The organism is Komagataeibacter ossonobensis (assembly GCF_057359305.1).
In genome coordinates this window covers 1-54206 of the sequence record NZ_JBXAYQ010000003.1, presented here as the reverse complement: position 1 = coordinate 54206, position 54206 = coordinate 1, and the positions used below count along the sequence as shown (strand labels likewise).

66 protein-coding genes (1 of these 66 running past the window's edge) are annotated in these 54206 nt (G+C 60.4%); 43 read left to right on the top strand and 23 right to left on the bottom strand.

All coding sequences use genetic code 11. From position 1 onward, the window contains the following. The 18 genes from AC1RQ9_RS04155 to AC1RQ9_RS04070 all read left to right on the top strand — a co-directional run. Positions 1–696, top strand: the final stretch of a protein-coding gene (locus AC1RQ9_RS04155; RefSeq protein WP_485985680.1) for a phage terminase large subunit family protein. Its footprint begins 1326 nt before the window's first position; the window shows 696 of its 2022 coding nt (coding positions 1327–2022); its start codon lies beyond the left edge, outside the window; the stop codon is at positions 694–696. Between the two features lie 26 nt (positions 697–722). After that, the gene (gpW, locus tag AC1RQ9_RS04150) at positions 723–1019 is read left to right on the top strand and encodes a gpW family head-tail joining protein (protein WP_485985679.1); all 297 of its coding nucleotides are present in this window, start codon (positions 723–725) and stop codon (positions 1017–1019) included. Beyond that, positions 1019–2668 carry a phage portal protein gene (locus AC1RQ9_RS04145; RefSeq protein ID WP_485985677.1) on the top strand — a complete coding sequence of 550 codons (1650 nt, stop codon included), beginning with the start codon at positions 1019–1021 and terminating at the stop codon, positions 2666–2668. The genes gpW and AC1RQ9_RS04145 overlap by 1 nt, the downstream gene beginning before the upstream one ends. After that, on the top strand, positions 2665–3492 hold the full coding sequence (locus AC1RQ9_RS04140; protein ID WP_485985676.1) for a S49 family peptidase: 828 nt from the start codon (positions 2665–2667) through the stop codon (positions 3490–3492). The genes AC1RQ9_RS04145 and AC1RQ9_RS04140 overlap by 4 nt, the downstream gene beginning before the upstream one ends. A gap of 23 nt (positions 3493–3515) precedes the next feature. After that, the gene (locus tag AC1RQ9_RS04135; protein ID WP_485985675.1) at positions 3516–4106 is read left to right on the top strand and encodes a hypothetical protein; all 591 of its coding nucleotides are present in this window, start codon (positions 3516–3518) and stop codon (positions 4104–4106) included. A gap of 12 nt (positions 4107–4118) precedes the next feature. Next, positions 4119–4526 carry a head decoration protein gene (locus AC1RQ9_RS04130; RefSeq protein WP_485985673.1) on the top strand — a complete coding sequence of 136 codons (408 nt, stop codon included), beginning with the start codon at positions 4119–4121 and terminating at the stop codon, positions 4524–4526. A 35-nt stretch (positions 4527–4561) separates the two neighbouring features. Beyond that, complete coding sequence (locus AC1RQ9_RS04125) at positions 4562–5674, top strand: major capsid protein (RefSeq protein WP_332827983.1); 1113 nt, start codon at positions 4562–4564, stop codon at positions 5672–5674. Positions 5675–5683: 9 nt separating this feature from the next. After that, entirely contained in the window at positions 5684–5977 is a 294-nt protein-coding gene (locus AC1RQ9_RS04120) for a hypothetical protein (RefSeq protein WP_019085790.1), read from the top strand. Then, the gene (locus AC1RQ9_RS04115) at positions 5974–6321 is read left to right on the top strand and encodes a head-tail joining protein (RefSeq protein WP_485985672.1); all 348 of its coding nucleotides are present in this window, start codon (positions 5974–5976) and stop codon (positions 6319–6321) included. The genes AC1RQ9_RS04120 and AC1RQ9_RS04115 overlap by 4 nt, the downstream gene beginning before the upstream one ends. Next, positions 6318–6842 carry a hypothetical protein gene (locus AC1RQ9_RS04110; RefSeq protein ID WP_485985670.1) on the top strand — a complete coding sequence of 175 codons (525 nt, stop codon included), beginning with the start codon at positions 6318–6320 and terminating at the stop codon, positions 6840–6842. Before AC1RQ9_RS04115 ends, AC1RQ9_RS04110 begins: the two co-directional genes overlap by 4 nt. 10 nt (positions 6843–6852) lie before the next feature. Continuing rightward, positions 6853–7092 carry a DUF2635 domain-containing protein gene (locus AC1RQ9_RS04105; RefSeq protein ID WP_485985669.1) on the top strand — a complete coding sequence of 80 codons (240 nt, stop codon included), beginning with the start codon at positions 6853–6855 and terminating at the stop codon, positions 7090–7092. Next, positions 7089–8576: a phage tail sheath subtilisin-like domain-containing protein gene (locus AC1RQ9_RS04100; RefSeq protein ID WP_485985668.1), complete on the top strand. Its 1488-nt coding sequence runs from the start codon at positions 7089–7091 to the stop codon at positions 8574–8576. The genes AC1RQ9_RS04105 and AC1RQ9_RS04100 overlap by 4 nt, the downstream gene beginning before the upstream one ends. A gap of 9 nt (positions 8577–8585) precedes the next feature. After that, entirely contained in the window at positions 8586–8969 is a 384-nt protein-coding gene (locus AC1RQ9_RS04095) for a phage tail tube protein (protein ID WP_019085795.1), read from the top strand. Then, positions 8966–9643: a phage tail assembly protein gene (locus tag AC1RQ9_RS04090; RefSeq protein WP_485985667.1), complete on the top strand. Its 678-nt coding sequence runs from the start codon at positions 8966–8968 to the stop codon at positions 9641–9643. Before AC1RQ9_RS04095 ends, AC1RQ9_RS04090 begins: the two co-directional genes overlap by 4 nt. 129 nt (positions 9644–9772) lie before the next feature. Further along, positions 9773–11788 (top strand): phage tail tip lysozyme, encoded by a 2016-nt coding sequence (locus AC1RQ9_RS04085; RefSeq protein ID WP_485985665.1) that lies wholly within the window; start codon positions 9773–9775, stop codon positions 11786–11788. Position 11789: 1 nt separating this feature from the next. Then, positions 11790–13088 (top strand): DNA circularization protein, encoded by a 1299-nt coding sequence (locus AC1RQ9_RS04080; RefSeq protein ID WP_485985663.1) that lies wholly within the window; start codon positions 11790–11792, stop codon positions 13086–13088. Further along, entirely contained in the window at positions 13085–14305 is a 1221-nt protein-coding gene (locus tag AC1RQ9_RS04075; protein ID WP_485985662.1) for a phage baseplate assembly protein, read from the top strand. The genes AC1RQ9_RS04080 and AC1RQ9_RS04075 overlap by 4 nt, the downstream gene beginning before the upstream one ends. Then, on the top strand, positions 14302–14805 hold the full coding sequence (locus AC1RQ9_RS04070) for a phage baseplate assembly protein domain-containing protein (RefSeq protein ID WP_485985661.1): 504 nt from the start codon (positions 14302–14304) through the stop codon (positions 14803–14805). Before AC1RQ9_RS04075 ends, AC1RQ9_RS04070 begins: the two co-directional genes overlap by 4 nt. A 3-nt stretch (positions 14806–14808) precedes the next feature. Here the strand turns inward: AC1RQ9_RS04070 and AC1RQ9_RS04065 are convergent, their stop codons facing one another. Then, positions 14809–15009: a DUF2283 domain-containing protein gene (locus AC1RQ9_RS04065; RefSeq protein ID WP_010514104.1), complete on the bottom strand. Its 201-nt coding sequence runs from the start codon at positions 15007–15009 to the stop codon at positions 14809–14811. Beyond that, the gene (locus AC1RQ9_RS04060; RefSeq protein ID WP_485985859.1) at positions 15006–15230 is read right to left on the bottom strand and encodes a DUF4258 domain-containing protein; all 225 of its coding nucleotides are present in this window, start codon (positions 15228–15230) and stop codon (positions 15006–15008) included. The genes AC1RQ9_RS04065 and AC1RQ9_RS04060 overlap by 4 nt, the downstream gene beginning before the upstream one ends. A gap of 137 nt (positions 15231–15367) precedes the next feature. Here AC1RQ9_RS04060 and AC1RQ9_RS04055 point away from each other — a divergent pair, with 137 nt between their 5' ends. The 11 genes from AC1RQ9_RS04055 (at position 15368) to AC1RQ9_RS04005 (ending at position 21854) form a co-directional block, all read left to right on the top strand. Next, a complete protein-coding gene (locus AC1RQ9_RS04055; protein WP_485985660.1) occupies positions 15368–15868 on the top strand; it encodes a phage GP46 family protein in 501 nt (166 codons plus the stop codon). 1 nt (position 15869) lies between these two features. Beyond that, on the top strand, positions 15870–16985 hold the full coding sequence (locus tag AC1RQ9_RS04050) for a baseplate J/gp47 family protein (RefSeq protein ID WP_485985659.1): 1116 nt from the start codon (positions 15870–15872) through the stop codon (positions 16983–16985). Between the two features lie 3 nt (positions 16986–16988). Continuing rightward, positions 16989–17579 carry a YmfQ family protein gene (locus tag AC1RQ9_RS04045; protein ID WP_485985658.1) on the top strand — a complete coding sequence of 197 codons (591 nt, stop codon included), beginning with the start codon at positions 16989–16991 and terminating at the stop codon, positions 17577–17579. 9 nt (positions 17580–17588) lie between these two features. Continuing rightward, positions 17589–18977, top strand: a complete 1389-nt coding sequence (locus tag AC1RQ9_RS04040) for a glycine-rich domain-containing protein (protein ID WP_485985657.1) — start codon at positions 17589–17591, stop codon at positions 18975–18977. A gap of 21 nt (positions 18978–18998) precedes the next feature. Beyond that, on the top strand, positions 18999–19277 hold the full coding sequence (locus AC1RQ9_RS04035) for a hypothetical protein (protein ID WP_485985656.1): 279 nt from the start codon (positions 18999–19001) through the stop codon (positions 19275–19277). A 64-nt stretch (positions 19278–19341) separates the two neighbouring features. Further along, positions 19342–19650 (top strand): hypothetical protein, encoded by a 309-nt coding sequence (locus AC1RQ9_RS04030; protein WP_485985655.1) that lies wholly within the window; start codon positions 19342–19344, stop codon positions 19648–19650. A 35-nt stretch (positions 19651–19685) separates the two neighbouring features. Next, positions 19686–20123 (top strand): structural protein, encoded by a 438-nt coding sequence (locus AC1RQ9_RS04025; RefSeq protein ID WP_485985653.1) that lies wholly within the window; start codon positions 19686–19688, stop codon positions 20121–20123. A 1-nt stretch (position 20124) separates the two neighbouring features. Further along, positions 20125–20463, top strand: coding sequence for a hypothetical protein (locus tag AC1RQ9_RS04020; protein WP_485985652.1), 339 nt, complete (start codon positions 20125–20127; stop codon positions 20461–20463). Positions 20464–20610: 147 nt separating this feature from the next. After that, positions 20611–20937 (top strand): hypothetical protein, encoded by a 327-nt coding sequence (locus AC1RQ9_RS04015; protein WP_485985650.1) that lies wholly within the window; start codon positions 20611–20613, stop codon positions 20935–20937. Between the two features lie 159 nt (positions 20938–21096). Then, positions 21097–21726: a hypothetical protein gene (locus AC1RQ9_RS04010; RefSeq protein ID WP_485985649.1), complete on the top strand. Its 630-nt coding sequence runs from the start codon at positions 21097–21099 to the stop codon at positions 21724–21726. Further along, positions 21723–21854, top strand: coding sequence for a hypothetical protein (locus AC1RQ9_RS04005; RefSeq protein WP_485985648.1), 132 nt, complete (start codon positions 21723–21725; stop codon positions 21852–21854). Before AC1RQ9_RS04010 ends, AC1RQ9_RS04005 begins: the two co-directional genes overlap by 4 nt. Before the next feature lie 482 nt (positions 21855–22336). Here AC1RQ9_RS04005 and AC1RQ9_RS04000 read toward each other — a convergent pair whose 3' ends face one another. The 4 genes from AC1RQ9_RS04000 to AC1RQ9_RS03985 form a co-directional block, all read right to left on the bottom strand. Further along, on the bottom strand, positions 22337–22468 hold the full coding sequence (locus tag AC1RQ9_RS04000) for a helix-turn-helix domain-containing protein (protein WP_485985647.1): 132 nt from the start codon (positions 22466–22468) through the stop codon (positions 22337–22339). Positions 22469–22479: 11 nt separating this feature from the next. Then, positions 22480–22707 carry a hypothetical protein gene (locus AC1RQ9_RS03995; protein ID WP_485985646.1) on the bottom strand — a complete coding sequence of 76 codons (228 nt, stop codon included), beginning with the start codon at positions 22705–22707 and terminating at the stop codon, positions 22480–22482. A gap of 129 nt (positions 22708–22836) precedes the next feature. After that, positions 22837–23178 carry a helix-turn-helix domain-containing protein gene (locus AC1RQ9_RS03990; RefSeq protein ID WP_485985645.1) on the bottom strand — a complete coding sequence of 114 codons (342 nt, stop codon included), beginning with the start codon at positions 23176–23178 and terminating at the stop codon, positions 22837–22839. Then, the gene (locus tag AC1RQ9_RS03985; protein ID WP_200409474.1) at positions 23166–23444 is read right to left on the bottom strand and encodes a BrnT family toxin; all 279 of its coding nucleotides are present in this window, start codon (positions 23442–23444) and stop codon (positions 23166–23168) included. Before AC1RQ9_RS03985 ends, AC1RQ9_RS03990 begins: the two co-directional genes overlap by 13 nt. A gap of 136 nt (positions 23445–23580) precedes the next feature. Here AC1RQ9_RS03985 and AC1RQ9_RS03980 point away from each other — a divergent pair, with 136 nt between their 5' ends. Both AC1RQ9_RS03980 and AC1RQ9_RS03975 read left to right on the top strand, forming a co-directional pair. Continuing rightward, entirely contained in the window at positions 23581–24399 is an 819-nt protein-coding gene (locus AC1RQ9_RS03980; protein WP_485985644.1) for a hypothetical protein, read from the top strand. Then, positions 24396–25019, top strand: coding sequence for a hypothetical protein (locus tag AC1RQ9_RS03975; protein WP_485985643.1), 624 nt, complete (start codon positions 24396–24398; stop codon positions 25017–25019). Before AC1RQ9_RS03980 ends, AC1RQ9_RS03975 begins: the two co-directional genes overlap by 4 nt. A gap of 377 nt (positions 25020–25396) precedes the next feature. Here AC1RQ9_RS03975 and AC1RQ9_RS03970 read toward each other — a convergent pair whose 3' ends face one another. Continuing rightward, positions 25397–25996 carry a CatB-related O-acetyltransferase gene (locus AC1RQ9_RS03970; RefSeq protein ID WP_485985858.1) on the bottom strand — a complete coding sequence of 200 codons (600 nt, stop codon included), beginning with the start codon at positions 25994–25996 and terminating at the stop codon, positions 25397–25399. A 605-nt stretch (positions 25997–26601) separates the two neighbouring features. On the opposite strand from AC1RQ9_RS03970, the gene AC1RQ9_RS03965 reads away from it, so the two are divergent. Beyond that, positions 26602–27180 carry a hypothetical protein gene (locus AC1RQ9_RS03965; RefSeq protein WP_485985642.1) on the top strand — a complete coding sequence of 193 codons (579 nt, stop codon included), beginning with the start codon at positions 26602–26604 and terminating at the stop codon, positions 27178–27180. Positions 27181–27360: 180 nt separating this feature from the next. On the opposite strand, the gene AC1RQ9_RS03960 is transcribed toward AC1RQ9_RS03965, so the two are convergent. Further along, positions 27361–28149, bottom strand: a complete 789-nt coding sequence (locus AC1RQ9_RS03960) for an SDR family NAD(P)-dependent oxidoreductase (RefSeq protein WP_485985640.1) — start codon at positions 28147–28149, stop codon at positions 27361–27363. A gap of 423 nt (positions 28150–28572) precedes the next feature. Between AC1RQ9_RS03960 and AC1RQ9_RS03955 the strand changes: the two genes are divergently transcribed. Continuing rightward, complete coding sequence (locus AC1RQ9_RS03955; RefSeq protein WP_485985639.1) at positions 28573–29946, top strand: NAD-dependent succinate-semialdehyde dehydrogenase; 1374 nt, start codon at positions 28573–28575, stop codon at positions 29944–29946. A 330-nt stretch (positions 29947–30276) separates the two neighbouring features. After that, positions 30277–31416, top strand: coding sequence for a glycosyltransferase family 4 protein (locus AC1RQ9_RS03950; protein WP_485985637.1), 1140 nt, complete (start codon positions 30277–30279; stop codon positions 31414–31416). 19 nt (positions 31417–31435) lie between these two features. Here AC1RQ9_RS03950 and AC1RQ9_RS03945 read toward each other — a convergent pair whose 3' ends face one another. After that, complete coding sequence (locus AC1RQ9_RS03945) at positions 31436–32308, bottom strand: energy transducer TonB (RefSeq protein WP_485985857.1); 873 nt, start codon at positions 32306–32308, stop codon at positions 31436–31438. Between the two features lie 106 nt (positions 32309–32414). Here AC1RQ9_RS03945 and AC1RQ9_RS03940 point away from each other — a divergent pair, with 106 nt between their 5' ends. Next, positions 32415–32876: a DUF2946 domain-containing protein gene (locus AC1RQ9_RS03940; protein ID WP_485985635.1), complete on the top strand. Its 462-nt coding sequence runs from the start codon at positions 32415–32417 to the stop codon at positions 32874–32876. A 65-nt stretch (positions 32877–32941) separates the two neighbouring features. Further along, positions 32942–35098, top strand: a complete 2157-nt coding sequence (locus AC1RQ9_RS03935; RefSeq protein ID WP_485985633.1) for a TonB-dependent receptor — start codon at positions 32942–32944, stop codon at positions 35096–35098. A 144-nt stretch (positions 35099–35242) separates the two neighbouring features. Here the strand turns inward: AC1RQ9_RS03935 and AC1RQ9_RS03930 are convergent, their stop codons facing one another. Next, positions 35243–36616, bottom strand: a complete 1374-nt coding sequence (locus AC1RQ9_RS03930) for a lipopolysaccharide biosynthesis protein (RefSeq protein WP_485985632.1) — start codon at positions 36614–36616, stop codon at positions 35243–35245. 193 nt (positions 36617–36809) lie between these two features. Further along, complete coding sequence (locus AC1RQ9_RS03925) at positions 36810–38081, bottom strand: O-antigen ligase family protein (protein ID WP_485985631.1); 1272 nt, start codon at positions 38079–38081, stop codon at positions 36810–36812. A 191-nt stretch (positions 38082–38272) separates the two neighbouring features. Here AC1RQ9_RS03925 and AC1RQ9_RS03920 point away from each other — a divergent pair, with 191 nt between their 5' ends. From AC1RQ9_RS03920 to AC1RQ9_RS03910, 3 genes are all read left to right on the top strand, one after another. Beyond that, a complete protein-coding gene (locus AC1RQ9_RS03920; protein WP_485985630.1) occupies positions 38273–38449 on the top strand; it encodes a hypothetical protein in 177 nt (58 codons plus the stop codon). Between the two features lie 565 nt (positions 38450–39014). Beyond that, complete coding sequence (locus AC1RQ9_RS03915; RefSeq protein WP_485985628.1) at positions 39015–41792, top strand: autotransporter outer membrane beta-barrel domain-containing protein; 2778 nt, start codon at positions 39015–39017, stop codon at positions 41790–41792. Positions 41793–42878: 1086 nt separating this feature from the next. After that, entirely contained in the window at positions 42879–43976 is a 1098-nt protein-coding gene (locus tag AC1RQ9_RS03910) for an IS630 family transposase (RefSeq protein ID WP_485985626.1), read from the top strand. Between the two features lie 352 nt (positions 43977–44328). On the opposite strand, the gene AC1RQ9_RS03905 is transcribed toward AC1RQ9_RS03910, so the two are convergent. The 7 genes from AC1RQ9_RS03905 to AC1RQ9_RS03875 are packed head-to-tail and all read right to left on the bottom strand — an operon-like array spanning position 44329 to position 46728. Further along, complete coding sequence (locus tag AC1RQ9_RS03905; RefSeq protein ID WP_019087042.1) at positions 44329–44529, bottom strand: hypothetical protein; 201 nt, start codon at positions 44527–44529, stop codon at positions 44329–44331. A gap of 1 nt (position 44530) precedes the next feature. Continuing rightward, positions 44531–44893: a hypothetical protein gene (locus AC1RQ9_RS03900; protein ID WP_485985624.1), complete on the bottom strand. Its 363-nt coding sequence runs from the start codon at positions 44891–44893 to the stop codon at positions 44531–44533. Between the two features lie 10 nt (positions 44894–44903). Continuing rightward, positions 44904–45299, bottom strand: a complete 396-nt coding sequence (locus AC1RQ9_RS03895; RefSeq protein WP_019091993.1) for a hypothetical protein — start codon at positions 45297–45299, stop codon at positions 44904–44906. Beyond that, on the bottom strand, positions 45286–45636 hold the full coding sequence (locus AC1RQ9_RS03890) for a hypothetical protein (RefSeq protein WP_485985623.1): 351 nt from the start codon (positions 45634–45636) through the stop codon (positions 45286–45288). The genes AC1RQ9_RS03895 and AC1RQ9_RS03890 overlap by 14 nt, the downstream gene beginning before the upstream one ends. After that, positions 45633–46046, bottom strand: a complete 414-nt coding sequence (locus AC1RQ9_RS03885) for a structural protein (RefSeq protein WP_485985622.1) — start codon at positions 46044–46046, stop codon at positions 45633–45635. Before AC1RQ9_RS03885 ends, AC1RQ9_RS03890 begins: the two co-directional genes overlap by 4 nt. Next, complete coding sequence (locus tag AC1RQ9_RS03880; protein WP_019087037.1) at positions 46043–46435, bottom strand: hypothetical protein; 393 nt, start codon at positions 46433–46435, stop codon at positions 46043–46045. The genes AC1RQ9_RS03885 and AC1RQ9_RS03880 overlap by 4 nt, the downstream gene beginning before the upstream one ends. Further along, the gene (locus AC1RQ9_RS03875) at positions 46435–46728 is read right to left on the bottom strand and encodes a hypothetical protein (RefSeq protein ID WP_019091992.1); all 294 of its coding nucleotides are present in this window, start codon (positions 46726–46728) and stop codon (positions 46435–46437) included. Before AC1RQ9_RS03875 ends, AC1RQ9_RS03880 begins: the two co-directional genes overlap by 1 nt. Before the next feature lie 159 nt (positions 46729–46887). Between AC1RQ9_RS03875 and AC1RQ9_RS03870 the strand changes: the two genes are divergently transcribed. Together AC1RQ9_RS03870 and AC1RQ9_RS03865 are read left to right on the top strand one after the other, a co-directional pair. Then, positions 46888–47178, top strand: a complete 291-nt coding sequence (locus AC1RQ9_RS03870; RefSeq protein ID WP_019087035.1) for a type II toxin-antitoxin system RelE/ParE family toxin — start codon at positions 46888–46890, stop codon at positions 47176–47178. Then, positions 47168–47467, top strand: coding sequence for a HigA family addiction module antitoxin (locus tag AC1RQ9_RS03865; protein WP_026018825.1), 300 nt, complete (start codon positions 47168–47170; stop codon positions 47465–47467). Before AC1RQ9_RS03870 ends, AC1RQ9_RS03865 begins: the two co-directional genes overlap by 11 nt. Before the next feature lie 49 nt (positions 47468–47516). Here AC1RQ9_RS03865 and AC1RQ9_RS03860 read toward each other — a convergent pair whose 3' ends face one another. From AC1RQ9_RS03860 to AC1RQ9_RS03850, 3 genes are all read right to left on the bottom strand, one after another. Next, positions 47517–47780, bottom strand: coding sequence for a hypothetical protein (locus AC1RQ9_RS03860; protein ID WP_019091991.1), 264 nt, complete (start codon positions 47778–47780; stop codon positions 47517–47519). Beyond that, positions 47777–48517, bottom strand: a complete 741-nt coding sequence (locus tag AC1RQ9_RS03855) for a phage regulatory protein/antirepressor Ant (RefSeq protein ID WP_082266989.1) — start codon at positions 48515–48517, stop codon at positions 47777–47779. The genes AC1RQ9_RS03860 and AC1RQ9_RS03855 overlap by 4 nt, the downstream gene beginning before the upstream one ends. Positions 48518–48862: 345 nt before the next feature. Further along, positions 48863–49594 (bottom strand): helix-turn-helix domain-containing protein, encoded by a 732-nt coding sequence (locus AC1RQ9_RS03850; protein WP_019087031.1) that lies wholly within the window; start codon positions 49592–49594, stop codon positions 48863–48865. A 324-nt stretch (positions 49595–49918) separates the two neighbouring features. On the opposite strand from AC1RQ9_RS03850, the gene AC1RQ9_RS03845 reads away from it, so the two are divergent. Next, the gene (locus tag AC1RQ9_RS03845) at positions 49919–50629 is read left to right on the top strand and encodes an autoinducer binding domain-containing protein (RefSeq protein ID WP_019087029.1); all 711 of its coding nucleotides are present in this window, start codon (positions 49919–49921) and stop codon (positions 50627–50629) included. Between the two features lie 79 nt (positions 50630–50708). Then, positions 50709–51338: an acyl-homoserine-lactone synthase gene (locus tag AC1RQ9_RS03840; RefSeq protein WP_019087028.1), complete on the top strand. Its 630-nt coding sequence runs from the start codon at positions 50709–50711 to the stop codon at positions 51336–51338. Positions 51339–52371: 1033 nt separating this feature from the next. Here the strand turns inward: AC1RQ9_RS03840 and AC1RQ9_RS03835 are convergent. Further along, complete coding sequence (locus AC1RQ9_RS03835) at positions 52372–52611, bottom strand: hypothetical protein (RefSeq protein ID WP_019087025.1); 240 nt, start codon at positions 52609–52611, stop codon at positions 52372–52374. Positions 52612–52664: 53 nt separating this feature from the next. Further along, positions 52665–54206 (bottom strand): hypothetical protein (locus tag AC1RQ9_RS03830; RefSeq protein ID WP_485985620.1); only part of this gene is annotated, 1542 nt, incomplete at its 5' end.

Genomic DNA, 54206 nt, shown 5'->3' with positions numbered 1-54206 from the left:
CTCAAGCGGCAGTGGTATCGTGCTGATGGCCGTCCGTTCAGCGTGTCCGCCGCCTGCATCGATTCAGGTGGCCACCATACCCAGAAGGTCTACGAGTTCTGTCGCGCACGACTGGGCCGCAAGATATGGGCCGTGAAGGGCGAGTCAGCACGTGGCGGGGCCAGATCCCCGGTCTGGCCGACAAAGCGTCCCAGCGCGCGTAACAAGGCGGCTTTCCGCCCTGTCATCATCGGGGTCAACGCGGCGAAGGACGTGATCCGCAGCCGCCTGCACCTGTCCCAGCCGGAACCCGGTGAGCCAGCACCCGGATACATGCATTTCCCGGCTGACCGTGACATCAATTACTTCGCCCAGCTGGTGGCGGAACGGTCCGTCCGGAAGACCAAGGGCGGCCAGACATACCGCGTCTGGGAGAAGATCCCCGGCCGCGCGAACGAGGCGCTTGATCTCGCGGTCTACAGCTACGCGGCCCTGTGCGGCCTCCTGTATCTGGGTCTGAGGCTGAACAAGAAAGCCGATGACATCGCGACAGAAAAGGTCGAACACCCGCCGCCACCTTCAGCCGAACCGGTGCAGGAGGATGGCAGCCCGCTGCATGACGGCATGGTGGTGCAATCCCTCACCGTCACGCAACGGGATCCGCAGTCAACTGACGGATCCAAACGCAAACGATCATGGGCGGAACGCCTGCCCTGATCCGGTCAAAAAGGAGATGCCCCTTTATGATGGGCAGTCCCTATCCCTTCCTGCCGCAGGCCACCTACAATCCTGCAACCAGCATTCTGGCAGGCATGTCGCAGGCCCAGCTGCAGGCAGCACTAAGCACCGCGCAGCAGACCCTCATTGCACTCCAGTCCGGTCAGAAGGTGGTATCGGTCAGCTACGCACAGGGCGATGGCAGCCGGTCTGTCACCTATAATCAGGCCTCCATTTCCAGCCTGACCATGCTGATCCAGCAACTGCAGCGCCAGCTAGGTATCCCCGGCGTGCGCCGTAGGGCACTGAGGCCCGTATTCTGATGGGCGTCGGTGATTTCATCCGCAGGATGGCATCGCCTCTGGTTCCAAAATCCGGCCCCGGCCGGCGCATCATCAATGCGCTGACCTCGCCCTTCGGTACACCGTATGATGCGGCCGACGTTTACGGCCAGCGCATGCAGGGCTGGCAGCCTTATCTGGGGTCAGCCGATACGGAACTAAGCCCGTATCGTGACCGGATCGTCAGCCGCGTGCGTGACCTGGTCCGCAATGACGGCTGGGCATCCGGGGCTGTTACACGGACACTGGACAATGCCATCGGCGTCAAGCTTCGCCCCATATCGAAGCCTGATTACCGCGCCCTCGCCCGCCTGAGCGGCAACCCCGCTTTCGACGCGGTCTGGGCAAAAGAATACGCGCAGGCCGTGGATGCCCACTGGCGCACATGGGCGGACGATCCGCTGCGCTACAATGATACCGAGCGCATGCTGACCTTTGGCCAGCAGATGCATCTGGCCTTCCGTCATCTGATCGTGGATGGCGATGCCCTGGCACTGCTGCCATGGATGGAGGACCGCGTCGGCCTTGGTGCCGCGCAATATGCCACGACCGTCCAGATCATCGATCCGGACCGCCTGAGCAACCCGCAGCAGACCTTCGACCTGAAGAACCTGCGCAACGGGGTCGAGATTGACCCGAACAGTGGCGCGCCGATTGCCTACTGGATCCGCAAGGCCCATCAGGCGGACTGGTACAGCGCGGCCGACACGGTCACATGGGACCGTTACGAACGGGAGACCGGCTGGGGCCGTCCCAATGTCGTGCATATGTTCGAGCATCATCGCGGCTCCCAGCATCGCGGCGGTGCCGGCATCCTGACGCCCGTCCTGCAGCGCCTGAAAATGCTGATCAAATACGACGGGACCGAACTGGACGCCGCGATCATCAACGCGACGTTCGCAGCCTACATCGAAAGCCCGTTCGATGCCGCCATGACGGCCGAGGGGCTAGAAGGTGGCGACGAGCAGCTCGCCTATTATCAGGACCAGCGCATCGCCTTCCACCAGCATCGGAACATCTCGCTTGCGGGATCCCGCATGCCGATCCTGTTCCCGGGCGAGAAGATCAACACCGTATCGGCAGCCCGACCGGCCAGCAACTTCCGCGACTTCGAGCGCGCGGTGCTGAACAACGTCGCCAGTGGCGCGGGCCTCTCGCCCATGCAGGTCAGCAATGACTGGTCGGACGTGAACTATTCGTCCGCCCGTGGATCCCTGCTGGAAGCATGGAAGACCATGAAGCGCCGGCGCGATGATTTCAGCATCGGCTTTCCGACCCTTATCCGCCTGTCCTGGCTGGAAGAGTCCATGGAAGAGGATGCCCTGCCGCTGCCGCGCGGCGCGCCCCCGTTCATTCAGGCGCGCGCGGCCTATGCCCGTGCCATCTGGCTTGGCCCCGGCCGTGGCTGGATCGATCCGGTGGCGGAGAAACAGGGTGCCGTGTTGGGCATGGATGCCGGCCTCTCCACCCTTGAGACCGAATGCGCGGAGAACGAAGGCGCGGACTGGGAGGAAACCCTCGATCAACGCGCCATCGAAGTGCAGGCGTTCAAGGACCGCAACCTGCCCACCCCGGAATGGGCCGGGCAGAACCTTGCATCGAAAACCGACAGGAAACCGGAAGCAGAATGAAGAGCCTCGCGCTTGCCCAGCGGATGCTGGGCCGCCCGCTCGCCCTCACGCCTGACCGCATGGAGGTCGTGCGGCACCTGCTGGCGCATGGTTCGGACGATATGGCCATGTTCGGCCCCATTCAGGAAAAGGCGGACCGTGACCCTGTGCTGGGCACCGTGATTTCCGATGTGGCCGTCATCCCCGTTTCCGGCGTGCTGCTGCCGGGTGAAAGCCCCGGCTGGTGGTGGAGCGGGGCGACGTTCTACGAGGACATCAATGTCGCCTTCCAGCAGGCCATCGATGAGCCATCCGTCAAGGCCATTGTCCTCCTGGTCGACAGCCCCGGCGGAACGGTCGCCGGATGCTTTGATCTGGCCGACCGCATTTACGAAGGACGCGGGGCAAAGCCCATCGTCGCGATCGTAAACGAAAGCGCCTATTCCGCCGCGTATGCCCTCGCCAGTTCGGCCGACACGATCATCGTGCCGCGCACGGGCGGGGTCGGTTCGATCGGTGTGGTCGGCATGCATGTCGACATCACCGGCGCGCTGGAACAGGCCGGCATCAAGGTCACGACCTTCCAGTTCGGCGACCAGAAAACAGATTCCTATCCCACGACGACCATGTCGGAAGAGGCCGCCAGGCGGTTTCAGGCCGACATCGATGCGATGGGTGAACTGTTCGTCGCCACGGTTGCACGCAACCGCGACATTCCGGCCGACCGTGTGCGCGCCACACAGGCCGGAACCTTCCTCGGCCAGCGCGGCGTCGATGCCGGCCTGGCCGATGCCGTGATGGGGGCAGAGGCGGCATTCCGCGAACTGCTCGACACGATCGGCTGATCTCTCCCTTCTGGAGCCATTACATGTCCGCACCGCGCAAACCCGGCGCCAGCGCATTTGCACACCTCAAGCCCCGTGCCGAGGGTGACGACAAAGACGACAACAAGACGAACACCGACGGCAAGAAAGCCGAAGGTGACGACCCCAACGAAGACCCCGAGGACGAAGAGGGCACCGACGGCAAGAAGGCAGGCAAGAAAGCCAGCAAGAAGGCCGACAACACCGACAGCGAAGACACGTCCGCCGAGGAAGGCGACGATGACAGCGACAAGGAAGACGAGAAGGACGACGCCAAGGCATCCGCCCGCGCGCGTGAGCGTGGCCGCTGCGCCGCGATCTTCATGTCTCCCTCTGCTGCCGTGAACCCGGCCGCCGCCGCTGAACTGGCGTTCGGCACGAACCTGCCCCGCAGCAAGGCCATCGGCATCCTCGACGCCACCGTCGCATCGATGCCCGCGCCTGCGCCGCAGGCAACCGTGCAGCGTGAACCGTCCCTGCGCAGCCGCATGCGCGGCAATGCCGTGGCACCCGCCACGCAGGACGCATCGGAAAACCAGAACCGCCCCGGCGCACGCCTTGGCGCGTCCCTGCGCCATGTGCGCGGCGATCGATAAGGAGAACGGCTGATGTCCGGTTCCCTCAACAGCTACGGCTTCTATCCGCAGGCCCGTTCGACCCTGTTTGTCCCCGACCAGCTGGTCGCGGGCAACATGAAGCTGGTCACGCGCACCGTCACCTTCGGCGCCAGCCAGACCCTGCCCCGCGGCGCGGTGGTTGGCCGCGTGACGGCCACCGGTGAATACATCCTGTCCGTGGCCACGGCCACCGACGGCAGCCAGACGCCATGCGGTATCATGGTCGATGCCGTGGAAACGGCGGCGGGCGCGACCCAGACCGGGGCCATCTACGAGATGGGCGAGTTCAACTCGAACTACATGACTTACGACAGCAGCTGGACGCTCGACGCGCTTACCCAGGCGCTGCGCCAGTGGGCCATCTTCATCAAGACGGGCCTCTCGAACGACATCGTCTGATCGTTCGCTCTTCCATAGAAATCAAGGATTACACCGTGGCAGGTTCTGTTACCGGTAGTGCTGGCGTTCAGGGTTCCCTGAACGCCATGCTTGGCGCGTACGACATCGCCGAGCTGGTTTATTTCGTGCGTAACCTCAAGACGGCGCAGAGCTTCCTGCTCGACCACATGTTCCCCAACATGGTGGAATCGGACGCCCCGGAAGTCGCGATCGACGTCGATGTCGGTAAACGGCGTCTGGCCCCCTTCTGCTCCCCACTGGTCGAAGGCAAGCTGGTGGAAAGCCGCCAGTGGCAGACCAACCTGTTCAAGCCGGCCTATATCAAGGACTGGCGCAACCCCGACCTGCTTAAGCCCGTGCGGCGTGCGATCGGCGAGCGCCTGATGGGCGGCATGTCCCCGGCGGAACGGCTGGAAGCCAATCTCGCATGGGAAATGGCCGACCAGGTGGACATGATCCTGCGCCGGCAGGAATGGATGGCAGCCAATGCGCTGGTCAGCGGCAAGATCACCGTCGTCGGCGAAGGCTACCCCGACCCGATCGTGGTGGATTTCCAGCGTGATCCGGCCCTGACCGTGGCCCTGACCGGCACCGCGCAGTGGGGGCAGACCGGCGTTTACCCGTCGGACTACATCACCGCCTGGGCTGCGCTGGTCCTGCAGAAGTCCGGTGCCGCACCCACCGAGGTCATCTTCACGAATTCCACCTGGAACGCGTTCAAGAACGACCCGAAGGTGCTGAACGCCATCGTGTGGCCCGGCCGCACCGGTGATTCCAGCGCGGATCTGGGTGGCCGCGTCGTAAAGGGGGCCATGTATATGGGCCGCTGGGGTCAGTTCGACCTCTACCTTTACAACGACTGGTACGTCGATCCGGTGACGGATGTCGAGGAACCGATGATCGCGGATGGCACGGTCATCCTTGGCGGTCCCGGTGTGGAAGGCACGCGCGCCTATGGCCTGATCATGGATCCGGCCTTCAATTATGGCCCGCTCGCCTATGCCCCCAAGCTCTGGTACAAGGAAAACCCGGCGACCATCAACCTGCTGATGCAGTCGGCACCCCTTGTCATCCCGTCGCGAGTCAACGCATGCATGGCGGCCACCGTCATGGCTGCCGGCGCTGACGTTCCCTCCCCGACCCTGTGAGGCTGACAGATGGCTGACGACAAGAAGAACAATGGGATCGAGGTTCTTACCCTGATCCCGGTTTACCCTGAACCGGGCAAGGCCCCCTATCCGATTGGTACCCGCCTCAAGGTTCCCCTTGAGACGGCCGCATTCTGGAAGGGACGCGGCATCGCCCGTTTCGCCAATGACCCGCGTGAAAACGCCGCGACCGTGTCCGCCGGCATTGCCGACCACGTCAAGAATGCGCCGCTGCCGCCCGCGCCCGTCATGACGCCGCCGCCTGCATCCATGCAGCAGGGCTTCACGCCCCCGGCTGCTTGAGCATCGATTTCGGGCAGCTTGTCCTCGGGCCATGCCTGGACGCCTTCGCCAATCCCTACCAGTGGCAGTCCCAGTCCCTATCCGATCCGGTAACCATCAACGGCATATTCGATGAGGGTTTCAGGGGACTGGATCCACAGGGGGATTTCCCTGGCACGACGCCTGTGGACATCACCACCAGCCTGCCCCGCCTTGGGGTCAGGCTGTCGGACTTCCCGGTGCCCCCTGCCCAGGGCGATGAGTTCGTCATCAATGGCCAGACATACAGTATCCGCGAGGTCCAGCCGGACAGTCACGGCGGTGCGTGTCTGGAACTGAACCTTGTGGACATCAATACGACATGACGCTTTACCGCGTGCAGCTGCGCGATGCAGCCGTGCAGGCGCTGATCGCAGCCAAGACGCTGGTCGGCGCGAATGTGCTGGTCAACCGCAGCCTGCCGCTGCCGATCGCAAAACTGCCTGCCATCCTCGTCACCGCCCCGCGTGATCAGGGCACCACGACCGGTCGCAACCAGCCCGGCTTCACGCGGGTCACCACGCTGGCCATCCGTGGTCAGCTGTGCGGTGCATCCCCTGAACAGGTCGCCACGGATCTGGACCAGCTGGCTGAACAGATCGAACTGGCCATCATGCTCGATGTGGATCTGCAGGCGATGATCACCCAGGTCACCTCGCTGAATACCGAGTTGATCGTGAACAGCGAGACCCGCGAACATACCGGCGAAGTCCGGATGCTGTTCGGTCTGGAATACATCGAATACTATCCCCCTGCGGGCACGCCGCTGACCGAGGTCACCGGACAGATGCAGGCGAACGGCAATCCCGATTTCGCCGATATGCAGGTGCCGTTTACCCTCAACTGAGGTCCCCCACATGTTTGTAAAACCCGCCCCGGGCCGCAATGTGCGGTGGCCCGGCACCATGCGGCTGCTCAAGGCCGCAGGTGAAACCGTGCCCGACACGGGCTTCTGGCTGCTGTGCCTGCACAATGGCGACGTGGTGAAGGCCACGCCGCCTGCGGCATCGGCAGCACCGGCAATCCCTGCCCCCTCGCCCGCGCCCATCCAGGGCGGCGCGGCGGCCACCCCTGAACCTGCCGAGGTCCACGCATGAGCGGCTCCATCACGGTGCCGGGCTACCCGACCAACAACCGGGTGCCCGGCTTTTATTTTGCCCTGGACAATTCCAAGGCGAATACCGCGTCCTACGGCCGTCGTGTCCTGATCATCGCACAGACCACGACCGGCGCGGCCCTTGCGGGCACCGCGCGCCTGTCCGCCGGGATCAGCGATGCGCAGGGCCTGTACGGCATCGGGTCGCAGGCTGCGATCATGGTGGCGCAGTATTTCGCCCTCGACCCGCTGGGCGAGGTCTGGGTGCTGCCGCTGGCCGATGACGCCGCGTCTGTAGCGGCCACAGGCTCATTCGCCATCGCTGGCCCCGCATCCGCATCCGGCACGCTGTGCCTGTATGTGGGCGACCAGCTGATCCCCACGCTGGTCACGGCGGGCGACACGGCCGCGACGATTGCGGAGAACGTCATCACCGCTGCTGCCGCCGTCACCGGCCTGCCGGTCTCGCTGGCGGTGGACGCCACCACGGCGGGGCAGATCAACGTCACGGCGCTGAACAAGGGCCTGTGCGGCAACGACATCCTGCTAGGTGTTGACCTGCTGGGCACCGCTGGCGGGCAGTCCCTGCCCACGGGCGTGTCGGTCACGCTGGGCCAGATGGCAGGCGGCACGCAGAACCCGACCACGCTGGCCACAGCACTCGCCACGCTGGGTGACCGTGTGTACGACCTGTTCATCCATCCCTACACCGACACGGCCAGCCTGACAGAGTTCAAGAACCTGTTCAACAATACCGATGGCCGCTGGGCACCGATGAACCAGCTGTATGGCCACGGCATTACCGCCTACCGGGGCACGTATGGGGAAGCCACCACGTTCGGCCTGACCCAGAACGATCCGCACACCACGGTCATGCCGGTATCGGACAGCCCGTCCAGCCCCATGGTCTGGGCGGCGCAGGTCGGCGCACTGGTAGCAGTCAGCGTCCGCACCAACCCGGCCATTCCGATCACGGGTGTCGCGCTTACGGTCATGCCACCCACCGATGCCGGGCGCTTCACCCTGGCCCAGCGCAACAGCCTGCTGTGGGATGGCATGTCCACCTTCACGGTGGACGACAGCGGCACGGTCAACATCGAGCGCCTGCTCACCACCTATCAGGAAAACGCCGAGGGCGTGCCCGATAACAGCTACCTCGATATCGAGACGCTGATGACGGCCATGATCTGCCTGCAGGACATGCGCATCTATCTGGCCTCCATGTTCGGCGGCTTCATTCTGGTGGCGGACGGCACGAAGATCCCGGCGGGGGCCAAGGCCACCACGGCCCAGCTGATCGGCAAGGCCTGCGCCGCGCGCTACCGCTGGCAGTGCACGCAGCTGTGGGCGCAGAACGCTGCCACCTTCGCCACCAACCTGCAGGCGCAGAATCAGGGTGGCGGGCAGGTCTTCCTGCTCATGCCCTATGACTTCGCCAACCAGCTGTGGGTCATCGCTGGCAACTGCCAGTTCGTGAAATCGTAAGGAGCCGCCATGTCCGGAACCGTCTATCGCGGGCCGCTTGGCGGCACCGCGACCCTCACCCTCAACGGCATCCCCTTCAACGTTGTGGGCGAAGGCCAGTGGCAGGCCTCTGGCCCGGTCAATGAGACCGCCAAGGGCCAGTCTGCCGTCGAGGGTTTCACCCAGATGCCCGGCCAGGGCTTCATCAGCGCCACCTGCCGTGACCGCAGGGACTACCCGGTCAGCAGCCTGCAGGGCGCGTCCGACCTGACCGTCGTGCTGGTCTGCGCCAATGGCAAGGTCATCACCTGCAACACCGGCTGGCAGACCGAAAACATCACCGTCAACACGCAGGAAGGCACGTTCGAACTGCATGTCGAAAGTGACACCGTGACCGAGGATATCGTCTCGTGAGCCATCATCGCCATAGCCAGCCCACCGATGAGGAAGTCCTCGCCATCGTGATCCCGGCCGGCGCGGAAGATGAACAGGAAGATGGTGGGGACAACACCCTCGTCATCGACCTGGACCCGCCGCTTGAGGTGAAAAAGGCCGGCACGTTTGAGGCACTGCGCCTGCATGAACCCAACGTGTACCATGTGCTGTGCGCGGCACAGGCCATGGGCCGGCAGATGACACCGGAATCGGTCTACAATTCCCAGATCGGTCTGGTGGCGCGCATCTCCGGCGTGCCGGAACGGGCCGTCATCGAACTGCGCAGCACCATCCTCGACCGTGCTGTCGTGTTCGTCACGGGATTCGAGGAGGACGCGCGGCGCAGGCCCGATGAAGAACCGGACACCGCCCCATCCTTCTCTTTAATTTTCCCCGACCCGATCGAGGCCACCGGCCGCACATTCAGCGATATGACGCTGCGTGAGCCAACGGTGCGCGAACGCCGGATCATGAAGGCGGCGGAAGCCAAGGGCACGCCGGAAGCCTTCCTGCAGGCGGAGATCGCCCTGGTCGAAGCGGTCAGCGGATGGCCCAAGGCCGCCGTCCTCAAGATGCCGATCAGCCAGTTTGCGAAAGCCGCTGACTACCTGACCGGTTTTTTTATTTCTGGCCCGGCAACTGGCAACGGCTAGGCGCGGACCTGTGCCGGTTCTTCACCGGCTGGTCACGCCATGACGTGGAAACGCTGACCGGCACCGACATGGTCGACGCGATCGAGACCGCCAGCCAGATCGCGGCGGAACAGAAACGGGAGGCCGAACGTGCCAAACGCAGGCGTTAAGGTTGTCATCAGCGCGGCCGACCGGGCCAGCCAGACGATCGAGCGGATCAATACCCGCATCGCCCGCATGCAGGCCCCCGTCCGCCGCGTGCAGGCGGCCTTTGGCCGCTTCGCCAGCCTGTCGGGCCTGTCCCGTCTGAACAACGGCATTGTCGGCGTCGGCCGCTCCGCCCTCGGCGCGTTCCAGTCGCTGGGCCAGATCATCCCCGTGCTCGGCACGCTGACCGGTGCCGCCAGCGTGGCGGGCGTGTACCGCCTTGCCAGCGCGTGGGCACAGGTCGGCACAGACCTGCGCACCACATCGCGCACCATGGGCATGGCCCCCCAGAAACTGCAGGCCATGCAGAACGCGGCCAAGCTGGCTGGCGGCTCGGCTGAATCCATGACCGGCGCGCTGCAGCAGCTGTCCCAGGAACGCTGGGCAGCGGTCCATAATCAGGATCCCGCCGCTGCAGCCCGTTTCCGGGCATTGCAGATTTCTCCCGAGGACGTACGCACCCAGCCCATTGATAAGCTGTTCCAGATTGTCGCGTCTCGCATACGGGCGCTGCGAAATCCTACAGCGCAGGCTATCGCCGCAACTGAACGCTTCGGCGGTGCGGCTCAGGGCCTCATGCCGATATTCCAGCAGACCAACAAGGAATGGGACCAGACACTCAATCAGGCCGAGCGTTACAGCCACATGACGCAGGGCAGCGTAGATGCTGCCAACAGCCTGCGCCGCTCACAGGCCGCCTTGGGTGAATCGGTCGAGGATTTTGGCAACAGCATAGCGGAAGCCGCAGCTCCCGGCGTACGGGAACTGACTGACTTCATTACCCAGTTGATCGCGGCAAACCGGGAATGGATCGCCCAGGACGTCGGGGAATATGTCCATCAGTTTGTGACGTGGCTCCGCGCTGGTGGCTGGAAACAGATCAAAGGCGACATCACAGGCGTCTATCATGCCATTACAGATGTGGTGGATCGCCTTGGCGGCTGGAAATCCGCAGGCCGCGATGCATTGATCGCTGTTGGCGCGCTGTATGCCGCACCGGTCCTAACGGGCATGCTCAGCCTGGCAACTGCCATTATCGGCGTGGCAACGGCCTTTGGGCGCATGCGGAAATCCGCGATCGAGGCGGGAGCAGCTTCCCGTGCGGCACAGACTGTCGAGGACGCAGGCGGCCTTGGGGGTGGACTGCTGGCCCGCACGGCATTGCCTCTCGCGGTCGGCTATGCAGCCTACCGCACCATTCGGGCAACAGACCCCGACGATAACCTGCGCTCGATGCCTGACCGGTATATCCCGGGAGCATCCTATCTGGACGATGCGGCATCGCGGCTCTCTGGCGGTCTTGTTGGCCGCTCCTATGACCAGCAGCGCAAGATCGCCAATCAGGAAGACATCAAGAATGCCTACGCATTCTACCGTTCACGCGGGTGGAGCGGGGGCAATTCGGCCGGCATTGTCGCCAACCTTGTCCAGGAAAGCGGGATGGATCCTCACAGGGAGGGCGATAATGGTGAGGCATACGGCATTGGACAGTGGCATGCTGATCGACAGGCCCTGTTCAGGCGTATTTACGGCCACGACATCCGGCAGTCGAATCTGGATGAACAGCTCAAGTTCTTTGATTACGAACTGAACACCACGGAACACCGGGGCGGCGACCTGCTCAGGCAGGCGCGCAGCCCGGCGGCATCCGCCGCCATCGTCTCGGGATACGTGGAACGTCCAGGGGATCAGCTCGGTGAAATGCGCCGCCGGGGACAACTGGCCAACCAGCTGGCACGTCAGTATTTTTCCGGGCCGGACATGACCGTGCCGTCCGGAACCGCATCGGCGGCAACGGCGGCACAGGCCCTGCAGCCCATCCAGATCGAAATCGAACACAAAAACGCGCCACCCGGCACGCGGACACGCGTCACGAATGCCCCACCCGGCACCCGTGTCGTAAACCGCACGCCGGTCCAGCAGGCCATGCCGCCCGCCTCCACACCCGTAGGAAACTGACATGGCCGGAATCATCACGACCCTTGCGGAAGAATACCTGCAGGGGTCGTTCCGTGGCGTCCCGTTTGTGGTGGTCGGCAGTGGCGGCGGCAACGGGCGCAATTTCCAGATCCACCGTTATCCGTTCCGCGACCAGCCATGGGCCGAGGATCTGGGGCGCGCCCCGCGTTCCTACCGGATCCGTGGCTTCCTGATCGGCCCCGAATGCCTGGTGCAGCGTGACCTGCTGGTCATGGCGGCCGAGGCACAGGGGCCGGGCACGCTGATCCACCCCACCGTGGGCGCGCTGCAGGCCGCCCTCACCCGCTTCGACTGGTACGAACGCGACGGGGTGATGGGTATTGTCGATATCGAGATGGAACTGGTCGAGGTCGTCAATTACCTCGGCTCGGTCATTACCCTGGCACTGGACGCCGCCATCGGGATCGCGGCCATCGCGTTCGGCGCATCCGCGTCATCCGATTACACCGCCAACACGCTGGCCCCATATTCCTACGGGCGCTCCGTCCTCGGTGCCGGGCGTACCGTCGCCAGTCTCTGGGGTACGGGTGCCGTCACGGCCATCCGTTCCCCCAGCGCATGGCAGGCCTCGCTTGGCGTCCTGCCAGGCAACCTTGGCCGGTATGTGGGTGGTAATGGCGCCGCCACCGATCCCGATGCGACCGAGGCCAGCGTGCTGGAAGACCTGACCACGAACGGGCAGGTCGTCAGCGCCAATGTGGCAGGGCTGGCGGATGCGGCAGACGCCACGGCGCTGGCCACCGGCATCCTTGCCGTGCCGGAATCGGTCCGCTCGGCCATCGCGGATCCGGCGGGACAGATCGCGGTCCTGACCCCGCTGGTGTCCTGCGATGCCACGGTGATGGCCTCCAGCGCACCGATCGGCGGGGCCATTGCAACGGCGCAGGCCGCGACCGCAACGCTGTGCCGGCAGGCTGCCCTGCTGTCGCTGGCCCGCGCCTGCGGGGACTGGCAGCCTTCATCCGCCGAGGACGCGCAGGCCATGCGCCTCAAGGTCGGCACGCTGCTCGATGATGAAGCCATCACGGCGGCCGACAGTGGCAATGACGCCAGCTTTCAGGCCCTGCGGTCGCTGCGCGCACAGGTGCTGCAGGATCTGGCTGACCGGGGCGCGCGCCTGCCGGACATGATCACCGTCACCCGCAACGCCGCCCTGCCCGCGCTGGTGCTGGCCCAGCAGCTCTATGCCGACGGATCCCGCGCGCCCGACCTGATCCGGCGCGCCGATCCCATCCATCCCGCTTTCATGCCAACCGCATTCGAGGCCCTGTCATCATGAGTGGTGCGCTGACTGCCCTGTCCGACTTTCTGGGATGGAATAACGCCCCGTCGGATCAGGTCTCGATCGTGGTCACGACCGGTGGTGCGTCGCGCCAGATCACCAACTGGACCTCGGCCGTGCTGCGGCTGGGGATCGAGATCATGCCCTGGACGGCAACGCTGGGCATGACAGCCGCCCACGCGTCCGCCACCGGGGCTAGCACGCTCAACCCGGGCGATACCTGTCAGGTCTATATCGGGGCTGATCTGGTGTTCACCGGCTACGTCATCACCGTGGTGGATGACCTTGGGCCGGAAGATCACCTGATCGAGGTGCAGATCGCCTCGAAATCTGTCGATCTGGTGGAGTGCGCCGCCGAGTTCAGCACATTCCAGATGAACAGTACCAACGTGCTGGCCATCGCGCAGGCTGTTGCCAGTCGCATGAACATTGACGTGATTTCCGTCAACGGCGCGGGCGATACCGACATCCTCGCCTTTTCCGTCATCCTGACGGAAACCGCCTATGAGGTGATCGAGCGCGTCTCCCGCCTTGCCGCCGTGCTGTTCTATGACCGGCCGGACGGCAATATCTGCATGTCGGCCGTGGGCACGCGCCGTGCGGCCAGCGGTTTTACGGTGGGTCAGAACGTCGAACGCATCCAGACCGTGCGCAGCCTTGGCGGCCGGTATTCCAAGGTTATCGCCATAAACCAGAATACCGTATCCCTATTCACGGATCCGCATGTCGATGCGCTGGCAAGCCAGATGAGCGCCCTGACCGTAGGCATCGAGGCGACGGACAGTGGCGTGCCGCGTACGCGCATCATGTTCATTCCGGTAGAAAACGGAGACGAGAACAATAAGGTCTGCCAGCAGCGCGCACAGTGGGAGGTCAACCGCCGGTATGGTCGCGCCTATCCCGTCACGCTGACGGCCGACAGCTGGCGCGACGCGGCTGGGCAGCTATGGCTGCCCAACACTCTCGCCCCCGTCACTGCGCGCGACGGCACGGTCTTGGACCTGCTGATCGGGGAACTGACCCTGCGCCAGACGGTCGAGGACGGAACCCATGCCGATGTCGTGCTGATGCCGCCTTCGGCCTTCTCTCCCGAACCCCTGCTTAACCCGGTTCTGGCCGATCGCTTCATTCAGGCGATGAACGCTGCGCAGAGCAACGTGGACACTTCCATCCAGACCGAGGACTTGGCTGCCCCGGAGAATACCACATCATGACCGCCCCCCTTCTGCGCACCGCGCGCCGCGTGATGATGGCGCTGGGCATCGGCCGCCAGCTGGCGAACACGAACGAAACGCCCAACACACCTACCGTGCAGGCCGCCCTGGCGGCGGGAGAGGTAAAGGCCGACCTGCCGCTCATGCAGGAATACGGGCTGGCCAGCAGGCCGGTGCCCGGGTCCGACCTGGTCATCGCCTTCATCGGCGGCGACCGTACGCGCGGCGTGGTCATCGCCACCGGCGACCAGCGCGGCAGGCCGAAAGACCTGCAGCCCGGTGAGGTCTGCCTGTTCCATCCCTCCACCGGCAGCCGGATCTGGCTCATGGCGGACGGGTCGATCGCCCTGAACCCGGCCAACAACAAGGTCGCCACCCCCGGCGATTTCACAGCCGGGGGCACCATCACCGGCAATGAGGTCGTGGCGCAGGGCAAGAAGCTGTCCAGCCATGAACATTCCAACGGTAATAATGGCGCGGATACGGGACCGCCCGTCTGATGCTTACTCCGCCGCGATCCCATGGACCGGGCGAGACGTGCGCTCGCGCACATCAAGGACCTCGATGCCGATCAGCCCGCCATCGGCATCGTAATCCAGCATCACGCCGGGGGAGACTTCGCGGGTTTCCACGGATTTTGCCCCTTCCGGCCCAACCCAGATGAACATGGCGTCGGTCTCGGGATCGTAGCTGGTTTTTATCATGACCTTGCTCTCCGCTTCTCTGCATCCCGGTCAGGGAAAACAGTCAGTACGACTATATCAGAACCCTCGGGCCAATGGACAACACGAAGAATGCGCCCTCCAAGTTCCGGTATGGCGCGATATGAGCGCGTGCGCTCGGGATGGATGGGGTCCACTTCGGTCCATTTCGGGTGCAGGACCGTGTCCGTTACCCATTCAGGTTCGATGCTGCGGCGCTCCATCGCCTCGCGGGCATGCGGTTTGAAAATCAGCGGCATGGCCGGGCCTGTGCTGTGTCTGTGTTCATGCTGCTCCCCTGCCCGGCAGGCATAGCACACAAGGCGGCGGCCTCCACGCCCTTCGATCTCACGGAAACATAATGGATATCGCAATCACCTGGAACGTCCGCGAAGCCCGCGGCGACTGGCCCATCGTGTCCAGTGATCTGGCGCTGGACAACCCCCTGAAATCAGCGGTCATGGTTTCGCTTTTCACAGACCGCGTGGCACCGCAGCAGCCATCATCCGATGACACTGCCGTCGGCATCCAGTCCCCTACCGGCCCGACGGGTGCTGCCTCGGCCGACCGGCGCGGCTGGTGGGGGGACGCCTTCGCCGACCTGCCCATCGGCTCGCGCCTGTGGCAGCTGAAACGCGCGGTCAAGGTCGGCACGCGGGCCATCCCGCGCGAGATCGAGGACATCTGTTCCGAGGCCCTGCAGTGGCTGGTCGATGACGGTGTCGCGACCTCGGTGGATGTCGCGGCCTGGTGGAACCCCACCGTGCGGACCATGGCCGAATTCTCCATCACCATCACCGAACCGGGCAACAGCACGCCCCGGGTGTTCAAGTTTTCATGGGCCTGGGAGGGTCTGACCTGACATGGCCTATCCACGTCCGACCCTGTCGCAACTGCGCCAGCAGGCCCTGCAGGACGTCATAAGCGGCGGCATCCCCGGCGTGACGGCCGTGCTGCGCTTCTCGGTCATCTACGTGCTGTCCATGGTGCTGGCGGGCCTGTCATGGCTGCATTACGGCTATATCGACTGGGTAGCGATGCAATCGGTGCCCTGGACCGCCACGGGCGCGTATCTGGCCGCATGGGGCGCGCTCAAGGGCGTCTACCGCAAGGGGGCCACGGCCGCCAGCGGCACGGCCACCTTCACCGCCACCGGTACGGCCGTCATCCCGGCGGGCACGCAGTTCGCCCTGCAGGGTGGCCTGCTGGCCACGGCGTCGGCTGATAGCGTGACGGCCGACGGGATCACCACCGTCAGCTGGACCGCCAGCAGCACCGGCACGGCGGGCAATGTCACGCTGGGCACCATCGTCACCCTGTCCAGCCCGGTGCCGGGCATCCAGACGACCGGCACGGTCACCGACATCACGGTCAGCGGCGCGGATATCGAGGACGATACCGATTTCCGCACCCGCGTCATGGACGCCTACCAGGCGCAGGGGCAGGACGGGAAAGCCGATGATTACGTCGGCTGGGCCGAAGCCGTGGCGGGCGTTACCCGGGCATGGGTGGTCGGCAATGGTGCCGGTGCCGGCACGGTGGTCGTCTACGTCATGCTGGACGAAGCCAACGCGGACAACGGCGGTTTCCCCAACGGCACCAATGGCGCGGCCACCGGCGACGGGCGCTACACCACCGCGACCGGCGACCAGCTGACGGTGGCCAACGCCATCCAGCCCAGCCAGCCGGTTACGGCGCTGGTCATTGTCTGCGCCCCGATCGCGCAGCCCACGGATTTCGTGATCACGGATCTGGGCACCGGCAACACCACGGCCAACCAGAAACTGATCACGGACGCCCTGACCGACATGTTCGTGCGCCTGTCCGCCCCCGGCGGCACCATCAACCCGAACGACTGGGAGGAAGCCATCGGTGCCATCGGTCTGGACAGTTTCGAGGTCCAATCCCCGACCGGGCCGGTCACAGGTGCTAATGCGGGCACCATGCCGACCCTCGGCACCATAAGCTTCGCGGCGTGACCCATGGCAGCACCCAGATACTCGGTGGCGGATTTCCGCACGGCGCTTCTCAACCTGCTGCCGCGCGGGCGCATCTGGTCACGCGACCCGGATGGCATGCCCTACCAGATGGCCAGCGTGTGGGCGCCATCGTTCCAGCGTAGCGCCCAGTCGGCCGGTGACCTGATTGACGATGCTTTCCCGTCCACCACGGTCAACCTGCTGCCCGAATGGGAAGCCACGCTCGGCCTGCCGGATCCGTGTGCGGGCGAAAGCCCGACCGTGGAACTGCGCCGCGCCCAGGTGGTGGCGCGCCTGACCGATAATGGCGGGGCATCCATCCCCTATTTCATCGCCTTTGCCAGAACGCTCGGGTTTGACATCACCATCACCCAGTTTGCCCCCTCACGGTTCCGGCGCAAGTTCGGCACGCCCTTCGGTGGCGATGCGTGGGCCTGCACATGGCAGATCAACTGCCCGCAGCTGACCATAAACCGCCTGCAGTTCGGCCAGTCCTTCGGCAACCCGTGGGCGACCTGGAGCAACGCGGTGCTGGAATGCGAACTGACCACCCGCAAGCCGGCGCACACCATCCTCATTTTCAACTACAGCTAAGGACAACCGATGGAACTGATCATCGGCACCGGCACCGTTGTCGAGGCCTCCCGCGACACGATGCCCGCCACCGGCACGCCGGGCTGGGCCACGGATGGGGACCCGGCGGCCACCATCCCGGCCACGGATTTCCCTGCGGCGCATTACAATATGCTGTGCGCCGAGGTCATACAGGTCATCCTTGACGCGGGTGGCACGCTGGACCGGACCAACTGGGGCCAGCTGTCCGCCGCCATCAGATCCCAGATCGCAGCCGCCAGCGCCACCGCCGCCACGAACCTTGCGGCCGAAGCGGCCGCGCGCACCAATGCCGTCTCGAATGAGGCGGCACGCGCGGAGACTGCAGAGGCAACCAAGGTTTCCGGGACTTTCGGGAAAGATGTCTTTACGGGCAGCGCACAGATACAGGCCGTTCTTTGGGACAATACCCAGAGCGGGGATGGAACATGGCGGCCGCTGATCGGCTACGGCGATGTCATCTCCGATACACGGTGGACGTCACTGGCGCTGTATTCAGACATAGTGACCGTAACCGCAAGCATCAACACGGTACAGAGCAACCTTACTGCAGCTGTAACCAGCCTGTCGGACACCATTTCCACCGAAACATCGCGTGCGGAGACCACAGAGGCAACCAAGGTCTCCGGCACTTTTGGCATGTCGGGCACGGATGCGCAGGTGCAATCCCTGTTGTGGGGACAGGCAACAGACGGTTCGTGGCGTCCATTGATCGGCTATGGCGATGTCATCACCAATACACAGTGGGGCGCCTTAGCAAATTATTCTGACATTACCACGCTGCGAACGACGCATGGGGTCGTTACCATAACTCCCGGCACAACATCATGGACTGTGCCAGCCAACGTTTACTCCATTGATGTCGAAGCACGCGGTGGCGGTGGGGGCGGCGGTGGCGCTACAGGAAAAGGCGCAGGAGCGGGCGGCGGCGGCGGCGGTTATTGCCGTGGAAGATTCGCTGTTACCCCCGGCCAGGTGATCCCGCTGGCTGTTGGTTCCGGAGGCACAGCCTCGTCTGGTGGCGACGGCACTGTCGGCGGAGCCACGACCATTCTGGGAATGACCGCAGGCGGTGGCGGCGCAGGCGGAGCCGGGACGAACGCGATTGACAGCCTGTATGGTGGGGCCGGCGGCTCTGCTGCCGGTGGCGCCGTGAACCTGCCCGGCTGTGTCGGACAGGGTGCGACAGGGAACAGCAATTTTTACATCAGCGGCATGGGCGGGGCATGCTTTGGCGGTGCCGGCACCATGTTCGTTTCACAGAATACTGGCGGTTATTCCGGTGCCTTTCCGGGATGCGGTGGCGGCGGTGGCAGTTCACTGTCAGACTCCTATTCCGGCGGTTCCGGTTCCGACGGCCACATCATCATTCACTGGTAACAGCATAAAAGGGACATCCAGATGACCGATACGACCACGAATACGGCCACGGCCGCACAGAACTACATCCTCTACCGGACCGTGGACCTGATGTACCAGCCGGGTTACAGCTACCCCGAAGGCACGACCCCAACTCCCCCGGCTGCGCAGGTTTCCGCTGCCACGGGGCTGGTTGTCTCCACCCAGTCGCTGACCGGCCTTAGTGGCATTGTTGTGCCTGACGGTTTTGCCTACGCGCTGGACGCGGACGGGAAATACCCGGTCGGCAGCATCTACACGCCGCCTGCCGCCACATCCTGACCCCCTCGACAATCCGCGCCTGCCCGACCGCCCGTGAGGCGGTTTTTTATTGCCTGGAAACCTGATGTTCATTCTGTGGAGAGTGCTGGGGTTCGGTGAAGACCCCCAGCTGCGTGACCGGCTTGTCCGTGTCGAGACCAAGGTCGAAGCAACCGAGACGGACCTGCGCGCCCTGCGCGTCGAATTCGGCAAGCTATCGGAAGACATGCGCAGCAACATGGCGCAGATCATCGGCGGCATGAAGGCCATCAAGATGATCGGGGCCGCGACCGTCGGCCTGATCACCGTCATCGGCACCGTGGCGGCCGCCCTGTTCGCCTATCCGCCCTTCTGCGACTGGGTCACGCATCTCCTGCACGGTGGCCATCCATGACCGCGGGCAATGCCCCGAACAAGGAACATGACGACATGAGCGAAAGGCTCCCGCGCGGCATCCGCAACAACAACCCGGGCAACCTGGACTATGTCGGCCAGCCCGGCGCGCGTCTGGAAACCGGCGTGCCCTGCCCGCGCTTTGCCGCCTTCCCCACGATGGTCGATGGCATCCGCGCGCTGCGCGACCAGCTGCTGCGCTACGGTGAGCGGGGCCTGACCACGGTACGCGCCATCATCTCCGTGTATGCGCCCCCCAGCGAGAACCCCACCGGGGCTTATGTTTACGCCCTGTGCAGCCATATGGGCGTGCGGCCCGATACCGTGCTGAACCTGCGCGATCCGGCCACCCTGCGCGGCCTGATCGCGGGCATCACGACCGTGGAGAACGGGCCGGGCCATCTCAGCCCGGACCAGATCGCCCAGGCGCTGCAGGCCACGCCTGCCGCGCCGCAGCCTGTCAGCGAGGCCTGATATGGATCCTGTCTCTCTCCTGCAGGATGTCCTGTCGATGCTGCCGGCCCAGTATGCCGGCGACATCGTGGTCATCGTGTCGTTCCTGATCTCGACCTGCGCCCTGATTGCGCGGTTCTGGCGGCCGCCGGATCCAACATCGAAATGGGTGCTGGTCTGGACCATCGTCACCGCCATCGCGCAGGCACGCGGCTGGAACCTGCCCGCCTACCAGCCGGGCAAAAAGGCCGCGATGGTCCCGGCCACCGTCCCGCGCAGCGAGGTCGAGCAACGCTTGGACGTGCCGCCCGGTTCCACCCGGCCGGGCAAGCCACCAACGCGTGCTTCCCCGCCTGCCTGACTGCTACAGCCCCGGCCCCGTGGTTGGATGGCCGATAAAGGCCGGGACTGCGCGCGCAGGATACGCAACCGGAACGCGCATTTGTGTAACAAAATACAACCCAAGGTAACCGCCCGCGAGGCGGTTTTTTTTATGGAGACGCCAGACATGGCAGAAGATACCGCCACCAGCACCGCGATCCCCGCGCTGGAAAGCCTGCTCGAAACTGTTCTGGGCAAGAAGGATACGGCCGCAACACAGGCTGATATCCAGCTGGCTGGCACCGTGCTGCAGTTGCTGATCCCCGTGATTGTCGAACGCGCGGCCCCCAACCTCGACCTGGACAGCGTCGATGCTGCCGTCACGAAGATCGTGGGCGGCGTCAGCGACCTGAAAACCGCGATCGAGGCGAAGCCGGCAACAGTGGCCGCCACGGTTGCCCCGGCCAAGGTCGAGGCCCCGCACCCGGTCGTGCCGGGTCAGCCTATCCGCTGACCTGTCAACCTGATCCGGCCGGTCTGTAAACCGGCCGTCGGGTTTCCCGCATTCCGCCACCTGTAAACTGGTCCACCTGCATCACACGAAAAACGCCGGATTTCTGCGGTGTCGTGGTGTGGGTGGACTATTTTCGTATCAAGACTGGAAAACTGGTCCATGACCCAGCGTGTCAACTTCGTCGCCATCGATGGCGGCCGCCGCCGTTTCCTTGGCATGGGGCTGCTGTCAGCGGCCGGCATTGCCGCCGCCGCGACCCTGTCCGCCTGCACGGTCAGCAAGACCGGTAACGTCACCACCATCACGATCAACGTGGCCGAGATCAAGGATTACGGGCAGGCCGGCCTGAATGCTGTCACCACCGTCCTGAGCATCGCGGCCGTCGCCAGTGCGATCGGCACCCCTGCCGTAGGCATCATCGGTCTGGCCGATACAGCACTGTCCACCGCCCTGACCGACTTTTCCACGGCGGCCGGCTCCACGCTGACCATCACCTATGACAACACGGACTGGAAAACCCGGGTGGACAGCATCCTGTCCGCGCTGACGAAGGTGGAAAGTGACCTGAGTGCTGCGATCACCGGGGTCTCGACCAAGGTTTCCAGCACGGACCTGTCCGATGCCAACACGGCCCTGAACGCACTGGGCACCATCGTGTCGGCCTTCAAGGCCCTACTGGACAGCGTAGCGGCGCGCCGGAATGTCGGGGCACGCCTGTCCGGTTCTGCCGCTGCACCCTCCCAGGCACAGGTGCAGCAGGCGCTCCAGGTGCTGGGGGTGACAGCATGACGCCCTTCATGGAGGCCGTCATTTCCGGTGCGGGCGGCGTTGTCGTTCTCATCGGGTTGCTGGTCACGATCCCGCTCAAGCTGCATGCGCTTTATGTGGCGGCGCAGCTACGGGATCACGGATTTTGATAGAGTTTAATGAAAGGTAATTTATACATTCTTTAGCTTGTGTAACGTGAAACCAATACATATACATATTTATTTACTTGAGGCTGTATTAAATAGTAATGAATAGAAATAAAAAATGAGCAAAAAACAAAATACGTTGCCAGAATAAATAAAGCATAAAATATAAATGACATATTATCCAATAGATATTTAGGTATTAATTTTGAAATAAGCGCAAAAAAACAACAGCAGCACGTAATTATTATCGGGAACATACAAAAAAATAAGCACAATGAACCAAGCGCAAAAATACCTATTTCATTTTTTATATCTCCAAATTTCATTAACGTCTCAGAAAACAAAAACCATGATGTATACTTAAAATATTTATCGCTTGATTTATAAAATGCCCCTTCAAAATTTTCTAATCTTCTATTTAAGACGTCTATCCTACTGGTATTTTTGTCCATTTTATTTGTGAACTCTTATTGCACAAAGGGAATTTAAAATAAAAAATCTTCAATATGTAATTGCAATACGCGAGCTATCCTTTGTAAAGCAACCATGCTTCCCGGCTCCTTGCTGCTTTCAACCTCAGATAGATAGCTTTTGCTGATCCCTGTACCGGTCGCCAAATCACCTTGGGTCAGCTTCCTGCGCTCGCGCCATATGGTGATGGGCGAACCCCATCCTGCACCATGCGTCGCGTCTCATCGGCCGTATAGGTCACACGATAATCGGGTGGGATGGATTCAGAGCGGGCAATCGCTTCTCGGTCCTGCCTATCATCCAGACGGTCCAGGATGCTCTCCCAGTCTTCACGGTTGACGGTAACCGTGGTTGGCGTCTCGGACACGGCTGTAATTGAGTTCATTGATAAATCTCCCCTCGCTTGTTGACGGCCACGACTTCGATCGTGGTTTTCGTCTGGCGGTAAACTGCCCGCCATACACAAGTTCTCTGCCAGAGCCAGTGGATGATTGAGAAGGATGTCGCGTTCGCGCTATTCTGCAGCCATATCCAGCGCCCGGCGCGCTGCATCTGGTTCCCGTCCGAGAATACGCAGCAGCGCCTGCACGGCCGGATCCAGCGCTACACGCCCCTGCTCCCAGTTGCGCCATGTCGCCACAGGTATGCCGGTCAGATCCGCGATCTGTTTCTGGGTCATGTGCAGGGCTTTCCGCACGGTTGCAGGCGTCGGGTATGGGGCGGACAGATGGCTTGTATCATCCGTGCCGTCCTCACGTGCCTGACGGTCGATATCAGCTTCCGTGGTGGCATTCATTTTGTCTCGGTTGATGGTTCCACCGTGCCGGGCGATCTGGCTTAATGTCATCCTTGCCATTTCTTCCACTCCTTGTCGTGCATGCGGCGCGCGGAGATGATCCACGTAACATCGCCGCGCCGTGTGTAGACGACCATGTAACGGCACCCTTCGATCATCCCGACTGCCTGAATCCGTGTCTCACCGTAATCCTTGCGGGTGTCTTCACGTTCAATCACTTCCCCAAGAAAAATGCGGGCGGCGTAAATGAAATCGAAACCACGGGTGGAGAGGCACGCTGCGCTTTTTTCATCGTGCCAGTCAAAGGCGTGGTGTGTTGCCGTCATAGGCATTTTATACGCTGGAAGCGTATCAATCGCAAGGAAAATAATACGCTAACAGCGCATTTTCGATCCGAACAATCAATCGTATTGCGTAATCACAAGGCGGCTCTCCGGAGCCGCCTTTTTTATTGGAACCAGCATGACAAATCGCAAACTTGCGCAGATTCGCAAGCTGGGCTGCCGCCCGGCCGAACACCGTCCCAATCAGCCCCATCTATCCGCCATGCGTGGCTTCTGTGCGCGGCAGGCCCCTACCCGGATCGACCGCAGCGGCATCAACCCTGCGCCGTTGATGCTGGGCAACGACATGCTGGGGGACTGCACCAGCGCGGGCATCGGCAATCACCTGCGCGCCACGGCGGCGCTGGCAGGCTTCCAGATTGCCGTAACCACGCCTGCCGCAGTGCAGTTCTATTCCCGCTCCACCGGGTATGTGCCCGGCAATCCCGCCACGGACAACGGCGGCGTGGAGGTGGACGTACTGACGACCGCCCTGCGCGACGGCTATGCGCTGGCGGATCAGACGCTATTCCCGCTCTGGGGCAGCGCCGATCCGGGCGACCTGAACGGGATCCGCAACATCACCGCAGGCCTGTCCGCCGCCTATATGGGTGTGCAGCTGGCTACGGCAGATATGTGGGAGGATCAGGACGGCAACCTGCCGCCCGTTTGGGACACGGACAGCCCGGCCGACCATGGCGACCCGACACCGGGCAGCGCGGGCGGTCATTGCCTGCTGCTGTGGGATTATGCGGGCACGACTGATACCGACCTGGTCACGCTGCTGACATGGGGCAGCCTGCAGAAAGCCACATGGCGCTGGGTTCGGTCCCGCATCATGGAGGCACATGCCCTGGCGTGGGGGCAACTACATGCGCCGGGCAGCCTGTATCCGGCTGGTGATGACTGGGCTGCGCTGGTCGCGGCGAATGAGGCATATCTGAGGGGGGCAGCATGAGCTGGGGTAACCATATAGCCTTCCTGTTTGCCTGCATGGTTGGCCTGTCCGGATGCGCCGTTCATCCCGCCAAGGTCAGCACGACCATCCCGCAGGCCATGGCTGGCATCCAGTCCAGTCTGGCGCAAGCTGGCGTCGTGTCGGTATCGCACGCTGGCGATTGGACTGAGGATCAGGACGCGCTGTTTGTCCGTGCCGTCCGGTCGGCGCAGTGCAGTCAGGGCCGGTCCGACCCGGTGGTGGGCACGATTGCAGGCGATGTGACCCTGCAACTGTCCGGTCAGTTCACCCAAGGTGGTCAGTTCAGCGTGGGGACGATCACGACCGCTCCCACCTTTGGCATGCAGGCCGATGCAAGCCGGGTGCGTGGGCAGACAATCGGCCTGCCTGTGTCCTATGCACCCCTGTCATCCATGCCGGACGTGGAGATGGGGCGCCAGCTTGGCTATGAGGCGTCCATGTTCGCCCAGAACGACGATTCCCGGCATGCCGAGGCGGCCCGCCTGATCGCCGACCGGCAGGAACTGCGGGGACGGATGCAAGCGCTGATCGATACCTGGTCCGCCAGCGAGTGTGCTAGGTCCGCGCCTGACGTTCCATTCGTCGGTCAGAAAAGATAACTGCAAACGTCTCGACCCGTACAAACGGATCGAGACGCACGCAGGCATCAGCTTTGCAAAACATTCCCTTGTTTTTAAAGGAAATACTAGTGCCTTCTAAGCTGTGGGTCGCTGGTTCGAATCCAGCAGGGCGCGCCAGTTTTCAATGACTTGGCGGCTAAAATTTTTGCATCTTTTGCAGATCTTTTGCAGTGCACTATGGCTCATTGTGGTTTCGCCCTACCCCAGACGGCCCCGTGTAGCAGCGATAGAGACCACCTTGCTGGTCTCCCGCTTCTGATGCTGTTCCCACAACTGCATGCCCGCAACCGCGACATCAGTGCGGCATGGCAATTACGTGAAGCTTCCTCTTCTACCTCAAGGAATGAATCCTGAGCTTAGGATGCTTCCGCTTCAAACGCCTGAAGGAAGCCTTCGATATCATCATTCATTAACAGCGGCAGGCGTTCCCTTACGATTTCATCAGGCCACTCCCACCACGCTACTACCAGCAGGCGTTCAATAATCTTCTCGGGGAAGCGGTATTTGAGAATTCGTGCGGGATTGCCACCGACGATGGCATAAGGTGGCACATCTTTTGTCACGACGGATCCCGTGGCAATGATTGCGCCGGATCCGATGGTCACGCCGGACATGACGTTGGCCCGAGCGCCGATCCATACATCGCTTCCGATGACGATATCTCCCTTCGTGGAGTGATCATCTGTCGCATCAGTCGCCTCGGGCCAGAAACTGGACAGGGCCTTAAAAGGATAAGTGGTAATCGTGTCGGGACGGTGATTGCCAAGAATCATGAGCACCTCACGCGCAATCGAACAGTATTTCCCGATCTTAAGGGTCGCATGTTCGGCTTCTATAACAATTGGAGATCCGGATGCACCATATGTATGTTCCCCGATCTCCCAGCCCCATTGTTCGATTTCGCAGGCATGGGTGTAGCGGAGAAGCAGTGAGAAAACCTTCTTGGCCTGGTGCATAAACTGCGTCCTTCCTTTTCCACGTTTGGCCAGAAACCTCTTTTCATTGATAAATGCAAACGCCTCGACCGGCACAAACGGATCGAGACGCATGCAGACAGCACACATGCAAAATATTCCTTTTTTCAAAAGGAAATACTGGTGCCTTCCAAGCTGTGGGTCGCTGGTTCGAATCCAGCAGGGCCGGTGGTTTTATATATCCCGATGCAGCACCTTCCCCGAAGCTTTTTGAAAACAGCTTCACCAGAAACTTATTCTGGATTTGCGGAATGTTTTATGGACTGCCCTGAAAACACCCCCCGGCAAATGACACCTGCGTTTTTGACATGGTGCGCAGCAGCATCCGGCCAGCAACCCGTCAGGCGGGGATGCGTTGCATATTCATGGTCACGGATGCGATCTGGGCAGACTATGGAAAGTTTCCATTAATACTGGTCACGACAGATCGTTCGGATGATCGTTTATTTTTCCATCATGCCGGAATCCCATCCATATCGATCATTTCATTAATGAATACACAAACAATTCAACCATAAAATACTGCCCATGAATGCACTTCTTTATTCAAGACAGTGAAATGACATTGATCACATGACAGGAAGACCATGAAAAAAACGATCCTGTGCCTGGGCATGCTGGCTGTTGCGGGATGCGCCAGCAGACCGGCCGAAATCAATGCGCAATATGTGAACCCGGAACCTTACATGCGGCAGAACTGCGCACAGCTTGCCCAACTGGATGAGACGGACACCCAGGCCCTTGCCTCGGCCGATACGGGGCATATGGCGCGCACCCGATATATCCAGCCAAGCCAGTTGAAGGGTGAACTGGAAGCCGTCCATACGGCCGAGCGCGGCAGGAACTGCGTGGGGCGCTATAACGCAACGGATTATGACAGCACTGGCGCGGTCTATCCCGACAGGATACTGCCCGACCATCCTGCCCCGGCGGTAACGACCATGCCGGCCCGCGGCCATATCCAGGGCGGCATCAATCCGGGCACGGGCACGGGCACGGGCACGGGTAACATTACGGCGCATTCCTCTGTCGCCGAACAGAAACTGTCCAACCCGACCTATGTCGCACCGAACACCCACCCTTCCAGCTATCCAGCGCCCAGCATGCCGGTACCGGCGGCGGGCTATACGACGTCACCGTCCTATACTGCCAGCCCGTTCCAGTAACCTGGCCCGAGACCCATTTTCCAGATTCCACCAACAGGCTGATAAATAAAGGGAAGTTTTTGGGCGCCGTCTTTTTTTAAAGACGGCGGTCTTCGAAGCTTTTTGAAAAAAGCTTCACCAAAAACTTCTTTATGATTTACGCGACAGCCACCACAATCGGGATAGAAACGACCACAGCCCTCAGATAGTGCTGAGCACCCCGCCATCGACACGCACCGACGCCCCGGTGGTGGCGGAAGCCTGTGGCGATGACAGATAGACCACCATATTCGCCACTTCCTCCACCGTTGCCGCACGGCGAATGATGGATGAAGGGCGGTGCGCCATGACGAATTCCGCCGCCACTTCTTCCAACGGCTTGCCTGTTTTTTCCTGTTCGGGCCTGAGCATGTCCGCCAGACCTTCGGATAGTGTGGGTCCCGGCAGCACGGAATTCACCGTAACCCCCGTTCCCGCCATCCGTTCCGCCAGACCGCGCGCCACCGAAAGCTGCGCTGTCTTGCTGAAACCGTAGTGGATCATCTCGACCGGGATATTCAGCGCGGATTCCGAAGACACGAAAACAACCCGTCCCCAGTTCCGCTCCTTCATGCCCGGCAGGTAAGCACGCGACAGGCGCACGCCGGACATGACGTTGACCTCAAAAAAACGGCTCCAGTCCTCATCCGGCGTATCGAAAAAATCCTTTGGTTCAAAAATCCCCAAATTATTGATCAGGATATCGCAGGACGGATAGGCCGCCACCAGCGCCGCACACCCCGCGGCCGTGCCCAGGTCGCCGGTAAAGCCTTCCGCCCTTCCCGCTCCAAGGGCGGACAGGTCGCGCACCGCCCGGTCCACCGCAGGTGACTTGCGCCCGTTCACCACCACCCGCGCCCCGCTGATGACCAGTCCCCTTGCAATGGCCATCCCGATGCCGCCGGTTGATCCCGTTACAATGGCCGTGCGGCCTGTCAGGTCAATGTGCATGGTCTTTCACCTCCTGCGATATCTGAAAACGTGCGGCATCGTACACCAGACGGTACCGCGCACAACCGGCCCGGGGCCGTGATGGGGCATGAACGGACCAACAGCGCATTCCGTACTGCCGGCAGGGATACGCCCTGTTCAAACCCGCGTGATGACGGGCGAGCACCGCATCGGCCATATCGCCTTTCCCCGCCTTGGATACGGGCGGAAACCGTACCCTGCGCGGGTCCCTGGCCTGTCCCCGGCATGCATTGACAATATACGTAAGGATATAGTCACGATAGGGAGAGCGTTCCCGCAGCGGGTCGCGCCAGCCGGGATCATCCCATAGCCTGCCAACCCGTTTATGCGTTCAGACAACGCAAACCTTTGTCGGTTATGAAAACATGACCCGCAAGGCAGCCACATAAGGACACTGACGACATGACCAGTCCGTATCGCACCATCAATCCGGCCACCGGCAAGACGGAAAAGGTCTTTGACCTGCATGATGACAAGACAATGCTGGCGAAGCTGTCCACCGCCCACACGTTCTGGGAAAGCGACTGGCGGCACCGTTCCATCGCACAGCGCAAGGCCGTCATGCTCAAGGCCGCGGAAATCCTGCGCCGGGACAAGGAAAAGCATGCCCGCCTGATTTCCATTGAAATGGGCAAGATCCTGCCCGAAGCCATTGGGGAAATCGCGCTTTCGGCCGATATCCTGGCCTATTACGCGCAAAAGGCGGAAACCTTCCTGGCACCGCGTGAACTGCCGGTGTCGCAGGGCCATGCAACCGTCACCAGCGAACCGCTGGGCATCATCTATTGCGTGGAACCGTGGAACTTCCCTTACTACCAGCTGGCCCGCGTCGCGGCCCCCAACCTGATGGCGGGCAATGTCGTGATGGTCAAGCACGCGCCAAGCGTGCCGCAATGCGCCGTCGCGTTCGAGGAACTGTTCCGCGAAGCGGGCGCGCCTGAAGGGGCCTATACCAACCTGTTCATTACCAATGACCAGTCGGAAAAGCTGATCGAACGCCCCGAAGTGCGCGGTGTCGCCCTGACCGGCAGCGAACGCGCCGGCAGCGCCGTGGCGTCGCAGGCCGGGCGCGCGCTGAAGAAGAGCACGATGGAACTGGGCGGGTCCGATGCCTTCATCGTGCTGGATGATGCCGATCTGGACAAGGCCGTGCCCATGGCGATCCGTGGGCGCATGTCCAATAACGGTCAGGTCTGCACCGCGGCCAAGCGGATGATCGTGCACAAGTCACTGGTTGAGGACTTCACGGCGCGCCTGAAGGTGGCGGTAAACGAATTCCAGTACGGCGACCCGCTGGAACAGGGCGTCACCCACGGCCCGATGAGCAGCCAGGCCGCCATGGAACGCGCCGTGTCCCAGGTGGAAAAGGCCGTGTCCCATGGGGCGGAACTGGTTACGGGTGGCAAGAAGATCGACCGCGAAGGCTTTTTCATGAAGGCCGCGATCCTGACCAGCATTACCAAGGACAACCCCATTTTCTATGAGGAAATCTTCGGCCCCGTCGCCATCATCTATTCTGTCGGGAGCGATGATGAAGCCATCGCCATGGCCAATGATTCGCCATACGGCCTGGGTGGGTCGATCCAGACCAGTGACGTGGAACGCGGCCGCCGCGTTGCAGCCCGGATCGACACGGGCATGGTGTTCATCAACAACATTACCGGCACGGCGCCCGACCTGCCCTTTGGCGGGATCAAGAACTCCGGTTATGGCCGCGAGCTTTCGGAATTCGGCATCGAGGAATTCCTGAACCGCAAACTGGTCCATACCCCCTGATCCAGCCACACGGATCACGCCCCCCGTCGCATGATGGGGGGCGTTTTTTATATGTATCCCGCCCATCTGGCGTCATGATGACACATGGCTTACCCGGTATCACACACCCCCGGTCCGGCATTACGAATGCTGGAACATGTGACCTGCACAGAAAAGTTATGAAACAACCGGATTACACATATCCGTCATTAAAAAGCCATAATATATATTATAGACCACATAGTATCCGTTTGTAACGGAATTAGATTTTCTGTTTCAATTCAGCCATAAATTGTGTCATCGATTATAAACTGTGTTATTTTTTTATTTTTGCGTGTCAAAATCATTTGCATGCGTATTGTCTACATCATCAACAGCCTGAATGGCGGCGGTGCCGAGCGTCCCCTGCCCGATATCGTGGCGCAAATGCGCAGACGCGGGCATGATGTCCATGTCCTCGCCCTGGCACGCAAGGCGGGCAATGCGGTTGCATGGCTGAAAGACGCAGGGATTGTCCATGACGTCCTCTCCCCCCATCCTGACAAATTCGCATCTTTCCGCACGACGCTTGCCGCCGTGCGGCGGCATGCACCCGACCTGATCTGGACATCGCTGACACGCGCAACCCTGTATGGGCAGACGGCAGGCATCATACTGCGCAGGCCCGTGATCAGCTGGCAGCACAATGCCTATCTGCGTCCATGGAACCGCCGGATCCTGCACGCCACGCACCGGCTGACGGATCTGTGGGTGGCAGATTCCCGCTTTGTCGCAAAATGCACGGCGCGGCAGCTGAATGTGCCGGAACGCGATGTCATTACATGGCCCCTGTTCACCGCGCAGGCCCACATGCCCCAGGCCGTGCCATGGGCCGGACCGGGGAATGATGCCGTATTCCGCCTGGGCACGTTGGGCCGGCTGGAAGCCCAGAAAAATTACGGGCTGCTGATCCAGACCATGGCCTATCTGCGCGATCATGCGCCGCGATCCCGCATCCACTTGGATATCGGTGGCGAAGGCTCACTTGCCCCGCAGTTACAGGCGCAGATCACGGCGCTTGGGCTGGACAATGTAACACTGTCAGGTTTTCAGGCCGACCCGTTTACATATTGCGCCGGATTGCATGGCTATGTGCAGCCATCGCTGTTCGAAGGGCTGTGCATCGCCCTGCATGAAGCAATGCAGGCGGGCGTGCCATCCATCGTAACGCCCGTGGGCGCCATGGCTGATGTCGTAAGGGATGGCGAAACCGGCCTATTCCTGTCCCCCCCAACCCCCGAACGCCTCGCCAGCCTGCTGCTGCGGTTGTACGACAACCCCACGCTTTGCACCCGGATGGGGGCGGCGGCGCGACAGCAGGTTTTATCGGCCTATGACCTGAATGCCATTACGGCGCAGGCCGATGTGGTCCTGGGGCGGGCGGAACAACTGGTTGCCGCACGGGTCGGTAGCATGCGGGCCAGTGCCAGCCACCCTACCCCCATCCGGTAATCCGGGGTTCACCTGTCCTTTACCCCTTCAGGTGAAAGATGACCGGCAGCGTGAGATGCGTGCCGTCCAGCGCGCCCCCGTCCGCCGTGCAGCGTACGTTTCGCGCGGCGGCAATGGCGGTGCGGTCCAGATCATCATAACCGCTACTGCTGCGCAGGGTCGCCTGCACCACCTGCCCTTGGCCGCCAAGGACCAGATCCACCATCGCACCGCCTTCTTCATGCATGTGCCGGGCCATGGGGGGATAGCGCCATGCTGGTGGTGTGCAATGCACCGCGGATGCAGGCCGCGCGGGCATTGCGGCCTGTTGCGTATGTGCGGACGCCGCCGGGATACTGGCGGCATCTGCTTGCCGCCCCGCAGGCGACGCAGCAGGAGGGGCAGCCACAGCATGCGGGGCCGTTGCATGGGTGGGTGCCCGGGCCGGTGAAACGGGTGTGCTGGCGGGGGGATGGCGCACGACCTGCGTTTCCTGCCCATCCTGCACATGGGGTATGGCCGGGGCCTGCGGCTGTGGCTGTGGCTGTGGCTGTGGCTGTGGCTGTGGCTGTGGCTGTGGCTGTGGCTGTGGCTGTGGCTGTGGCTGTGGCTGTGGCTGTGGCTGTGGCTGTGGCTGTGGCTGTGGCTGTGGCTGTGGCGTAGCCGGTCTGGGGGGCGTTGCAACCTCCGGCCGGTCAAAAAAGACCTGAATGGCATTTTTTTCGCTGGGGGCTGCCGGCACCTTCGTGCCGCCCGGCAGCAGCCATGCGCCAATCACGCCATGCCCCAGCACCGCCAGCAGCACCGCCCACCCGGCCGCCATGCGCGCCCAGCGCCCACGTGCCCGCACGCCGTCGGGGACAAGCAGCCTGGCTGCTGTTCTGTCTTGCTGTTGCGGCACGGTTCCACCCATTGTAGCCGGTACGGCGGCGTGCATCCATTTGACAAAAAGGAATGCACCCACGAGAACATAAATCTGTTACCGTCTTATCTTACAACCACAAAGAGCCTGTTCAATCATGGGCCACGCCCGTCACCCCTTCATGCATGACATGCCTGTGATCCGCTGGGTCATGGTGCTGTGCGCGTGCCTGGGGCTGTGGGGGCAGTTGCTGATTGAAAGCCGCAGCATGCCGGGGGAACTGCCCCGGGCCACCATCATGCGGCTGACGGGGATCGATATCGCCCCGCCGGGACATGCGGCCACCACGGTCCGTGGCACCACCCATCATCATGCCATGATGGGTAACATGCACGCGGCCCCGCACGACATGGCGGCCCATCCGGGCCATGACCATGGCGAAGGCTGCCCGCTATGCCCGCTCCTGCACCTGCCCGCCCTTGCGCTGACGCTCCTGCCATTCCTGCCGCTGCCATCCATGGCATGGCGACAGGCCCGGCATGAACCGCGACAGCCCCGTGCGCCCCCTTCCGCTCCACTCGGCCTGCCGCCGTCACGCGGGCCACCTTCCGTTTCCTGAACCCATGCGCTGTCGCATGCCCGCCCGGGTGTGCGCATTCCCGTTTCCTGTTCAGGACATGAAAAGTGACTTCCATAAAAAGAACGGCCGCGCCCATTGCCGCGGCTGCTGGCGGCTACATGCTGGCCGCCAGCCTGTACCCCGTCATGGCGCAGGCCGAAACCACCGTGACCCTGCCCGGCCTGTCGATCGAGGACACGGCCGAGGACACCCCCATGGGCGACCGCCTGCTATCGGCCAGTTCCCCATCACAGGCATCGCGCACGGCATCCAGCCTGAGCAGCCCCGACACGGCCAACCTGTTTCGCAACCAGATGGGTGTCAGCACCTATTCCGCCGGTGGCCTTGCGTCGCTGCCGGTCATCAACGGCATGGCGGATGACCGCGTGGCGACCGTGGTCGATGGCGTGCGCATTGCCTCGGGCTGCCCCAACCACATGAACCCCGCCCTGTCCTTCATTGACCCCGACAGCGTGGACACCGCCACCGCCATTGCCGGGATCACCCCCGTCAGCATGGGCGGCGACAGCACCGGCGGCACGATCGACGTGGAACGCAAGGACCCGCAGTTCGCCCGCCATGGCAAGATACTCGTCACCGGGCATGTCACCGGCACCTATCGCAGCAATGGCGGCGGGTATGGCGCATCGGGCAGCCTGACGGTGGCCAATGACACGTTCAGCCTGCGTTACAACGCATCCTACAGCCAGGCGGGCGATTACAGTGGCGGCGGGGATGCGGGTATCGTGCGCTCCACCAGCTACCTGACCTACAACCATGCCGTGACCTTTGGCCTGCATAAGGACAACCACCTGTTCACCCTGACATTCGGGCAGCAGGACACGCCGCATGAAGGGTTCGCCAACCAGTACATGGACATGACCAACAACCGTTCCACCTTCGTCAACGGCAAGTATCTTGGCACCTTTGACTGGGGTGAACTGGAGGCCCGCGGCTACTGGCAGCGCGAGGACCACGCCATGGACTTCCTGCCCGACCGTGACAAGACCACCCACATGCCCATGAACACCAACGCCCGCATGGCGGGCTACAGCATCAAGGCCACGATACCGCTGGCGGAGGGACAGACCCTGCGGCTGGGCAGTTCGTTCGACCATTCCGGGCTGAATGACTGGTGGCCGCCCGTCGCGGACAGCATGATGATGGGACCGGGCACCTATCACAGCATCAATGACGGCCACCGCGACCGGCTGGGCCATTTCGTGGAATGGGAAGCGGCATGGACCCCGCACGTGACCACGCTGCTGGGCTTTCGCAATGACCTGGTCATGATGAATACGGGACCGGTATCCGGCTACTCATCGACCATGAACATGATGAACATGGCCAACATCAACGCGGCCAACGCGTTCAACGCCACCGACCGGGGCCGGACGGACGTGAATTTCGATGTCACGGCCATGGTGCGCTGGAAGCCCCGGCGCGACCTTACGATCGAAGGGGGCTATGCGCGCAAGACACGCTCCCCCAACCTGTATGAACGCTATGCCTGGGGGCGGTCAGCCATGGTCACCAGCATGATCAACTGGTTTGGCGACGGCAACGGCTATGTCGGCAATCCCGACCTGAAGCCCGAGGTAGCCAATACCGCCTCCATCACCGCCGACTGGCATGACCCCGATGGCGACAGGTGGGACCTGAAGATCCAGCCGTACTACACCTACACCCACGATTATGTGAACGCGCAGCGCATCGCACCGGCCGGCCAGTTCTACACGCTGGGATTCGTCAACCACAATGCCCAGAGCTATGGCATCAACGGTTCGGGCAATTACCGCCTGTGGCAGAACGCCCGTTTTGGCCGGGGGGAGATCGTGGCCAACATCAACTGGGTGCGCGGGCAGGACCTGACCAATGGCGCGGGGCTGTACCACCAGATGCCGACCAACGGCAGCGTATCGCTGAATGAACGGTGGAAGAACTGGAGCGGCCGGGTGGAAATGACCTTCGTGAAGGCCAAGGACACCGTGGACTGGGTCCGCAATGAACCCCGCACCCCCGGCTATGCCCTGCTGGGGCTGGGGGGGCAGTATCACTGGCGTTACGTGACGCTGGATGCCAGCATCGACAACGTGCTGAACCAGAAATACGAGCTGCCGCTGGGTGGATGGTCGCTGGCCGATAACGCGGCTACCGGCATGCTGCGCGCGCTGCCGGGCATGGGGCGGTCATTCAATGTCAGCCTGACCGCCAACTTCTGACCACCTGCCCAAAGATCGTTTTCAAAACGGTCCGCTGATAAAAATTTACAAAATTTCCGGGTGCCGCCTTTTGTTAAAAACGGCGGTGTTCCCTGAAGCTTTTTGAAAAAAGCTTCACCAGAAACTTCTTTAAATTTACAGGGGCTATGTTCCCTTTTCGGGTACGGGCGGCACGGTGGAAGGCGATGCGTTCGCGTTCACCGGCCTGCGTCCCGGCGCCATACGCCGGAACCACATCACGACCGGCCGCAGGCAGACACCCAGCATGATCAGCCCCGCCACGACAGCTGCCGCCGCAGCCCCTTCCAGATGCCACGCCATGGTCATGCCATACACCAGCGGCAGGTAGGTCAGGGTGACGATGATCCGCCCCTTCAGCACCTGCGACACCTGCCCGATCACGGTCAGCAGCGGTTCCAGCGGCACGACCCCAAGCCCCAGTATCGCACTGCCCAGCATGAGCATGATAAGCGAACGCCCGCCATGCCAGTGGACATGCAGCATCCATGTCAGCAGGATATTGCCCACCGCCATCGCCACCCCCATCAGCAGGATGGAAAACCCGCCGATCATCAGGAACAGCTTGATGGTCACGCGCTTCATGCCATACCAGTCCTGCTCTTCACGCAGGCGGATGAATTCGGGGTACAGCGCGGGCATCATGAGCTGCGCGGGCTTGGCGATCCCCTCGCCTATCTGCCGGGAAACGCGATAGACCGCCGCATCGGCCGGACCAAGGATGCCACCCACCAGCAATGTGCCGAACTGGTTGAAAACCGACCCCAGCAGGTGGTTGCAGCTGGTGGACAGGGTAAAGCGCCATATGCCCGGCGCATCGCCCGACTTCAGCGTGGCGAACAGGCTGAAACGCTGCGTGGCACCCGCATGGCGCAGCTGCAGCCAGCCCAGCGCGGTACTGCTTATGAACATGACCAGCTGCGTCATGCTCCATACCAGCAGGTAGTAATCCAGCCCCATGTGATACATGAACCCGATGCCCGACCCCACGGTACGCACCAGCGCGCCGGACAGGTCCGTCAGCATGGTCAGCCAGAAGGAATTGCACAGCCGGAACACCCCGGCCGACCAGCTGGTGTTCATGAACGCGATGGTCAGCATGTAAGCAAAGGCCGCCCCCTGATCCGCCGCCGGCCACCCCATGTAGGCACCAAACAGCGCAACCCCCAGCGTGCCCACCAGCCACCCGACACCGCCGCTTATGTAATCGGCACGGATACAGAACGCCAGCACACGGGAAAACTGCGCCTGGCGGCCATTGGTGAACGGGTCCGTACCGTAATGCAGTAGCGGTTGCCATGACAGCAGGTGCGTGGCCTGCGATACGGCGGCGCCGAACGTCGTGACCAGCATCAGCACGCCAAACTGCGACAGTCCCAGCGCCCGCACCGCCCACGCGATATAGACAAAACTGCAGATCGCATTTGTCGCCCGCCCGGCAATCAGGAAACCGGTATTGCCGAAAATGCGCTTGAGTGCGTCCCGTTCAGAAGTGGACATGGGTGATCACACGTACAAAAACCCGCGCACGGGCTGACCCCGGACACGTGCCCTCGGAACAACAGACGAAAACGATAGCGCAGGCTCCCCTAAACTGAATAACGGACGTGGCAGGAAACCGGCAGGTTGCCCCCCGCTGCCGTTCATCCGTGTGTTCAACGGCGGGCACTGTAGTGCGCCATGCCTGCCGGGGCTAGTCCCCGCCATGCACGTATTGCAACCGGGATGCAACGGGGGATGCCGCCAGCGCCCATCCCACAATCATGGACAGCCACCCCGCCGTGGGCTGCGTCAGCAATGAACTGGTGGACGCCACGGGCCAGAAAACCAGCGTCACAACAACCGCCAGCATCAGCCGCTGCGGGTCGCGCGTGGGGGCGACATCCTTCCATACGGGCACCAGCAGGCAGGCGACCAGGGCCATGAACAGTCCCATGGCGGGCATGCCCCCCATGGTCCCCATCAGCAGGTAATAGTTGTGCGGATGCAGGTTGCACCCGGTTGCGCCGCCATGCGGCCCCTCGGCCACGTCCAGCCACGGCAGGCCATGGAAATAGGCCGGATCGGGACAGGCATGGCGAAACCCGTCAAACCCCAGCCCAAACCACGGGTGCTGCCCGATCATCACACCCGCGCGGATGAACAGCATGCCATAGGGGCTGTCGGCAAAGGCATGCATATGCGTGATGAAATTCACGACCAGCTTGTGATACGCCTGTGGCGCCAGCACCGGCGACAGCGCCACGCCGCCCGCGCCCAGCAGCCCTACGGCCAACAGCCCACCCCGCAGGCGCGGCACCAGCACGCCCACGATCCCCATCCCCCCCAGCATGAGGAACAGCGGCATGCGCTGCGCCACCAGCACCATGGTCAGCACCAGTCCCAGCAGCATCGCGGTCGCCATGATCCGCCCCCGCGCGCCATCACGCCGTGACAGACGTATGGCAGCGGGAAACAGCCCCGGCAGCGCCGTCATGAACAGTCCCGACCCCACGCGCGGCGCCCATAGCGGCCCCAGCAGCGCGCCATCCGCCCACCGGCCATAACCCCATATGTTGCGACCGCATATGTATTGCTGCCAGCATCCCGCCACCAGCCAGATCGCAACACCCCCATAAACCCGTGCCAGCACGGCACGCACGCGCGCACCGGGCAGGACCCATGCCTGCAGGGCCGCGATGAACAGGAAATACCGACCGAAAGATGCGGCCTGCACGATCGCATGACCGTTCCCCATCACCATGGAGGACAGGATGATCTGCCCCCACAGCAGCCCCGCCACGCATATCCAGGGCTGCCGCAACCAGGCCCAGTGCCGGGTCAGGACACCGTGGCCCACGAACAGCACCGCCACTACCGACATGACGATTTCAGCAGGCGCCAGCGCATACAGCAGCAGCACCGGCATGGGGATGACAAGACCGGTTGCAATCCGCCACATCCACTGTTCAACCTGCTGCTTCAATCCGTGTTCTCCCCGTTTATGCACCAGATGGCGGGATGTATCGCAAGTTTTACCGTGGGCAAAGCCGTAACAGGCCACGCCATGCACGCCGTATTAACGGAATTCTGACACAAGAAGATGTATTGTATTTGTAAAACCGGAAAAAGACCTGCATCCTTGTCACAGGTCCATGGCAACACGGGAGACGGGATATGCAAGACGAAGACGGCATCATCACCGAACGGAAAGTTTTGGTGAACGAGATCCGCGCCGACCTCGAACGTCTGTCCGAAACAGTGGATACCGCACAGGCGGTGACGGATGACATACGCGCCACCATCGCCATGGTAGCCGACAAGATGGATGCGCTGTCCGACCTGATCCGTTAGACCGGGCACGCCTTATATCCGGTTCACCATCAGTGACCGCTCCCGTGAAAGCGGCATGTCACGGATATGTTGCCACCATACCTGATATGGGCTGCCATGATGTGCCACCTGCCGCCCTGCCGTCGGCATCATGGCCTGACGTCAGGAAACGGACACATCATGTTGGTCAGGTCAGACGATTTTCATGTTCTGACATCCCTGCCCGGAAAAACCTGCAACCGGTCTGGTAACCTGTCATGATTGTCTGGAAAATGACCTTCCCGACAGGTAATCGATAAAAACGGTGACAAGCGATCGCAGGTGATGCCTGGATGTCTGGTCATACATATTTTGAAATATTTTTCGTTTTATCATCGTCTTTACATTTGTCATGAAAATTTCATAATCTGAAACTGCATTTTACATAAATTCTTTAGGCAAACCCATTGTGGAAAACAAGAATAAATTCCTGAATACCTCATTGAATGCGTTTTTCATATTGGTTGCGCCTGTCTGCATGCCCGCCACGGCAATGGCGACAACAATTTCAGGAAATGACAGTTTTACCTTACCATCCGGGGAAAGTGTGGTCGCGACTGACGACAAGGGAATTTCCCTTAAAAACCCAGATAATCTGTCAGTCACCATCGATCAGGGTGCGAGCATCACATCTTCCGATGACGCAATCCATGCTGGAAATGCCACCACCGGAACCGTATCCATTACCAATAGCGGTTCCATTGAAAGCACCACGGACGGACAGGCCATTGACCTGAACGACATTACGGGTACAGCCAATCAGACAACCATCATAAATACCGCAACCGGCGTCATAAAAGCGGATAACGATGATGGCATCCGCCCCGGCACGAACGCCACGGTTGTCAATTCCGGGACCATCTATTCCGATGGGGCCGTCGGGGACAAGCATGACGGGATTGATTTTCAGGAAGCCCCCACCGGCACGGTCATCAACCAGAGCGGCGGCCTGATTTCAGGCGAACGCCACGGCATCACGACAGACGGCTATGTCGATGTCTATAATGCCGCGGGTGCCACGATCATCGGGCGAAACGGGTCGGGTGTCGGATCGGATGGCACCGGCAAGGTCGTCAATCATGGTACGATCATAGGCGGCTATAATGGTTCCGGCACGGGGGATGGCGATGGTGTCGATATTGATGGCGCCGCCTATGTCGATAACTGGGGCACCATCCGCGCGGAGGGCGCGGCCGGTGTGGATAAAAACGGGGAGACCAACGTATCCGAGGGCCTGGCCCTTACCGGCGGCGGAACGGTCATTAATGAACAGGGGGCATTGATAACGTCTGTCCAGAACGGCGCGACCATATGCTGCTCCAGCAATGCATTTACTTTCCAAAATTATGGCACGGTCCACGGAGATAACGCTGGACTCGCGGTCGGCAGCCTGGTTTCCGTATACAATTATGGCACCATAACGGGTGGCGTTGCTGCCATTGCAAGCTGGCCAGTGACGACGTCAAACATTTCAGTATACAATTATGGAACCATATCCAGCGCAAACGATGCCATCTTTAATAATACAGGGTACAATACTTCCATTTACATGGCAGCCGGGTCCACCATAAAGGGCAACATGGAAAATTACGGCAGCCTGGATTTCAATGTTGATTCAACCTATACAATAGATAACAACCTGAAAGGTAGTGGCAACATTACCAAATCAGGTGACGGCGATCTGATCCTGACAGGCAATAGTGGCAGTTCCCTTACCGGCGCTACTGATATTCTGGCAGGCACCCTGACGGTTGATGGCTCCATCGCCTCATCCGCGATAACTGCCCGGTCGAACACAATGCTGAATGGTAGCGGCACGGTCGGAAGCACAATTATTGAGGACAATGCCACCCTGATGGCAGGCACCGCCGACAAGGCAGGCACCCTCAAGGTACAGGGCAACCTGCAGCAGCAGGCCGGGTCGTCCTATATCGTGAATGGCGGGCATGTAGCCGTAGCTGGACAGGCGCAGATCGGATCGAACACGCAGTTGGTCATGGCATCCACTGCGGGCATAGCCAACGGGTTCCGCAAATCAGATGAAGCCGGGACATACCGGGTCCTGACCGCGTCACAGGGACTGAACGGGAATTACACCACGCTGGTTGGTGATACGCAGATATCCGCCTTCGATGTTGTCACGGAAGGTGCGGACGCCAACGACGTCTACCTGCATCTGGATCAGGTCCGTTCCTTTGCCGATGTTGCCCATACCCGTAACGAAAGTGCCGTGGCGCATGCCCTGGACACCATGACGGCAGGCGCAATGAAGGATGATGTCGGTCTTGTCGGCAATAACGCACAGGCAAGGCAGGCATTCAATGCGACATCTGGTGAAATCCATGCATCCGCCCGCACGGAACTGATCCAGGACAGTTTTTATGTGCGCAATGCCGCGATTGACCGCCTGCGTGGGGCTGCGTGCGATCCGGGTGCCGGCACCCAGTCCACCGCAACCATGCAGGGCCGCCGCACCGATGGTACCTGTCAGTCCGAAGGCGCGGCCCTGTGGGGCGAAGCCTATGGTGGCTGGGGCCACAATTCGGGCGATGGCAATGCCGGTTCCATGCACCACAGTGTCGGCGGTTTCGTGCTGGGGGCGGATACAACCGCATTCAACACATGGCGCATTGGTGGGCTGGTCAGTTATGGCCACTCCGGCTTTGATGTAGGCAGCCGCTCATCTTCCGGCCACAGCAACAATGTGTCGGTTGGCGGCTATGCCGGGACGCATTGGGGGCATCTGGCCCTGCGACTGGGTGCAACATATTCATGGAATATGCTGGGCATCAACCGTCAGGTCATGTTCGCGGGTTATTCCGGGCGTGAAAACAGCAGCTATCTGGGGGGCACTGCCCAGGGTTTCGGTGATCTTGGATACCGCTTCAATGTCGGGCCTGTGGCATTGGAACCGTTTGGCAATGTTGCCTATGTCAACCTGCATACGAACGGCTTCAATGAACATGGCGGTAAAGCCGCACTGGCCGGTCGCGCGACGGATACGGGCACGACCTATTCGACCTTTGGTTTGCGTATGTCGTCCAATATACGCATGGGTTCCCTGGTTCTGATACCGAATGCCAGTCTGGCCTACCGCCACACCTTCGGTCACCTGACACCAACGACACAGGAATATTTCGCACGCGGCAATGGCCCGGCATTTGATGTTGCTGGCGTTCCCCTGTCGGAAAATGCCGCCGTGCTGGACGCTGGCCTGAAGGCAAGAATGACCAACAGGGTCAATATTGGCGTGTCCTATATCGGTCAGTATGGTGAACGTTCCACCGATAGTGGTATTCGCGGAAAGTTCGATCTCAAGTTCTAAGGGGCTGTTTGAAAATTCGGACCGGAAATACCCGGCAATCATAAAGAAGTTTTTGGTGAAGCTTGTTTCAAAAAGCTTCGAAGAACGCCGCCTTTTTGAAAAAAGGCAGCACCCAAAAACTTTTATTTTTTTATCAATTGGTTGTTTTCAAACAGTCTCTAAGATGGCCTTATGCTTTCCTGCATGAAACACTCAGGCGCAGCAACCAGCACCATGATGCGGAGCCAGCTTATATCCAGTGTCATGTGAGATCGTCTGTCGTCCCTCATGCATATTCCGGCGTGGGGCATAACAGCAGACCTGTAACGCGGATATTGTCAGCACCGGGATGCATGACAACCGATCCGGCACAGCCATCCATCTGGCTGCTACAATCACACGAATCATACATGCGACTATTTGGCCCTGACTGGTATTCATGCGTACATGACCTTTCCTCGCCCGGATTACCGACAGACAATCTGAACCGGACATAAATCAGTGACGCAACGGACCAATTACCACGAGGTGCGCGTCACATCGGTCTTTACGACTGGCCAGACCTGTCCGATCACATAGCACGATCCCATCTGCCCTGACCTGCCTCATCCGGGAATTGACCAGAACGCCCAAACCGGGCGCAATGCAGGAAATGAACCGACATTGCACCACAACCAGATTCAATGACACAAGAACCGGACCAGACGTTGCTGCCAGTAAAAAGACGATACCGTAGTCAGGCAAAATGCAGCGGTTTTTGTGCGCGGTAACATCTAGACGGCGGCGGAATACCTAGCTAAACAGACGATATGGAGAGGTGGCCGAGCGGTTGAAGGCAGCGGTCTTGAAAATCTCCGCCACCCTCCGATAAAATCCATAAATCGTTTATTATCAAGACAATACTACGCGTCTATATTCCGCATGTAACGCCCTGTTCCTGCCTTTCCGCACAGCAGGTCGGCACAAAAAGCGGCACAGCAATCGACGCTGATCACCTGCCATATTCGGAATGATGTGGTTCAGGAAAATCCGGTCCTGCTCTAGTCACCTGGAACTGAAATAAGCATCATTATATGATGTTCCTGTTGCACTGACGGGAGCAGAACGATGGCGGGACGACAGGCTGGTCAGGTGGTGCTGAGTCCGCAGGCGCGGACATTTCTTGAAGGGCAGGTCCGGCGTCACAAGGCGCCGCGGTCGTTGTCCGATCGCTGCCGGATGGTTCTGCTCTGTGCCGAAGGCTTGCAGAGCAAGGAAGTTGCTGCACGCCTGGGGGTGCATGAGCACACCGTCGGCAAATGGCGGCGGCGGTTTGTCGAAGATGGCATCGAAGGCCTGACCGACGAATATCGTGCCGGCCGGCCCCGCACGGTGTCGGATGCGCAAGTCGCGCAGGTCATTGAGCGCACGCTGAACACAACGCCCAAAGACGCGACCCACTGGTCGATCCGCTCCATGGCTGGCGAGATCGGCCTGTCGCATACGACCATCCGCCGGATCTGGAGCGCCTTCGGTCTGCAGCCGCATCGGGCCGAAATCTTCAAATTGTCGACGGACCCGCTATTTGTCGACAAGGTTCGGGATATTGTCGGTCTTTACATGTCGCCGCCGAACCGCGCGATCGTGCTGTGCGTCGACGAAAAATCCCAGATCCAGGCGCTGGACCGCGAACAGCCAGTCCTGCCCATGGCACCGGGCGTGCCGGAACGACGCACCCATACCTATCTCCGGAACGGCACGACGTCGCTGTTTGCAGCCCTCGACATCGCGACGGGTGCGGTGATCGGCAAATGCTACAAACGTCACCGTGCCACAGAATTTCTGGATTTCCTGAAGCGTATCGACGCTGAGATCCCTGATGACCTGGATGTTCATCTCGTGATGGACAACTACGCCACACATAAAACGCCCACGATCAAGACATGGCTCGCGCGCCGCGCGCATTGGCATGTTCACTTCACACCCACGTCGGCTTCCTGGATCAATCAGGTAGAGCGCTGGTTCGCCGAACTGACGCGCAAGCAACTCCAACGCGGCGTGCATCGGTCAACAGCCGAACTCGAAGCCGACATCACAACCTTTATCGACGCACATAACAAAAATCCAAAGCCGTATCGGTGGGTCAAATCAGCCGACCAGATACTTGCCTCGGTGAAACGCTTTTGTAACAAGACAATGAACCGAACTTCAGATTCAGGTGACTAGTGACAGTTGGTGCTTAAATGGCCTGAGCAAGGAAGGCGAGACCTCGCTCCGCATATTTCTGGAAATGTGCGAGGAAAAGGGAATCGCCCCTACAAACAGAATAGATGCGACACCTGCGCCAGATCACGGCGCTGGCTGACCAAGGCTATCACGCACGTAACGCTGGTGGTCCCGCCGCTCCACGAAGTAGATCACCCACGCCAACGCCGACTGCGCCCCGATGATGCCGAGGACTGCCCAGATCATTCCATCCTCCCTCGCCGCCAGCAGTCGCGCGCGAACGCGATGAGCAGATAGCCCACCGCGCAGGCTGCCCCCAGCACGAAGCCGAGGGCCAATCCGGAATAGAAGTTCACGACGCCTGAATGGCCGCGTTGTCGGCCTTGCACTTGGCGTAGATCGCCTCGATGTCAGCTGCGGTCGGGCCTGTCCCGCTTTTGGTCTGCTCGACCGCCTGCACGATGGTGGTCCATGCTTCGGGCCCATATTTCTCGATCAGGCCGATGACGGTGGTGGCGCCGCTTACGATAGCGCTCAGTTCTGCTGCATCCATATCAGTTGTTCCCCGTGGTCGTGGTCGCCTGCGCATCAGCCAGCGCGGACTGCAGTCCGGCCAGTGCGCTTTCGGCGGTAGAAACAGTCGTGGTGGTCAGGCTGTCACCTGCGGTGATCGCGTTATCCAGCGTGGTAAGCGGGGTCAGGGCGGCCGCAGCGGCCGCCTTGATCTCGGCCTTGACGGTGGAATTCACATTGCCGCTGGCCAGATAGGCTTCGGCACCGGTGGCGGCTACATGGTAGGCGCTCATGGTATCGTATGCTGCCTTCTGCAGGTTCACCTGCTTGTCGGATGCACAGGCTCCAAGGCTGGCCAGCGAGAGGATGGCAGCGCAGGCCGCCAGGCGGGATCGTTTGGTCATGTCGGTTTCCTTACGAGGTCGGCCACGCACCGGGCGTGAAGCACACCCAGGTATTCGTGGCGGTGCAGAGGTAGATTCCGGACGCTGCGAAGATGATCTGCCCCTGTGTTCCGGTCGCTGTTGCCGAAGCTGGTGGTGTCCCGATCTGGACGCTTCCCTCGAACATGCCGGTTACGCCTCCGGTCACTTTCCCGGAATATGTGCTTCCATCCGCAGACAGGTCGGCAGTCTTGTTATTCAGAGCATCCAGACTGCTGGTATGCCCCGACACAGTGCCTTCCAGATCATCCAGCAGCGATGTGAGAGGATCTGTAGCCTGAGAAATGGCCACGGCAGTTTCGCGCTGGGTCCAGTATTTCCCCGCGTCAAACCGGCCTGGCCGCCGGATGGGGTTAGGCGTTCCCATTGGCAGACTGCTCCGGCTTGCCTTTTTTGTTCAGGACCGGGATGCCGGCCGAGGCCACGGCCTGCTTAGCTGCGGGCTTGTCCACCAGAGGCACACGCACGCCCGACTGCCCGGGCTTGAAGTGGTTTTCAGCCCAGCCGACGTTCAGGCCGATGGTAGTCATGATCTGATACGCCACGGCCCAGCGGCTACCTGCGTGCGGCGGCGGGATCATTGCCGCGGCGGCCCCGCAGGCGATGATGAACAGCGCCACATACAGGTCATACTGCGTGGGCACTTCGGTCAGCAGCAGTGCGATGACTGCACCAAGTCCGCCGAACTTCGCGGTGGTGTTCATGTGATTTCTCCGGCAAGAGCCTGGTCGATCTGGTTCAGGCTGATATGGCCCGGCCCGTTCTCCATCAGCGTGATGCCGTAGATCATCTGCCGCATGGTTGCCTGATTGTTCAGGTCCAGCACAGTCGCGGGCTGCACGCCCATCCGGCTGCACAGGACGGCAATATAGGCATTGGTCGCGTTCTCGATGGGCGGGGCATAGACGTCGATGATCGCGGCGATCGTGTCCATCCCGTGCGCAGCGTAGCGCAGCAGCTGGTCACGCAGCGCGCGGATGCCGTCCGCCATGGTGGGGAAGACGGCAAAGCGCGGGTCAGGCACGCCGGTTTCCAGATGCGACCCTGCCTGCCCCACGTAATCGAGGTTGCCGGGATTGTTGTTGCGGATGCCGCGGGGAACGTATGTGCTCATGGCCCATATCCGAACGCGCGCCTGCAGAATGACCATGCCGCATCGCCAATCTGCCCCCACCCCAGTAGGCCGGTGGCCAGAACTATGAAGGTCATGGTGACCCACGACGTCAGTTTCAGGCCGCCCTCGATGCTGGACAGACGGCCGGATATTTCGGTATCGCGCTCGGCCGCCGTGTCGGACATGGCATCCACACGGGCCATGACTTCGCGCCGGGTCTGGGCGGCGTTATCACTTACCGACCGGGTCAGGTCGCGCCGCAGGTCGGAGAACTGCTGGGAAAGCGTGGCCAGGCCATCGCGCAGGTTATCGTGGCCGCCCTCGACCTTGGCCACGCGTTCACGCACCACGGCCACTTCCTCGGCCGTTGCATAGCGGGGTTCGGTCATCAGTGGGATACCGCCTCACCGGACACACCCGTCCACGCGCTGCCATTCCACAGCACCAGTACGCCAACGCTTCCAGTGCCGATCCTGCAGTCAGAACAGAAGGAAGGGACGCCAATCTGCCCCGATGCGGGCAGCGTGGCGTATGTAGTGGAAAGCGGAACGCCTATCCCCTGAGACCCCGGCGTCTGCGCACCGAAGTCAAACAGGCCGTGGTCCATGGGGGACGTGGGTGCGGCATGCGCCTGCACCGTGACAAGAAGGCTGGCCGCTGCCAGAAGGTGAGAGAAGCGCATGCCGTCCCCGAAACTGAATGGTCAGGATTTCGGGGTATGGGTGGTTTGTTAGTACGGTGTGGGATGACAGGTGTATTTATGCCCCACATGCCGCAATCCAACAGCGCCAGTGTAAAGCATAACTTGACACCCTCTGCGTAAAGCCATACTTTACTCTCGATGGAAATCGAAAGCATCAGACACAAAGGGCTGCGCCGGTTTTTCGAGACAGGTAACCCCAAGGGAATCGTGGGAGATACTGGCCGCCTGCGCAAAATGCTGGCCTTTATCGACGCCGCGGCATCACTGGATGAACTTTCGGTTCCACCCAATTACGGCCTGCATGCCCTGTCGGGTGATCGGGCCGGCACATGGTCCATGACCATAACGCGTAACTGGCGCCTGACCTTCCGGGTCAATGACCAGGGCGCGCTGGAAGATATGGATATGGAGGACTATCATGGCACTTAAGATGCACCCGTCCCTCGCCGTAAACGTAGGCGACTGGATCAGGACGGAACTGGTTGAGCCCCACGGCCTGAAGATCAAGGACCTGGCCGAACATTTCGGAGTCTCGCGGCAGGCGCTGAGCGCCCTGCTGAACGGTCGCGCCCACCTGTCCGCCGATATGGCGATCCGGTTTGAAAAGGCATTCGGCGTGAAGGCCGATACCCTGATGCGTATGCAGGTAGCGTGGGACATGGCGCAGGCCCGCACGCATGAGGCCGACCTGCATGTACGGCCCCTCGTCGCAGCATAACAGTCCGGTTGCGTCCCCTCCCCGCACAGGCAGGGAGGGAACGTGGCGCCTACCGGCCTAACTGCCGGGTGCGATCGGCCTTGATCCGCTGCACGTCATTCCACATCTGCATGATGCCGTGCGCCGCGGCCCGCAGGCTACGCTCGCAGTTGTCGGTATTGGCTTTGTCCGGGTGGTGGTAGATGCGGGTGCAGACGGCCAGCGCCTTGCCCAGTTCACCCGCGACCTCGGTAGAAGTCAGGGGCTGCGCATCTTCAAAGAAGTCGGGCTTTTGCGGCTGGAAATCGGCAGCCTGCGCAATATCCTGCTTCATGTCGGCGCTGCTCCCGAGCGATGCGCGAAAGGGCGCAGGGTGGCCTTCCGGACCAGTTCAGCAGGCAACGTGGCATCATCGCTTGGCACGTCACCGATGATCGTCCGGATCTTCGCCAGCCCCTTCTGCGTAATCATTGGCTGGCCCACGCCTTCGACATAGCCGCTCCGCTTGACCTCGACGTTCTTGGACTCCATCAGACCGGCCTTGATCTTGTCGGCATAGGCACACTTGCGGCCTGTGACGCTGTGGGTATAGAGCCAGCCGAGTTCGATCAGCCGATTGATGAACTTCCGCTCCGGCCACCCGCACTGCTGGGCTGCGGAACGCAGGTTATGGACGCCTTCGAGGGATGCCAGTTTCTGCAATGCCCCAGCCTGCGGAGCCAGTTCCGCAATCTCCTGATCCTTGGCCTCAAGCGCCTTCTGCTGCTCAAGGGCCAGCGTCAAGGCTTCGACCATGTTGGCCGGGGCTTTGATGGTCGGTGCTTGCTGAGCTTCCAGTTCCATCCAGCGACGGACTACCTTCAAGCGAAGGTCAGCGCGATAGCCAAGGATGAGATTGTAGGTCAGGTCGCGGGGAAGCTTATAGCATTTGCGCTGCTCCCCTTTGGCGTCTGAATAGACCGCCCCAAACTTGGGGGCGTCAATTTTGACATCGGCCAACATCTTCTCAATGTCCCGGATCACATGATCATGACGTTTGCCAGTCAAGTCCGCAATCTCGCGGCTCGACATGGTGATTACGTTTCCAGTGGAAACTGTTGCGGACGATGTGTTAGAAGCCATCATTCGTTGGGTTCCTTATTCAACGTGAGAAGCATCGGGGGATTGTTTGGCGACGTGCCCCGATGCTTTATCTGCTTCCATTAGCAGTCTAATAAGAAAATTTATTTCTGCATTCATACTGCGCCGACTTTTGAAAGCTTGCGTCCTAATCCACTCATGAGACGGCGGATCAAGCCTTACCTGAAGAGGCTTTCTTTCTTCCGTACGAAACGAAGACACTTTCCCATCCTTAGTCATTCTACGAGACCGTTCTCGTTTTTGACTAATGCCATTTTGGGGTTATTGCGTCAATGCCTATTTGGCATTAAAATCTCTGATAACATCGTCAAATTTTTGGTACGTAGTGACGCGCCTAACTCCATATATGACCTCTTCCCATTCGAAAATTCTGTGCATGGATAAGATCTTAGATGGATCGATATGAATGCAATTCCTTTCCCCACTTGGCATTTCAGCAGAAAAATTCAGCTTATTTTTTCCAAAGCCGACGAATCTTGCTGCAAAGCATTCATTATTGGAAACAAAAACAAGGAAAGGACAACGATAGTAATCTTTTAACAAAAGATCAAAATTATAATTGATATAGTTTTTTTCTATTGAATAAAATATAAAATCTCCCTTCATATATCTTTCATTAAGAGATCCGTTACACATTTCAAAAGACTTTATTTTACATTTCTTTTCTAATAATTGAATTCCCCTAGGGACGGGCACTTTGTATTTACTACTCTCTAACATGAAAAAATTTATGCTAGACATGGAAGGGACAGTTGCGTGCACATCAATTCCTTCTGGAGTCTCCGACGAGATTTCCTTGGAAGGAACGGGGCCAGGCCCCTCTAATATAGAACCAAATGTTGTATCTAACGCTTCGCTAAATTTAAGGACCCAGTCGACGGTTAACTTTCTCTGCCCCTTCTCTATCCGATCCACCTGAGATTGAGAGATACCCATTTTCTCAGCAAGGGCAGCTTGAGAAAGCCCTCTTAACTCACGAATCATCCGAATGTAGTTTTTTTTATCCATGCCAAATTATGACGTACTGGCATTTTCGCGTCCAACACAAACTATCCCATACTCCTCGACGTTCCAGCCGACTTCCGTTCTCGAGTTATGTACTTTTTGAATAGGGCTTAGTCGGCTAGCGTCGGGTTCTCATGAACACCAAGAGCAGGATGTCCGAGTGGTGATGCTTCGGGAAGAGCTGAAGTTGGACAAGGGCTGGCAGCAAAAAGCCGCCGGGGAGACAACTTGGCTTCAGACGGCGATCGCCACCATAAATCTATAGAATAAATATATCATATAATTTAGGCTTACTATTGGATGGCACTGGAGGCAGGCGCGGCATAGATGGTGGGCTGGACGATTGACCTCCTGGCGAAACTACATGACCTTGAGAACGCAGCCACTAAACACGATCTACTATCCATCTATCTTGATGCCGTCCTGTCAGTCGGGAATGTCCACGTAACCATTGTGGAATTGAACAGGATTGAAGACCCTAAAGAAAATTTTATACACGTTGGATATCCAACGGAATGGGTCAATTTCTATATTGAGAACAATTACATCGTCTCTGACCCGATAATAAAAAAATCCAGATTCATGAGCCACCCCTATTTCTGGCACGAAATCAGGAACATTAACAAATCCGAAAAAAAGATAATAAGGGACGTATCTGAATTTGGCATAAAAAAGGGACTGACAATACCGGTCCATACGCACGACAGATTAATTTACGCCATTTGTTTTGCATTTACAGATAAAAACGTAGATCAGGAAATTGAGCTTTATTTGCGCGCCTTATCCAATTTCTTCATTGCCGGTTATAAAAAATTGGATGAACCGACGGATATGTCGCCCCCCATTCTTACCCCCCGCGAAAAGGAATGTCTGAGATGGACAGCCAAGGGCAAAAGCTCATGGGAAACCGGGATGATTGTTGGTGTCAGTGAGCGAACCGTTAACTTTCACATCAACAATGCCTTGCTAAAGCTGAAATGTACGAATCGCATCATGGGTGTGGTGCGGGCTATCTGTGCCGGCCTGATTGAACTGTGAAACCTGTCAGGTCTGACAGGTAACCCGGCCGTCAGTTTTCGTGAATGATCCTCTCATCCAACAGGAAGAGAGTGGATCCATGATCGAAGTCGTAACCGTTGAAAATGCCCACTGGTGCGGAACTGCTCTCGCTGAGCAGTTCAAGTTTCGCTACCGCCATTTTGTGGCCAATGAGCAGTGGGAAGTCCCCTTCTACAAGGGTATGGAATACGATCAGTTCGATACGCCTGCTGCTGTCTACCTTGTATGGCGCGATGTCGCAGGTGTTGTGCGGGGCATGATCCGTCTGCTGCCAACAAACCGGCCTTACATGCTGGAAACACTCTGGCCCGATATGATGCCCGATCCGATTGTTCTACCTGGTCCGACGGTCTGGGAAATCACCCGGTTTGGCGTTGAGCGCAATCTGTCCCTCTCCCTGCGCAAGCAGATATCAGCCGAACTGATTCTGGCATGCATCGAATTTTCAGTGCTGAATGACATTCACACCTATCTGTTCCTGACAGCATGGGGTGTTCTCAAGCGGATTGTACCTGGCGCTGGGGTGGATGCTCAGATCCATAGCAGGAAGACACTTCCTTCCGGCCATGATGTCGCCTCTGCCGTTGTGCCGGTTTCCCAGGCCGTGCTGGATAAGGCCCGGGCCAAGCTGAATATCCATTACGCCGTTCTCGATAACAACAGCATTGAGCGGCAGCATGCAGCATAGGCAGCAGAACGAAGACATGGAAAAAAAAGCAGAAAACATCAAAAGCGCATTATCGTTCTTGCGGTCAGAAGCAAGAAAATGCGGCCTTTTGCAAACGGAGAACTCGCTCTCCATCGCAGAAATAATCATCAATATGGAAACAGAAAAATAAAACACAAGAGGACCAGAACTTTGTTCTACCGCGAAGGAGATATAGAATACCTAGCCCAACAACTATTCTCTCAGCACTATCCCTTTCGAAAGTGGGACGACCGACCCGATTCTATATCGGGAGGCCCCACGCAAGAAGAAAAAGATAAATTCAAGGATATCGCACGTCAGCAATTATCAGGCTGGCACCCGGTGTAATTCAGGCTGCCCACCGGCGCGGCACGGTAGCGGCTGGATGTAGCAGCGGAGTAGCCACTCCCCCTTCTCCTGCGCGGCCAATAATGCCATCCTTCCCACGACGCGCCGTGACACGGTGTAATTCTCCCAGCCGTAGGACGGTCTGCGGACCGGATCGCCATGCAGGGTTACCGGGAGGCCCTGCCGGTGCGTCACCCTCCCCTTAAAAAATTCCTTATTCCCCTGATACAAAATGAGATTATCCAGACACGCATCGGATACGTGCGCCAGTTAAGACTCCCTCTCATCTGAAGGGAGGTCGGCATGATCAAGAAAATCGTCTTTCTGGCGCTGGCGATGCTGGCGGCCGCAGTGACCAGCTATCCCACGATCACCAATGCACATCGGGCCGTTGGGCCAGCTTCCCTTTTTGACCAGCGGTGAGGTGCGTTGACCCGACTCCTGCGGGTTGTGAAGGATTATTCTCCGTTATTGGAGATCAAGATGCCATTTTATAAATCGCTGCACCATTTTACACAAAGCATGCATCGGAACTTTGATATCACCACCGCACACGCGCCCGGACATAAAGCCCCTGATGCCGGTATTTACCGATGCACAGGATGCGGACACGAAATTGGTCTGGCAAAGGATCACGTCCTACCACCGCAGAACCATCATCAGCACGCACTGCGGGATGGCCCCATCAGGTGGCAGCTTGTGGCAGCGGCGATTGAGAAGGGTTCCCCATAGAATAATCAGTGATCCGCCTGACCGATAGGGGCGGATCATAAAACCCGACATTCGGGAAATGCTGCCACATGACCGGGGCGAGATCAGCAACGGCGCGCGCCACTACAACCAGTTTTCCGGGGTCGATATTGCTGCCCATGAAGTCACAGACCGCTTTTACATCGGGGTCCATTTCGACAACCAGTTTATCCATAATGCCCTCCACATGAGGACTCTACCGCGCAGTAGGGTATCTGTACAACGGGCTTACCGTCCTGCCATTGCCTGATAAGGATTCCACGTAGGCGACAACCAGAACTTCTGGCCCTGGTTCTGCTGGATGCCCAGTTCGTAGCGTCTGAGGTATCCGGGGTTCATCATCTCCTGCAGGCGGTAGAACACCAGGTAATCGAGGGCGGCGCGGGTATAGAACAGGTTGCCGAAGGGCAGTTCCCGCCGGGCTTCCTGCAGCAGGTTCATCTCGAAGGTCTTGCCTTTGGGGGCATCGGCACTCCCCAGCGCCATGTCGCGGCTGTTGGCGAACATCTTGAACAGGCTGCTGGCGTCCGAGAAGGTTGGACCTGCCAGCGTCTCGAGGAAGGAGTTACCCATGCGGCTCTGTTCACCGAACAGGAAATCACCGTAGATCCCTGCCCCGCCGCCCTGCTGCATGGCGGCCAGAACCGTGCGCCAGTCGGCCGGGTTGCGCGGCTCCTTGCCCACAGCCATCGCTTTCAGGCTCATGGCCACGTAGCCCAGCACCGTTGTCGCCACAATCAGGTGCGCGATGCCCGCCACGTCCGCGCCGTCGCGCGCAACCTCCCTGCCCCACACGCGCCGGATGTGCGTAAGCGGGAAGGACTTGAACTGCATCAGCATGCGCATGGCTTGCCCCAGAACCGGGTTCACGCGGTCGGCGGCGGCGTAACTGCCCTGCATGAAGGCCTGCGTGCGCGGATCGATTTCGGTCATGCCCTCACGCACCTGGTCGATGATGTAGGAGGACAGCTTGGATTGCAGTTCGTTGCGGGCTTCATCATGGGTGATGTTGTCACGCAACAGCGGTTTCAGGTCGTCTTCGGTCAGATGTTCCAGTTCGGCCGGCAGGATGTGCATGTTGCCATCTGCCGCCTCCTTCGCTGTGCCGCGCAGGGCATTCCATTCATCCTCGCCTATGCCGTAGCGCGTCAGGGACTGCCGCAGCTTGGGGTGCAGGGCGTCGAAGTCCTTGCCCGCGTTCCGGCCAAGGTTGTGGGTCAGCATGGTGCCGAACCCTTCCTTCATGGCGTCGGTCCAGTATTGCAGGCCGTTCAGCCGGTGGAAGAACTGGACCGTGCGGCCCATCTTGCCCAGCGGGCCGTCCTCGCCATGGAAGCGTGTCATGATCGCGCCCAGCGTGCCATCAATCCCCACGCCCATCATGTGTGCGATCTGGCGCCGGTTGCGCGTGCCCTTGCTCAGTGCACCGGGCACGACGCTTTTCAGCGCGTTCATGTAGCTTTCCAGCAGCGGGATACCGTTGTGCCGGGCAACCGAGGCCGTGACCGCGATATCGGGCAGCGAGGACAGCACCACGCCGCCCAGCTTGGTGATGGCCTGATAGGAGCGCAGGTAGGCCCCGATGGCGGCAATGGTCTTGTTCTGCGGTGCGGCGGCCCGACCCGTCACCACATCGACCAGCGCGCCATCCTTCAATGCCCGCAGGCGATCCACCGTCTTGAAGTCGTTGCGATCCTTGGCAGCCGTTATGGCCCGGTCGGCCACGTGGTCGAACATGGCGCGCGGATTGGTGCCCAGCGTGCGCATGAC

What these genes read in the sequence shown, in the direction of transcription:
- gpW (WP_485985679.1), top strand. Translation starts at nt 723, where the DNA reads ATGATGGGCAGTCCCTATCCCTTCCTGCCGCAGGCCACCTACAATCCT.
- AC1RQ9_RS04145 (WP_485985677.1), top strand. Translation starts at nt 1,019, where the DNA reads ATGGGCGTCGGTGATTTCATCCGCAGGATGGCATCGCCTCTGGTTCCA.
- AC1RQ9_RS04140 (WP_485985676.1), top strand. Translation starts at nt 2,665, where the DNA reads ATGAAGAGCCTCGCGCTTGCCCAGCGGATGCTGGGCCGCCCGCTCGCC.
- AC1RQ9_RS04135 (WP_485985675.1), top strand. Translation starts at nt 3,516, where the DNA reads ATGTCCGCACCGCGCAAACCCGGCGCCAGCGCATTTGCACACCTCAAG.
- AC1RQ9_RS04130 (WP_485985673.1), top strand. Translation starts at nt 4,119, where the DNA reads ATGTCCGGTTCCCTCAACAGCTACGGCTTCTATCCGCAGGCCCGTTCG.
- AC1RQ9_RS04120 (WP_019085790.1), top strand. Translation starts at nt 5,684, where the DNA reads ATGGCTGACGACAAGAAGAACAATGGGATCGAGGTTCTTACCCTGATC.
- AC1RQ9_RS04110 (WP_485985670.1), top strand. Translation starts at nt 6,318, where the DNA reads ATGACGCTTTACCGCGTGCAGCTGCGCGATGCAGCCGTGCAGGCGCTG.
- AC1RQ9_RS04105 (WP_485985669.1), top strand. Translation starts at nt 6,853, where the DNA reads ATGTTTGTAAAACCCGCCCCGGGCCGCAATGTGCGGTGGCCCGGCACC.
- AC1RQ9_RS04100 (WP_485985668.1), top strand. Translation starts at nt 7,089, where the DNA reads ATGAGCGGCTCCATCACGGTGCCGGGCTACCCGACCAACAACCGGGTG.
- AC1RQ9_RS04095 (WP_019085795.1), top strand. Translation starts at nt 8,586, where the DNA reads ATGTCCGGAACCGTCTATCGCGGGCCGCTTGGCGGCACCGCGACCCTC.
- AC1RQ9_RS04080 (WP_485985663.1), top strand. Translation starts at nt 11,790, where the DNA reads ATGGCCGGAATCATCACGACCCTTGCGGAAGAATACCTGCAGGGGTCG.
- AC1RQ9_RS04075 (WP_485985662.1), top strand. Translation starts at nt 13,085, where the DNA reads ATGAGTGGTGCGCTGACTGCCCTGTCCGACTTTCTGGGATGGAATAAC.
- AC1RQ9_RS04070 (WP_485985661.1), top strand. Translation starts at nt 14,302, where the DNA reads ATGACCGCCCCCCTTCTGCGCACCGCGCGCCGCGTGATGATGGCGCTG.
- AC1RQ9_RS04065 (WP_010514104.1), bottom strand. Translation starts at nt 15,009, where the DNA reads ATGATAAAAACCAGCTACGATCCCGAGACCGACGCCATGTTCATCTGG.
- AC1RQ9_RS04060 (WP_485985859.1), bottom strand. Translation starts at nt 15,230, where the DNA reads ATGGAGCGCCGCAGCATCGAACCTGAATGGGTAACGGACACGGTCCTG.
- AC1RQ9_RS04055 (WP_485985660.1), top strand. Translation starts at nt 15,368, where the DNA reads ATGGATATCGCAATCACCTGGAACGTCCGCGAAGCCCGCGGCGACTGG.
- AC1RQ9_RS04050 (WP_485985659.1), top strand. Translation starts at nt 15,870, where the DNA reads ATGGCCTATCCACGTCCGACCCTGTCGCAACTGCGCCAGCAGGCCCTG.
- AC1RQ9_RS04045 (WP_485985658.1), top strand. Translation starts at nt 16,989, where the DNA reads ATGGCAGCACCCAGATACTCGGTGGCGGATTTCCGCACGGCGCTTCTC.
- AC1RQ9_RS04040 (WP_485985657.1), top strand. Translation starts at nt 17,589, where the DNA reads ATGGAACTGATCATCGGCACCGGCACCGTTGTCGAGGCCTCCCGCGAC.
- AC1RQ9_RS04035 (WP_485985656.1), top strand. Translation starts at nt 18,999, where the DNA reads ATGACCGATACGACCACGAATACGGCCACGGCCGCACAGAACTACATC.
- AC1RQ9_RS04030 (WP_485985655.1), top strand. Translation starts at nt 19,342, where the DNA reads ATGTTCATTCTGTGGAGAGTGCTGGGGTTCGGTGAAGACCCCCAGCTG.
- AC1RQ9_RS04025 (WP_485985653.1), top strand. Translation starts at nt 19,686, where the DNA reads ATGAGCGAAAGGCTCCCGCGCGGCATCCGCAACAACAACCCGGGCAAC.
- AC1RQ9_RS04020 (WP_485985652.1), top strand. Translation starts at nt 20,125, where the DNA reads ATGGATCCTGTCTCTCTCCTGCAGGATGTCCTGTCGATGCTGCCGGCC.
- AC1RQ9_RS04015 (WP_485985650.1), top strand. Translation starts at nt 20,611, where the DNA reads ATGGCAGAAGATACCGCCACCAGCACCGCGATCCCCGCGCTGGAAAGC.
- AC1RQ9_RS04010 (WP_485985649.1), top strand. Translation starts at nt 21,097, where the DNA reads ATGACCCAGCGTGTCAACTTCGTCGCCATCGATGGCGGCCGCCGCCGT.
- AC1RQ9_RS04005 (WP_485985648.1), top strand. Translation starts at nt 21,723, where the DNA reads ATGACGCCCTTCATGGAGGCCGTCATTTCCGGTGCGGGCGGCGTTGTC.
- AC1RQ9_RS03995 (WP_485985646.1), bottom strand. Translation starts at nt 22,707, where the DNA reads ATGAACTCAATTACAGCCGTGTCCGAGACGCCAACCACGGTTACCGTC.
- AC1RQ9_RS03990 (WP_485985645.1), bottom strand. Translation starts at nt 23,178, where the DNA reads ATGGCAAGGATGACATTAAGCCAGATCGCCCGGCACGGTGGAACCATC.
- AC1RQ9_RS03985 (WP_200409474.1), bottom strand. Translation starts at nt 23,444, where the DNA reads ATGACGGCAACACACCACGCCTTTGACTGGCACGATGAAAAAAGCGCA.
- AC1RQ9_RS03980 (WP_485985644.1), top strand. Translation starts at nt 23,581, where the DNA reads ATGACAAATCGCAAACTTGCGCAGATTCGCAAGCTGGGCTGCCGCCCG.
- AC1RQ9_RS03975 (WP_485985643.1), top strand. Translation starts at nt 24,396, where the DNA reads ATGAGCTGGGGTAACCATATAGCCTTCCTGTTTGCCTGCATGGTTGGC.
- AC1RQ9_RS03970 (WP_485985858.1), bottom strand. Translation starts at nt 25,996, where the DNA reads ATGCACCAGGCCAAGAAGGTTTTCTCACTGCTTCTCCGCTACACCCAT.
- AC1RQ9_RS03965 (WP_485985642.1), top strand. Translation starts at nt 26,602, where the DNA reads ATGAAAAAAACGATCCTGTGCCTGGGCATGCTGGCTGTTGCGGGATGC.
- AC1RQ9_RS03960 (WP_485985640.1), bottom strand. Translation starts at nt 28,149, where the DNA reads ATGCACATTGACCTGACAGGCCGCACGGCCATTGTAACGGGATCAACC.
- AC1RQ9_RS03955 (WP_485985639.1), top strand. Translation starts at nt 28,573, where the DNA reads ATGACCAGTCCGTATCGCACCATCAATCCGGCCACCGGCAAGACGGAA.
- AC1RQ9_RS03950 (WP_485985637.1), top strand. Translation starts at nt 30,277, where the DNA reads ATGCGTATTGTCTACATCATCAACAGCCTGAATGGCGGCGGTGCCGAG.
- AC1RQ9_RS03945 (WP_485985857.1), bottom strand. Translation starts at nt 32,308, where the DNA reads ATGGGTGGAACCGTGCCGCAACAGCAAGACAGAACAGCAGCCAGGCTG.
- AC1RQ9_RS03940 (WP_485985635.1), top strand. Translation starts at nt 32,415, where the DNA reads ATGGGCCACGCCCGTCACCCCTTCATGCATGACATGCCTGTGATCCGC.
- AC1RQ9_RS03930 (WP_485985632.1), bottom strand. Translation starts at nt 36,616, where the DNA reads ATGTCCACTTCTGAACGGGACGCACTCAAGCGCATTTTCGGCAATACC.
- AC1RQ9_RS03920 (WP_485985630.1), top strand. Translation starts at nt 38,273, where the DNA reads ATGCAAGACGAAGACGGCATCATCACCGAACGGAAAGTTTTGGTGAAC.
- AC1RQ9_RS03910 (WP_485985626.1), top strand. Translation starts at nt 42,879, where the DNA reads ATGGCGGGACGACAGGCTGGTCAGGTGGTGCTGAGTCCGCAGGCGCGG.
- AC1RQ9_RS03905 (WP_019087042.1), bottom strand. Translation starts at nt 44,529, where the DNA reads ATGGATGCAGCAGAACTGAGCGCTATCGTAAGCGGCGCCACCACCGTC.
- AC1RQ9_RS03900 (WP_485985624.1), bottom strand. Translation starts at nt 44,893, where the DNA reads ATGACCAAACGATCCCGCCTGGCGGCCTGCGCTGCCATCCTCTCGCTG.
- AC1RQ9_RS03895 (WP_019091993.1), bottom strand. Translation starts at nt 45,299, where the DNA reads ATGGGAACGCCTAACCCCATCCGGCGGCCAGGCCGGTTTGACGCGGGG.
- AC1RQ9_RS03890 (WP_485985623.1), bottom strand. Translation starts at nt 45,636, where the DNA reads ATGAACACCACCGCGAAGTTCGGCGGACTTGGTGCAGTCATCGCACTG.
- AC1RQ9_RS03885 (WP_485985622.1), bottom strand. Translation starts at nt 46,046, where the DNA reads ATGAGCACATACGTTCCCCGCGGCATCCGCAACAACAATCCCGGCAAC.
- AC1RQ9_RS03880 (WP_019087037.1), bottom strand. Translation starts at nt 46,435, where the DNA reads ATGACCGAACCCCGCTATGCAACGGCCGAGGAAGTGGCCGTGGTGCGT.
- AC1RQ9_RS03875 (WP_019091992.1), bottom strand. Translation starts at nt 46,728, where the DNA reads ATGCGCTTCTCTCACCTTCTGGCAGCGGCCAGCCTTCTTGTCACGGTG.
- AC1RQ9_RS03870 (WP_019087035.1), top strand. Translation starts at nt 46,888, where the DNA reads ATGGAAATCGAAAGCATCAGACACAAAGGGCTGCGCCGGTTTTTCGAG.
- AC1RQ9_RS03865 (WP_026018825.1), top strand. Translation starts at nt 47,168, where the DNA reads ATGGCACTTAAGATGCACCCGTCCCTCGCCGTAAACGTAGGCGACTGG.
- AC1RQ9_RS03860 (WP_019091991.1), bottom strand. Translation starts at nt 47,780, where the DNA reads ATGAAGCAGGATATTGCGCAGGCTGCCGATTTCCAGCCGCAAAAGCCC.
- AC1RQ9_RS03855 (WP_082266989.1), bottom strand. Translation starts at nt 48,517, where the DNA reads ATGTCGAGCCGCGAGATTGCGGACTTGACTGGCAAACGTCATGATCAT.
- AC1RQ9_RS03850 (WP_019087031.1), bottom strand. Translation starts at nt 49,594, where the DNA reads ATGGATAAAAAAAACTACATTCGGATGATTCGTGAGTTAAGAGGGCTT.
- AC1RQ9_RS03845 (WP_019087029.1), top strand. Translation starts at nt 49,919, where the DNA reads ATGGTGGGCTGGACGATTGACCTCCTGGCGAAACTACATGACCTTGAG.
- AC1RQ9_RS03840 (WP_019087028.1), top strand. Translation starts at nt 50,709, where the DNA reads ATGATCGAAGTCGTAACCGTTGAAAATGCCCACTGGTGCGGAACTGCT.
- AC1RQ9_RS03835 (WP_019087025.1), bottom strand. Translation starts at nt 52,611, where the DNA reads ATGGATAAACTGGTTGTCGAAATGGACCCCGATGTAAAAGCGGTCTGT.